This is a genomic window from Clostridium sp. BSD9I1 (genome assembly GCF_900185645.1).
Classification (GTDB): domain Bacteria; phylum Bacillota; class Clostridia; order Clostridiales; family Clostridiaceae; genus Clostridium_AK.
In genome coordinates this window covers 1-57,671 of record NZ_FYAM01000004.1, presented here as the reverse complement: position 1 = coordinate 57,671, position 57,671 = coordinate 1, and the positions used below count along the sequence as shown (strand labels likewise).

Below are 57,671 nucleotides of genomic sequence, written 5' to 3'. Positions count from 1 at the left end.
TTTTTGTTTGTTATTTTACCAGATTTTTTTTCAACAATATACACCTTTACCTTATATCCTATGTGTGGTTTTTGTTCTTGTTTTTTTATTCCTAAATTAAGATTTGGATCTTCTCTATATATAGTTTTAGGTATAGCTTTTTCGTATATTTCATTTACTAAATCATACTTCATATTATTTAAAGAAGAGTTTGAATATACATTAAATTTTACTGTACCCTTAGAAATTATTCCTTCTATATAAATTGGATATTTTAAAGTATTTTTAAATTTGTAATCTATTGCCTCAGAAACTGTTGCATCAAATCCAGGTTGTATATAAAGTGGAGCTAATGTGTGATTACTTCTTTCTAAAGACATAATGTTTAATCTTATTATTGCATTATAAAGTGTAGTAGATACCTGACACACCCCCCCACCGTCACCTTTTTCTAGCTTGTTGTCTATAATAATTGGTGCTTGTTTATAGCCTCTTTCCGCTGTTCTCTTACCAACTATTTTATTAAAACTAAAGGTTTCTCCTGGCATAATTAATGCACCACTTATAGCCCTTGTTGCCAATCCTATATTATATACCCTTTCTGCTTCAGTTATGCTATATTTAGTCTCATAAGATGAAATGATTGCATTCATTGTTGAAAGCTGCGCCTTGGTAATAGCCGGGGATATATCCTTAACTTCTGCATTTATAATACTATTATCTTTATTTTTTATTTCAGTTAAGATATCTTTATGTAGCTTTTCCTTATTTAATTTTCTTCCGGCAATATGGTTATTGATTATAAGCTTACCTGAATTTACACCTTTTACTGAAGCATTTTTTTCTTTTTGATTTACTTCCTTTTCAATTTTATTCAACAAGTTAATTATTATATCTTTATTGAAAGTCTCTGTAGTACTAAATTTTCTCTCCTTAGAACTTTTTATCAACTCTGCTTTCTTTGCTGGGCTTAAATCTCTAACATAGGAAAATGCCTTATCTACTATTTCTTTAATATTATTATGACTTTTTAAATCCTTTGTATTTAAGATGTACTTTTTATTGTTAGCATTTATTATTATCTGTTTATCAGGAACTATACTCTTACTTTCCAATATTTCTATGGCTTCTTTCTTTGTCCTTCCTGTCATATCTATGTCATTTATAACTATCTTAGGATATACTTTATCCTCCACGTGACTTAAAGATGAACATCCCCAAAAACTTATAACAATTAATAAATTTATTATAACTATTATGAGCGATACAAAACTTCTTTTTATCATCTATCCATCACTCCTTATATTCAATTTTATATTATACTTAGTATGTGTACTTTTTTTATTCTTATCAAATGAAAATATATACAATTTTATAATTTGAAATAAAACATAAAAGACCTTCTATATGATAATCAAACTACCCCTATAGAAGATCCTTATAATAAATCTATATATAGTGTTTAAATTCATTATCTTTTTTCAGTTCACTTACTAAATATTTTATCTCCTGATCCTTATTTTTATCCATTACAAGCAGTACATCCCCAGCATCTACTATTATTAAATCCTTTACTCCAAAACCTATAACAAGTTTTTCTCCACCAAGCACTATACAATCTTGACTTTGATCCATGTATATATTTCCGCTTACATTATTTCCACGGAAATTCTTTAAAAATCGTGCAAGTGACATAAAGTTGCCTATATCATCCCAGGCAAATTCACATCTTATAACAAATGCCTTCCTAGTTTTTTGCATTATCCCAAAGTCTACTGAAATTCCATCAATTAAGTTATATTCTTCCTTTACCACTTCGTCTTCCTGTTCGGTATCTAATGCAGAATATATATTCATCATACTTTTATACATTTTAGGTAAATACTTTTCCATTTCCCTAAGATAAATATCTGCTCTCCAAATAAACATACCGCTATTCCACAAATACGTACCTTTCATTAATAAATCTTTAGCCACCTCTAAATTAGGCTTTTCTAAAAATCTCTCTACCCTATACGAAGGTATTCCTCCAATAATTCTCTCACCTATTTCTATATAACCATATCCTGTTTCAGGTCGAGTGGGTTTAACTCCAATTGTAACTAGCCCTCTTTTTCTTTCTACAATTTCTACAGCTTGACTTAAAGTATCTGTAAACAGTTTTTCATTTTCTATATAATGGTCTGAAGGAAGCACCATCATTATTGCATCTTTATCTTTTTTTAAAAGCTTTACTGCTGAAAGTCCAATGCAAGTTGCAGTTTCTTTATTTGCAGGCTCTACAAATATATTTTCTTTATTAATATCTGGCAAATCCTCATACACCTTATTTAAATATATCTCATTAGTTACTACATATATATTCTCTTTATTTACTAAAGGCTTTATCCTGTCTACAGTATTTCTTAAAAAGCTCTTATTATTTATTATTTTTAGAAACTGCTTAGGATTACTTTCCCTTGATAATGGATATAGCCTTGTTCCTTTTCCACCAGCTAAAATTAATGCATATAACACAAAAACCTCTCCGTAAATAAGTGCTTTAATTCTATAGTATGAATCAAAGCACTTATTTGTGAACAACCTCTCTTTATGATTCTGTAAAAGTTTTATAAAATCTATTTACACAACTCTAAGGCCATCGTGTTTTATATACTTCTTGGTATCTTCTAAGGAGTTTTTCGTTATAGTGAAACCTTGTAACCTCTTTAATAATGCAGGTATCATCTTATCTGGATATCTATAAAACTTACTTCCTCTTACTTTTATAACATTCCACCCACATTCCGTTAGTTTCAGCTGCATATTGTAAAATTCGTGGTAGTTACTGGTATACTCGCTCTTTTCATCTTGACATAATATAGCCACCTTATCCTGTCCATTTTCTAGCACTAAGTCTATGGCATAATTCCCTAACGGTATATTTGATAAGGGATTAAATCCCTTACTCTTCAATATTTCATATATGTCTTTTTGTAATGTAGAATAAAATATATTATCTATGACCTTTTCTTCTCTCTTATACTTTTCATAGTTTTTGCAATAATCTAAAAGTTTATATCTTACGCATTCCTTATTCAAATCTTCTAAATCTACAGAATGAAATACCCACATTTGATTTCTAGCCCTACTTGTAGCTACATTAAATCGTCTTATATCCGATTCACGATTAAGTACAGTGTATTTTACATTATTAGCCACTACCATAGAGAGAAACATTATATCTCTTTCATCTCCCTGGAAAGAATAAGCATCACCACATACTATTTTTCTTTTAAGAATTTCTTCCTCACCGATTTTATCTCTTAAAAGGGCTTGTATAAATTCTGTTTGCACATCTCCAAGTAGAGATATTACCCCTATGGACATTCCATTATATATTTTATCATTACATATTTTACATATCCTATCTACTATGGCTTCTGCCTCTATTATATTAAGAGGTCTATTTTTTTCTCTAATCCCATTTACCTTAACTGCACATACAGGTGGGTCAAACTTTTCATTTTTATGAGCAAACCTTAATGTTGTTATCTCGTTATTATAACAAAGCTTATTACTAAACTGTATTATCTCTGGTACTGATCTAAAATGTTCCCTTAATACTACCCTATCAGGAAACACCCTGAGTGCAGTATCATATAAACTTGTACTTAAATCAAACCATTCTTTATTAGGTATATTTCTTAGATGAGCCCTTATATATTTTTGCACCTCACCATGTGATATTCCCACAACTTCTGGGCTTATTTGCTTATCATCTCCAACTATTATAGCCTTCTTAGCCCTCATAAGAGCACATAGGGTATAAATATTACTCTGACTACTCTCATCACAAATAATAACATCAAATTGTTTATCTGAAAGCTTTACATTTTCTAAAAGCCTATTTAAAGGCATAATCCATACAGGTATAGCTTCCTTACAGTTCTCCATTTCCTTTTGTGCAATTTGTATATAATCATTTACAAACTTACCTGTTCCTTTTCCAATTCTTTTTACTGCCTGAAGCCATGAAAAAAGGCTCCTCTTTCCTTCTTCTGTTATACTACATATCTGTCTAAACCAAGTTTCTTTATAAACAAGCTGCCTAATTAGTACCTTTTCTTTTTGTTTTTCCTCTTGTAATCTTCCTTCTAGCCATTCCTCATTTTGCTTCCATACTCCCTTAAGAATGCTATCCCACTCTTTCCACTTCCAGGCATTATTCCAGCTTTTCATATTTAATGATTCTTCTGTAGTTAACTTTATATATAATCTAGGACATACTCCCTTTATCTTATATAATATTTCATTTATCCCATTTAACCTATTTCTTATAATTCTTAGCCTCTCTACTTCTTTAAAGCTTTCTTGAAGTTTTAAAGCATCTCTTTTTTCTAGGGCTTCACATAGAATAGTGAAATCAGAACTATTCATAATTCTTATGATACTATCTAAAAAAATTTCAATTTCCTGTAACTCATATACCTCTTTAATTGACTTGCAACATTCTTTTATATTTAATAAATCTTCTCTATCGTTCAAATCAATATCACTTGGAATAACGATTGCTCCAAATTTTTTTATTATATTTGGTTTTATATTATTGGTCCACTGACATAAATTTTCTATTTTATATATATACCTTTCTGCTTTTATTAAATCTTCTTCCTTTTCAGAAATGCCACATATGTTTTTATAGCTTTTAAAGGTACTATTCCAAACTTTTGTAACACCTTTAATTATTTGCCTCTTTTCAAAATATAATTTTAATATTGTAGCTTGATATATATCACTTATTGGATTACCATCTACTAAACATTTATCAACAACATATTTCTGTGATTTATTTTTTAATGCAAACCACTTGCTAATCTTACCCTTCTTATCTAATTCATTAAATACTATTTGAAAGTCCTTTTCTAAATTGGACAAATCAACTTCCTTTGGAAGCGTTATGCAGTGCTCACTTAATTCCTTTCTTATAACACTTATTCTTTTTATATAGCTTTTCCACCTTAATAAAAGATCTATTGAGGAGTCTCTTAATAAAGCACTATTGTTAAAGTCTCTTACAAAACTATCTAATTCTCTCTCCTCACATATATTAAGCTTGTTATATCCTTCTTCTAATAGCTGAATAAGCCCTTCATAATCAAATCTTTTGTTATCAGATATGTTCCATTTTTCTAATGCTTTTTTATTGTAATCATAATTACTTTTTAATTCTTTATACTTAGTAAATACATTATAAAGCTCCTCATAGCTTGGCATCTTATCTAAAATAGGTAATACCTTACTAATCATTTCCCTTTCTTTATTTGGGACTTCATTTAAAAATTCTATTACCTCTTCAAATTCACTTTCTGAAATTGGGGATTTTATATGAGAGTTTATATCATCTTCTATCCAAGAATATTCTTCTTCATTTTCTTTAAGCCATTTAGATATTTCCATTATGCTATAATCTCTTCCATGATATGAAATAGTGGCATTTTCATTTTTCCATATATATTTAAGTTTATCTATTATATTATCTTGATTTCTCTTACATTCATTTAATTTAATCCTTAATACTCCTATCTCTTGCTGTAGTTGTACTGGATTTATGGATAAATTATCTGTAATATTCTTTACAGCATTCTCAAGGTTATCCATATCCTTATTTTCATTACCTATAACACTCATACATAGTGAACTTATTTCTTCAGGAATCATATTCTTTAATGCTTTAAGTGCTCTATCGGTTTCACTAGTAACTAACACACTTTTCCCATGAGCCAATAAGTGACATATAAGATTTGCTATAGTATGACTTTTACCTGTACCTGGAGGTCCTTGAACTACTAGTCCAAAGTTGTTTAATAGTCTAGTTGCTATTTCCTTTTGCTCTGTATTATATGGAAGAGGAAATAATAAGTCCTTCTCCAAATCCTTCCATTCATCTTTTTCACTATCTGTATGCTCTATCTTCTCATTTGTAACCAACGCCTGTATAGTTTTTGGTATTTCATATCCCTTATCTATTTGCTCAAGTATGTGATTTATTTCCTCATTCCAGATTTTTAAATCATATTCTCTAACTATAATAGCAATTTTATTTAATACATTTACATTAGAAGTTACTTCTATATTTTCTTTAAATACCTTTTCATTACACACTTTAAATTCTTTATCATTATCCACAGATAATATGTTTATTATAGGATCATAATAAGTATTAATATATTCCAAATCACTGACTTTAACATTTTTACTTCTTACTTCTTCCTGTATTTCTACAAGTTTAGAGTAATTATGTATATTAAGCCCTTCTAGAAAGCTAGTATCTATCTCCATATTACCCTTACTTTTTAAATAAAATATTGCCTTTTCTACTTTAAACTCCAGCTCTAACGGCATAGAAAACATTGTATGCACTATAGTTTCTTTTTCTTTTATCCATGTAATAAGTCCTTTACCTAAAATAATTTCTAGATTCTTTGATTTGTTTTCAATTTGCTGATGTAAATTAAAGAAATAACTGTATAGTTCTTTATCCGCTTTACTTATTTCTAATATACAACCTTCATCAGTACTTATCTTGCATCCAGTATGACTTAAAAGCTCCTTTTCAAAAAATACCCTTTCATACTCCCCTATGTGCCTTATCCTTTTTTCTTGAGATTTTTTTAAATTTCCTAGGTAATTAAATACATTTCTTACCTTTTCTCTTGTGTTTAAACTCATAACTTTTACCCCCATAATTTATACTAGATGCTTGTCCTTGCTATAAACTATAAGTATATTACTTGTATGTTAAATTATAACACCCATGTAAATGTTTTTCAAAATTTTTATAATACAATATTTGTTCTGAATTTACATTAATATACAGACTAAATACATAATTAAACACTTATTTTAATTATTAAGCATAAAATAATACACAAAAAATAAAACCATGTAGATTTTTCTACATGGTTTTATTTTTAATTTTATTTTTTAGTGGAGTTTCTTTCAATCATCCTATATGGTAGAACATAATGTTTTTCTTCTACAGGCTGCTTGTTTATTATTTTTATAAGCATTCTCATTCCTACAGATCCCATATCGTACATTGGCTGTGCTACAGTTGTAAGTTTAGGATAAAATATTTCCGATGCATATATGTTATCAAAACCTACTACTTCTATATTATTTGGCACATCTATTCCCTTTTCTCTTAATGCATTTATAACTCCCATGGCAATTTCATCTCCAGCACAAAATACTGCATCTACTTCTGCCTTATCTAGTATATCCAATATACCTTCATATCCATCGTTAGGTTTCATTCCCCCAAAATGCACAAGGTGAGGATTTAAATTTATACCTTTTTCTCTTAATGCTCTTTTATATCCAACATACCTAAGTGCTGCTGCGTTAAAATTTTCTTCGTCTGAACCAATATAGGCAATCTTATGATTTCCTTTATCTATTAAATATTTTACTGCATCATAAGCTGCCTGTTCATTATCTATTACTACACTTGGAAAACTATTATCTTTATCTATGGTCTCTACTAATACTGTAGGAATCTCTAATTTGTTTATAAGTTCAATTGTATTTTTTTCAAGGGAATTACTCATGTAAAGAACCCCGTCTACCATCTTTTCCCTTAGAACCTTTAGATATTCCATCTCCTTTTCTACATCCATGTCTGTATTACACAAAATTATATTGTAGTCATATATATTAGCTACATCTTCTGCTCCTCTTACTATTTCAGGATAAAATTGATTTGATATATCTGGAATTATTATGCCAATAGTGCTAGTTTTCTGCGTTTTTAAACTTCTTGCCACTATATTAGGTCTATAACCTAATTTTTTTATTGCATCTACGACCTTTTTCTTTGTATCATCGTTTACAACGTCTACGTCATTTAAAACTCTTGAAACTGTTGCAATAGAGACTCCTGCCTCTTTCGCAACGTCTTTTATAGATGCTGCCATAATATCACCCCTAAAAATATTTTTATATAAATAGCATGTAGATACGATTTTTATCTACATGCTATGTTTAAATTACTTTATCACTTGTACTTGAAGTTTGAAGTCTTCCCCATTTATCTTAGTATCTACATATTGTACATTTTCATTATACTTTATTTCTATAGATAAAGTTTCTTTTTTAATATTATCTTCAAACTTTTTAGCTACATTTTCAAGCTTTTCATTTCCACCTACATAGAGAATTATCTTATCAGATACTTCAAAATTGTTTTCTTTTCTCATATTTTGAACTTTACTTAATATTTCCCTTAGGTGTCCTTCTTCTCTTAGCTCTTCTGTTAAAGTTGTATCAAGTACAACACCCATAGTACCTTCACCTGCAAAAGCAAATCCTTCTAGCCCCTGCATTGTAACAAGTAAATTATCTTGATTTAACTCTATTTCTATATCGTTAGCTTTTATTACTATGCTTTCTCCAGTTTGAATCTTTTGAGCTAGTTCCATTTGATTCATAGCTCCAAGTTCTTTTCTGATTACAGGTATATATCTCCCATAAGCCTTACCAAGTACAGGTAAATTTGGCTTAATATCAAAGTTAACATAACTTGAAAGGTCTGCTCCGAATATTACTTCTTTTATATTAAGTTCATCTCTTATAATATCCCCATAATATTCTTTAAGTGATTTAGAACTTACAAGCATCTTTGAAAGTGGCTGTCTATTCTTTATATTAGCCCCATTTCTAGCGCTTCTTCCGAGCTTAACCATCTTATAAGCCTCTTCCATTTCTCCTTCAAGCTCATTATCTATTAATTCTTCAGCATATTTTGGCCATGGACATAAATGTACACTTTCTTTAGCTGTCTTATCTAATTCTAGTACTAAGTTTTGATATATTTCTTCAGTGATAAATGGTACAAATGGAGCCGCTACTAGTGTTAGCGTAGTAAGAACCTTGTATAAAGTTACATAAGCTCCTATCTTATCATTTGTTAAAGTTTCACTCCAGAATCTTGATCTATTTCTTCTTACATACCAATTAGATAATTCATCTACAAACTCTTCAATAGCAAGGGCTGCTTGAGTTATTCCATAACCATCCATGTTGCTTTCTACAGTTTTTATTAGTGTGTTTAATTTAGAAATTATCCATTTATCCATTACATTTTCACTTACAAAATCTTTATATTGTAATGGATTAAACTGATCTATCTCTGCATATAACACATAAAATGAATATACATTCCATAAAGTACTTAAGAATTTTCTCTGTGTTTCTTCTACGTCCTCCACAGAAAATCTAGTTGGAAGCCATGGCGCACTTGCAGTATAGAAATGCCATCTACAAGCATCTGCTCCAACCTTATCTAATATTTCAAATGGATCTACTACATTTCCCTTATGCTTTGACATTTTAAGTCCCTGTTTATCAAGTACATGACCAAGCACTATACAATTTTCAAATGGATTTGTATCAAATAAGGATGTAGATATAGCCATTAAAGTATAAAACCATCCTCTTGTTTGGTCTACAGCTTCTGAAATAAACTGTGCTGGAAAATTACTTTCAAATATTTCTTTGTTTTCAAAAGGATAATGATGTTGTGCAAAAGGCATAGAACCTGAATCAAACCAACAATCTATAACCTCTCCTGTTCTCTTCATCTCCTTTTCACAATGAGGACATTTTAATTTAACTTCATCTATGTATGGTTTATGAAGTTCTATATTTTCTGGTACATTTATTCCCTTTTCTTTAAGTTCTGCTACACTTCCTATACATTCTCTATGTCCACATTCACATTCCCAAATTGGTAGCGGAGTTCCCCAATATCTATCTCTTGAAATACCCCAATCTATTACATTCTCTAAAAACTTTCCAAATCTTCCTGTTCTTACATTATCAGGATACCAATTTACTCTGTTGTTATTTTCTAAAAGCTTATCTCTTAGTGATGTCATTCTAACAAACCAGCTATCCTTTGGATAGTATAAAAGAGTTGTGTCACATCTCCAGCAATGTGGATATGAGTGAGTAAACTTCTCTGATTTATAAAGTAATCCTCTTTCTTTTAGTTCTTCAAGAATTTTAGGATCGGCTTTTTTTACAAACATACCCTTCCAAGGCTCAACAGCTTCTACAAATTTGCCTTCTCCATCAACAAGATTTATAAGAGGTAAATTGTACTTTTTTCCTGTTTGATTATCATCTTCACCATAAGCTGGTGCAGTGTGTACAACCCCTGTACCATCTGATAATGTTACGTAATCTGCATGCACTACATAAAATGCCTTTTCCTTTGGAGTTACGAACTTAAAGAGCTGCTCGTATTCTGTGCCAAGTAATTCTTCGCCCTTAAATTCTCTTACTATTTCATATTCCCCTTCTATAACCTTAGAAACAAGTTCCTTAGCAAGTATTAGGTACTCATCATTATTTAACACTTCTACATAATCATAAGCCTTGTTTATACTTAATGCTACGTTACTTGGTAAAGTCCACGGAGTAGTTGTCCAAGCTAATATGTATTTATTTTCTTCTCCCTTTACCTTAAACTTTGCTATAGCTGTAGCTTCTTTTACATCTTTATATCCTTGTGCAACTTCATGAGATGAAAGAGACGTTCCACATCTTGGGCAATAAGGTATAACCTTATGTCCTTTGTAAAGAAGCTCTTTTTCCCACATCTGTTTTAATGCCCACCATACAGATTCTATATAATTATTATGATATGTTACATAAGGGTTATCCATATCAACCCAGAAGGCTAATTTTTCGGACATATCTTTCCACATAGTTGAATATGTAAATACAGATTCTTTACATTGTTCTATAAATTTTTCTACACCATAATTTTCTATGTCTTGTTTTCCAGAAATGCCAAGTTTTTTTTCTATTTCAAGTTCTACAGGAAGTCCATGAGTATCCCATCCTGCTTTTCTTAAAACTCTGTACCCCTTCATTACCTTGTATCTTGGAATCAAGTCCTTTATTACTCTTGTTAATACATGGCCTACATGTGGCTTTCCATTAGCGGTTGGCGGCCCATCATAAAAAGTAAAATATTCCCCTTCTTTATTTAGATCAAAGTTTTTATTAACTATTTTTTCATTTTCCCAAAAATTTAATACATCACGTTCCACTTGTACAAAGCCTTTAGAGTTATCAATTTTCTTATACATTAAGCAATCCCTCCTGTTATTATTGTTGACCTTCATTTTGTATAATAAACAATTTATATACTAAAAAACAAAAAACTTCGCCCAAATAGGACGAAGTTAAACTCGCTATACCACCTATGGATATAAATTTCAAGCACTTTCATGCCCTATCTCTTAACGCGAGATTACGGATAAGCTTACTATAATTTCAGCATTCAACTCCAAGGTGATTTTCTTTAAACTATAAACTATGGATTTTCACCAATCTCCACTCTCTGTAAGCTATAGACTTTAAATACTTTTCCTTTTCACTGCTTTTAATTAATAATATTAATCTAAGTGAAATTTTATTATATTATAGTATATTAAAATTTTATTGTCAATTTATTTTACTACATTCCTAGTGCTTTAAATATTCCATTTGCCAAAGCTTGAGCACACTTATCCTGAAACGCAGCATTTCTTAAATTGTTTTCTGCTGTAGGATTACTTATAAACTCAAGCTCAGTAAGTATTGCTGGAGCATCTGTATATTTAATAACATAAAATCCTGCAGTTTTAACCTTTCTATCTACAGTTCCAAGTTTGCTTATAAGTTCCTGCTGAACATATGTAGCTAACCTTTGACTTGCAGTACTTCCTCCATCCCACCAATAGGTTTCTGTTCCATTAGCAGCAGGTACGGCTGAATTACAGTGTATAGATATATAGTAATTCGCATTTGCCTGATTTGCTATCGATACTCTTTTTTGTAAATCTAATGATTCATTAGCTGGCCATGATACAACATCACTACTTCGTGTATACACTACTCTTATTCCCTTAGCCTCAAGTAACTTCCCAAGTTTTAAACCAACTGATAATGTTACGTCCTTTTCCTTAAGTCCTGTAGGTCCTACAGCTCCAGGATCATATCCTCCATGCCCCGGGTCTACAACCACAGTATATTTACCGCTTTTAGTTACTAAAATAGTCCATATAACCTTTCCTGAATATCCATCGACAGTTCCTATATGAGTATATGTACCAGCCGTACTCGTATTCACTGAAGGCTTGTCCCACTTCACGGCAACTTGTTCTTTGGTTCCATCATTTCTTGTTGCAGTAACAGTAGTTGGAAGTGTAATTGTGCCTCCCTCAGTTACTGACTTTATAACATCCTTTTCTGCAATATCTGTAATAGCTGATGCAGAACTTTTAACTTGCATTATAGCATTTGCTATTCCTTCTGCATATTTATATTGAGTAGCTAGATCAGAAAGCTTATCCTCCTCATCTGGATTACTTAAAAATCCCAAAAACACCTTAGCAGTAGGTATATTGGGCAGTGCTGTAAACTCTGGCATTGATCCAGTCTTAATCCCCCTATTAGTAGCACCTGTTTTTGAGACCATGTTGCTTTGTAATAAGCTTGCTAGCGTCTGAGATTTGCTATTTCCCGACATATAGAACGTTTCAAGACCAGAAGCATCCATACTTCCTGCTAAATTGGCATGTATACTTACTACATAGCTGGCACCAGACGTACTAAGCTGTGCAAAACGTGAATTCATATCATTAGCTGCCCAACTTATATCATCATTTATTCTAGTATAAATTACATTGATGCCCTTTTGCTCTAAAATCTCTCCAGCTTTTAATGCCACACTTAACGCTAAATCCTTTTCTTTTAATCCATTAAGCCCGATTATTCCATCGTCTTGTCCACCATGGCCTGCATCTAATACTACCTTAAAGTCATTGCTTACTGGTGGATTCAACGGTGAAGACTTTACAGTAAAATTCATTTTTACATCTTGTTTTAACGTATCTCCTGAAGTTTTTTGAATGTTTTTGCTTATTGTCAAAGTATATGTTTTTCCAACTTCATATTTTACTCCTGATTTTAAAGCCACAGTTACAGACCTATTATCAGAATTTAAAACAGGATTTATTCCAATATTCTGCCCAGAATCGTCTACCATTTTAAAATTACTTTCATTCACTGAAGTCGCATTTATAGGATAATTAAACTTTATATTCCAACTTTTACTCAAATCCGAAATACTATACGTAGTCTTCCATTGTATATAGTCTTCTGCTGCATATACAACAGCATTACTTAAAAATAAGAAACTTAACATAAATGATATTATCAAAAATAACATTTTGTTTCTTCTCAACTCGCCACCCCCAAAATTTATACTCACATTTATATGTAGCAAGTTTATTATCTTAAGCTACAATTATATTATAATTAGGATTACTTCAGTTTTCCACATAAAATTTAAAATATATTAAAAATTAATCTAAATTTATAATTAGGTAGTTATATTCATATCTTTATTTAACTTTAAACTACCAACTTTATAAAAAACATAACTTACTAGTGGTATAAAATACAAGTAACTTGCATAGAGTTCTGAGCTCACGCTTACATTAAGAGTAGTAAGAGGAACTAGTAATGCTATATTCCAAGGTATAAAGGCTGAAATAACTATAGCTGTGTTTTCTAAATCTATAGCTAAATCATACTTACTTATGGAATTTTTCTCATAAGCATCCCTTACTAACATATGGGTTAATATAACCGACAAGGTCTGACTACACCCAAAAGCTGCAGTTATTGTGCTTGTAACAACAGTTGCCAAAAACAGCTGATGCCTATTTTGGGCCTTATTAATTAAATTCTCTACAGACTTTAACATTTCAGTTCCCTCAAAGATTCCGGTAAAAGATGAGGATATGAATACAGCTATAGATGCTTTTAACATAGATATTACCCCTCCACCTTTCATTATAGTTCTAAGAGGGCTATCATTTTCCATAACGTATCCTAAAAATACATATTTAAGAGAACTAACAAAACTGTTATGCTGCACTATCATACTTATAAATATTGCCGCAATTATACTTATAAGCATGGATGCCTTGACATTAACCCTACAAAGTGAGAGTAGTAAAATTAAAAATGCTGGTAATAGTACTATAATTCCAACATTAAAAACCTTTACAATTTCATCTGCTATAGTGGAACCAATTGTATTTAGAGGATATTTGTAGGAATAAAATGTATAAAATATTACGGCTAATGCAAATGGGACTATGGCTGTTTTAAACATGTTTTTTATATTTGTATAAAGCTCTGTTTCTGTTAAAGTAGCAACTAAACTAGCGCTAGAGGACATAGGGGAACATCTATCCCCAAAATATATTCCAGAAATAATTGCACCTGCTGTAATTACTTCATTTACTCCTCCTCCTCTTGCGACTACAATTAGAGCCAAACCTGCAGTGCTAACAGTTCCAAGAGATGTACCTATAAGAAAGGATACAAATGAACTTATTAAAAATGCAAATAATATGAAAAGTTGTGGCTTTAAAAACTTCATGCCATAGAAAACAAGTGATGGTACAGTACCACTGGCCATCCAAATTCCTGTTATCCCACCTATAATTAAAAATATCTTTACTACCACGAGAGATTTTTTTCCACCCTTATACGCCATTTTTAATACATCTTTTATAGGAAATCCTTTTCTTGTTGCAGTGTATATAAATAACATAAGACTTAGTATAAGAGGATACCCTATATATACCCCTTTAAGTACACTACCTATAAGAATCACAAAACAAATTATAAAGGTTACTATAATGTCCACCCATCTTTTCTCCTTTTATATTTATTTTATTGTTACTTTTTGTGTTTTTTTAGTTCTACCAAATACTTGTTATGTACATCCTTAAGGGCTACAATAAGAGCCTTTTGTGAAGTTCCAAAAAATCTTTCTTGTATTTCACAAATAATTTTTTGAATGTCATCTACTATGTTGTGTTCAATTATAATGGATTTTATAAACTCTACAGTAATGGGACTTATAGCATTACATGCTATATCAACTATCTGTGATGTGTCCTTATTTATTATTACTCCTAGGAAAAAAATGTTATACTGCACTGTGATTGGATCACTGCTATTAGAATGTGCAATTCCCGTGATGTATATTGTGTTCTTTTCATATTTCATCATCTTTCCTCCTCTTAGATATTACGGAAAATCTTATATTAAAATTATACAATAATTTATTACGGAATTGTTAAAAAATTAAATATTTTACACAAAAATTCAGACTGTTATTTAAAATAACAGTCTGAATTTAAAATTAAACTAAAGCTAGCTCTTTTTCATATTTAATTATTTCTTCAGGCATTTTCATATTTAACATATTCATTATTACATTATATGGCTCTGATACTCCTGTAGTATATACTTTAAAGCTTCCATCCCCTTCTTCTTTTAAAAGAGAATTTTCCTTTAAGTAATTTATAACAGCTACAGCTTGCTCATATGCAGGATTTATAAAATTTATTTCTGGATAGCATTCTTCAAATATATCCTTTATTATAGGATAATGAGTACAACCAAGTATTACATGTTTAATATCTCCACCAACCTTTAACACATCTTCCATATGAATTCTTATAGCTCTTTTAGCCTCTTCCCTATCTATCTTTCCACTATCAACCATAGCAGCAAGCTCTGGTGAACCTTTTCCATATACCTTTATATCTCCTAGCATTCTATCATAATATCCACTTTTTACAGTAAAATTGGTAGCTATTAATCCCACTTTATCTACACTTAAACTATTTTTAATGTAATCTACCACTGGATCTATAACCTTTATTATTTTCACATCATAATCTGCTGCTATTTTATCTATGATAGTTGATATTGTATTGCATGCTACGGCTATCACCTTAGCTCCTTCACTAATTAAAAATTCTATAGCTCCTCTGGTAAGGTGTATTATTTCTTCTTCTGTTTTATTTCCATAAGGTACATTTTTATTATCTCCAAAGTATATTAGGTTTTCTGTTGATATTAGTTTTTGAAGTTCCTTTACTGTAGTAAGTCCACCTACTCCTGAATCCATTACTCCAATAGGGTTATTTTTTGTTAACATATAACCATCCTCCTCAAAAAATATAAGCCGGTTCTCTTAATATTTAAGAAAACCGGCTTCATCATACTTATGTATACAAATTTTTTAATATTCGTCTGCATACCGCTATAATGAACAGTAATTATTTAATTCGTTTTATGAGAATATTATAACAATAGAAAAACAGCTTGTCAACCAAAAGCTTATTTTTTTATTTTCAGAAAAATATCTCTCATATGTACGTTTTTAAAAATTTCTTAAATATATAAAATAAAGAACTATAAATAGAGTTATAATATAACTACTATAATTTTAAAAGAGGTGCTATACATGAAAATTACTTGGCTAGGTCATTCTTCATTTTTAATTGAAGATTCTAAAGGCAGGAAGATTCTTACCGACCCCTTTGATGAAAGTGTAGGATATAAAACTTTCAATGGAGATGTAGATGTTGTAACAATAAGTCATCATCATTTTGATCATGATTTCACGAAAAACCTAGACTCATCAAAAGTTCATATACTAGACAAGGTTGGAGCATTTAACCTATGCGATATTCCCATTATAGGGTTTCCATCTTTTCACGATGAAACAAAGGGTACTAAGCGCGGAGAAAACACTATATATGTAATTACTGTAGATGGTTATAAAATATGCCATTTGGGGGATTTAGGGCACACTCTAAGTAAAGATGAAATTATTTCCCTGGGAAATGTCGATATCCTGCTGATACCTGTAGGAGGAAATTACACCATTGACGCTAAAACAGCTTATGAACTTACAAAATCCTTAAAAAGTCGTATAATTATACCCATGCATTACAAAACTCCTGCACTTTCTTTCCCACTAGATGGCGTGGAGAACTTTTTAACATTTATGAAAAATGTAAAAAAGTCAAATGACAACTTTATAAATATAACTGGAGACATTTCTGACATGACCAATGAAGTCTTCATATTAAATTACAAATAAAAGGGGCTGTCCCATTAAGAAATTAAACCTCAATATATTGTTTTAGAATCTAAAAATCTAATACAATATATTGTAGCTTTTATTCTTTGTGCGACAGCCCCCTTTTTTAATTATGTTCTACATGCTCTAAAGAAGCATTTAGTATATGCTCTATATGTTCATCATCAAGAGAATAATAAACAACCTTACCTTCTTTTCTAAACTTAACAAGCCTTGCAGCCTTTAATGTTCTAAGTTGATGAGATATAGATGATTGACTCATATCTAAGAGCTCTGCTATATCACAAACGCATAATTCCTTTTTTAAAAGAGCATATATGATTTTTATTCTAGTATAATCCCCTAAAACCTTGAATAACTCCGCAAGTCCCATAAATGTATTATTATCAAGCATATCCTTTTTTACACATTGCACACAATCGCTATGTATTTCACAGCATCCACAAACTTCTATATCTCTTGTGTCTTTCATTTTTTCACCCCTACAAATGAAATTCGTTAATATGTATTATATATGTTTTATATTAATACTTCAAGGAATGAATAATATAACTTCACTTTTTTCAAGTGATTTTTTAACATCTATTATTCGCTGATTTGAAGATCCCTTATACTTTAATTTTCTGTCCTTCTTGCCTTCTTCAAACCTTCCATCTACCAATATATCTATTTGATTTAGCAATTCCATCCACTGTTTATTATTAGATGTATCATTTGTAATCTCTTCAAAGGTAAATCCAGTGTAACACCAAATGTTTAAGTCAAGTTTTCTTATTTCACTAGCCAATCTTGATAAAACCTGTGCTTGCTCAAAGGGTTCTCCGCCAGAAAAAGTAACTCCTTTAACCACTGGAATATTATCTTTAATTCTTTGAAGAACTTCCTCTATTAAAACTTTATCTCCATAGTCATAATCCTGCATAGCTTCATTATGACAACCCTTGCATTTATGGTTGCATCCTGAAACATATACCACTGACCTCAACCCTTCTCCATTTGTAAGTGAATTATCTAAAAAACCTGCTATTTGCAAATAGTTCATTATAAATTACCCTTATTGTAAAATGAAATATGATTAGTATGAGATAACCTGTCATTTCTTTCAGCTACTTTTCCTGCTCCAAATCTTTCATCTAGACTTAAATATCCTGTAACTCTAGAAATCCCTTGAATATTTTCACTACCACATTTAGGGCAATTATCTTCTTCATTATTTAAATAAGTTCCGCATTCCTTACAATATTTAATATGAAAGTTTATCCCTAAATAATTTATATTAGTATAACTATAAGCATAGCTTAAAATATCCATTATTACATCTTCTGTTGGATAATCATCTAACTCTATATATGTTATATGCCCACCATTGCATATTGCATGATAAGGCGCTTCTATATCTATTTTATCCTTTATAGATATTGGAAATCCAACTGGTATATGATAACTGTTTGTATAGTACTTTTTATCTGTAACTCCCTTTATTTCTCCAAATATCTTTTTATCCTGTAATATAAATTTGCCACTTAAACCCTCTGCTGGAGTTGCATAAGCACTCCAATTCAATTTTGTCTCTTCTGTAGCTTTGTCTGTGAAGTTTCTTATATATGATATTATCTTTATTCCTAGCTCCCTTGCATGCTCACTTTCACCATGATGATGTGAAGTTAAGGCAATTAATGTTTCTGCAAGTCCTATAAACCCTATTCCCCAAGTACCTTGCTTTAATATTGGTTCTATAGAATCATCAGGAAGCAATCCTTCTGAGCCCTTCATAAGTCCCTGCCCTGCTACAAATGGAAGATCCTTGACCTTTAATCTCTTAAGTATCTCATATCTATGGATTAATGATTCTTTAGCTAATTCTAATCTACCTTGTAAAAGTTCAAAGAACTTATCTAAATCACCTTTTGCAAGTATCCCTACCCTAGGTAAATTTATAGTTGTGGGTGCAATGTTCCCTCTTCCCTTTACCTCTGCTTCTCCATTTATATTTGATTGAACTCGAGTTCTACATCCCATAGTTGCTGGAATATATCCTTGATTATAGTATTCAAGATTAAAGTCTGCATCTATATTCATAAAAGTTGGATTCATTCTTTTACTTGCTACTTTACATGCAAGTTTAAATAGATAATAGTATGGATCTTCCTTCTTTTTATTTACTCCATCCTTTACCCTAAATATTATATTTGGAAATACTGGTTGTTCTCCATTACCTAATCCCTTTTCATACTCCAAAAGGAATATTTCGCATACTAATGCTGCATCATCATTTTCTGGTATTCCTATATTAATTGAACTAAATGGAACCTGGGATCCCGCACGAGAATGCATAGTGTTTAGGTTGTACACTATACCCTGCATAGCCTGCTCTATGGTTTTTCTAAGCTTCTTATGTACTATAGAATCAATCTTATCTTCATCTATACCATATTCCCTTAATTCTCTGGTGATCTCCTGTCTAGTATAATCTACAAATACTCCCATATCATTGTCAAAATTAGGATGGGATTGCCCACCGAACATATCATTTTGTGTGGATTGTAATAATATACATGAAAGCTCTGCTGCTGACTCTATTCTTCTAGGAGGTCTTATAGTTCCATATCCTGTATTAAACCCTCTCTCTAAAACTTCTCTAGTAGGTATATGTAAACAATTTGTTGTCAAATTGTAACTATCAAGATCATGATAATATACATCTCCATTCTCATGTGCTTTAGCTAAATGCTTAGGCATACTTGCAAGATTATGCCACTTATTTGACTCACTAGCTATTCTTAAAAGCTTAGATGAGAAGTTATTTCCTACATTGGCATTATCTCTATCGGTTTCCACTCCAATTTTTTCTATGGCCTTCATTAAATCTGACTTTATTTCACGTATATTTGTTCTTTCTCTTCTATAATTTGAATATACAAAACCTATTTCTTTATATTCACTTCCAACTAAAACTTTTTCTACTATATTTTGTATTTCTTCTACAGTAACTTCTTGAACTTCTCTTTGCTCCAAACTAGAAATTATCTTTTGAGTTAAATCTATAAACTCACTTTCTCTTATTTTATATCCAGTTTCCTCTGCCGCTCTCTTTATGGCACTTGTAATTTTCATAGAATTAAAAGAGACCTTTCTTCCGTCCCTTTTTACAACATGTAGCATACACATAATCCTCCCCTACTATATATTGCGTAAACACTAACCCATTATACTATGCAAAATGTTTTTATACCAGCTTATAAAACCAGTTTATAAAAAGCTATCTCCATGTTTAACCCCTTCTCCTTATATTTTTTACTGTTATTCTAATAATAAGTTTATTATTTTTTAAAAGAGAGTTATTTGCAGTAAAATCACTTAAAAGTGAATAATTAACATTAAATACGCCTAAATATAAGGTTTATAAGTTTGATTATAAAATCCATAAAATGTAAAATTATTCTAAAATGAATTTATTTTATGATGGGGGCGGTATTATGAAAAAGCTTATATCTTTTATTTCAATAATTCTTGTACTTTTATTATCAAGTTGTACTCAAAGCACTAAAAATATCGAAGATAAACCAAAAGATAACATGGTTGAAAAGGCAGAAAAATATATATCGCCTTATACTGGAGAACAAGTCTCTAAAGATACCTTAAATAATATCCCCTTTATGGTTATTGTAGAAAATTCTAAGGATGCTCGCCCACAATCTGGCCTTGTAGATGCTGATATAGTATACGAAACCATGGCCGAAGGAGGAATTCCAAGATTCATTGCCTTATTTCACAAAAATAGTCCTGAAAAAATTGGTCCAGTTCGAAGTGCCCGACCTTACTTTTTAGATTTATCTAAACTTCATAAATTACCTTTTGGACATTGTGGATATAGCGAAGAAGCTAAAACTCAAATTGATACTGAAAATTTGCCAAGCTTAAATGAATTTATATACGAAAAGTATTATTGGCGAGATAAGTATAGAAAGTATGAACATAGCTTATATACATCCGCAGAAAATATGAGAAATTTAATTTCAGAAAAAAATCTTATAGCTAAGCCTACATCAACTTATAATTTTGATAAATCCTATTGGGAAAATTCAAATCTTCATAGCTCTAATTCAGTTACTATAAAGGTAAATAAATATTACAATACTTCTTATACACTTAAAGATAGCTTATATATTAAATATATGGATGGTTCCCCTTCTGTAAATAGAGATAATAATATTCCTATACAAGCAAAGAATATTGTTATTCAACTTACAGACATAACACTTCAAAGTGATAATTTACATGTTGATATACGACTAATTGGCGAAGGGGATTGCGTAGTTATAAGCAATGGTAAAGTAGTTAATGGAAAGTGGAAACAATCTAACTTAGATTCTAGTACAGAGCTTGTAGATAATCTCGGAAATCCTATTCCTTTAAATATAGGAAACACTTGGTGGCACATACTAGATAAAAAAGTAAACATTGAAATAAAATAATTTACTTAATTATAGGCAATACTAATTAAAAAGGAGGTATTGCCCATGAAAGGTAGGATAATAGATTTAATAGGCTCAGATGCCCTAGTTGCTTTAGAAGATGGTACTACTATGGAAATTAACAGACTTACGTTATCTGAGCATATAAAGCTCGGAGATATGGTAAATGTAGATCCTAGTCCCCTTCATCCTGGAAATGATAAACTTGTAGACTTCTTTTAATAAGTACAACGTTCTTGAAAATACATATATAATACTATATAATAAGTTATATAAAATTAATAAACCGTGCTAGAGGTGCCGAACTCGGCTGAGAAATGATTTAGTCATTAACTCTTATCACCTGATCTGGATAATACCAGCGTAGGGAAGCAGTCTCGACTCGCTTTATAAGGTATTCCAGTGCTGGAATACTTTTATTTTTTATATCCTTTAGCACAAAGGAGGCTATTATGAAAACTTTACAAAGTGGAATCTTAGAATTATCTAAGTATCCTCTAACCTTATTAACCCTTGCAGGAGTAATTTTAATAATACTGGTATTTATAAGACTTAAGAAGATTACCTTAACCGTAAGAATAATTTCTCAATTAAGTATTGGTCTTGCATTATCTGTAATCCTTAATTTATTTAAGATCGCAGAATTACCTAGCGGAGGAGCTATTACATTAGGTGGAATGGTACCTATTATTCTTCTTTCATTATTTTATGGACCTGAAATAGGATTTCTTACTGGTTTCATGTATGGTATATTAAGCTTAATTTTAGGACCTTATATACTCCATCCTGTACAGGTATTATTTGATTATCCTTTACCATTTATGGCACTAGGCCTTGCAGGCTTTTTTAAAGACAAAAAGTTAATTGCTACAGTTATAGCTGTATTAGGAAGATTTACATTCCACTTTATTTCAGGTGTAGTATTTTGGGGAAGTAATGCTCCAGAGGGAATGTCACCTTATTTATACTCCCTTATATACAATGCTTCCTATTTAGGAATAGATGGCTTAATTTGTATTGTAATACTTACACTAATTCCTGTTAATCAAATATATTCTATTTTAAATAAAAATTCAATTCATAGTCATTAAATCAAAAGCATGTAATGAAAAATCATTACATGCTTTTATTATTTTTATTATTCTACTTTTATGGCATTAGTTGGACAACTTCCTTCTGCTTCTTTTGCAGCATCTTCTGATCCTGATGGAACTTCATCTACTACAACTGTTGCTTTTCCAGTACTGTCATCCATTTGAAATACATCTCCGGCTATTGCTGGACATAGTCCACATGATATACAAAGATCCTTATCAACATATGCTTGCATAATACAATTCCTCCTTTTACTTTGAACTATATATATTTTACCCCACTCGTCATTCTTTATTACTATTTTATTAAATTTTAAAATTTAAATTTTAGTATTTAGTTACTTGCTTAGCTTTATAAAATTATCTAATAATTTATCATAATCCCCATTTAATAACACAAATCTTTCCGCTTGACCGCTCTCTAAGCTTTCAGCTAAGTCTAAATTTATAGGCATCTCTGCCATTAAAGGCACTCCTAAGTATTTAGCTTGCTCTTCAGCAGATTTTTTGCTAAATACTCTAATCTTTTCACTACACTTATTACATTGTACATAAGACATATTTTCTACTACACCAAATACCTTTACATCCATTTTTTCTGCCATTATTACAACCTTTTTAACTATCATTGATACCATATCTTGAGGTGTGGATACAACTACCATTCCTTCTACAGGCATGCTTTGCATTATAGTTAATGCTATATCTCCTGTTCCTGGAGGCATATCAATTAAAAGATAATCTAAGTCTCCCCAAACTGTGTCTGAATACATTTGCTTCAATACACCAGTTATTACAGGTCCTCTCCATATAACCGGCTGCTCTTCTTCCTCTGTTAAAAGATTTAAGGATATTACCTTTATACCCAAAGATGTTTGAACAGGTATAAACTTTACTTCTTCACTATTTTCTACTTGATGTATTTCTGCTCGTTCTTCGTTTATCCCAAAAAATCTTGGCATAGAAGGCCCTGTTATATCTCCATCAAGTACCCCAACTTTAAATCCAGCCTTCTGCAGTTGTACTGCTAAAATACCAGTTACAGTTGATTTCCCAACTCCACCTTTTCCACTTATTACTCCTATAATATGTTTTATATTTCCGTGCTTTGGCACATCCTTAGAACATGTAGATGAATTACTATTACAGCTTCCTTTGCTAGGACAACTATTGCAATCACTCATTTCTATTCCTCCTTAATATGTATTGTAAAACTTTATTTATTATAGCACTAAAAAAATGTTATAAAAACCCTTATAAAAATTATATTAATATCTAAAAGTTACTAGGTTTGTCTTTAGTTGCATTCAAATGCCAACTTCTATTTTCATAGTTTGCAACTACATAATACTGTTCTGTATTTTTTTCTTGCCTATTATAAAATGTAATTATACTCTTATACATTAACCTATTATATCCCTGGGTTTTAACTGTCATTAGCACATCATATTCTGTAGGATTAGCTTTTACTAGTTCTCCATTTATATTTTTATCATTTAACTTATTTTTAAAGTCTTCTAAATCTGTAGATAAAATAAATTTTGCAATTTCTCTATCCTCATCTAAGTTCACTCCTACTTTTTTTGTTGTTTTTGTATCCTTTATATAGCTATTTAGAGTTTCTATAAGTGAACCGTAATATATATCTGTAAAGTCTTTGGGAATCCTTATGTTCCAAAAACTTTTTATAATATCATTATCTATTCTCTTTGATACAATATAAGTCTTATCTTCACTATAAAGATTACCGCCACTTTTTTTATCTAACCCTGCAACATAATTAAACTTATGTACTTTATCATGCGCCTCATGCATTTCAAATATGTAATCTGGCTGAAGGGTAGATTTTTCATCAACTTCCTTTGCAGAAGATAGCATATCATATAATTCTTTTATTACATTCTTATCTGTTACTATAAATCTATATCCTTGATCTCTGGTATTTTGTATTACAATCTTTTGCACCTTATTTTGCTTTATATATTCAAAATTTGTATTTTTTAATCCTAATTTTACCTTCATATTTTCTAATGTATTACATCCTGAAAAAAGAGTACTTACTAAGACAAGTGTAATAATCATAGATTTAAACCTGAAAAACTTTTTTAACTTTATCAATTTCTTAACCTCCTAGGTTAATTATTAAAATTTGCTTTAGACTTTCTTACATTAAATATAAACACACCAATGATTAGTGTAAAGACACTTATAAATTGAGATGTAGATAATATTGAAATTTCACCTCTTGAATCTCCTCTAAATACTTCTACTATTATTCTTCCTATACTATAAATTATTATATATAATGCAAACGTACTTCCCTTTTTATTATTTCTTTTATCATACAAAACTAAAAATATCGCTAATAAAAAATCAAATATAGATGAATAAATTTGTGTAGGGTGAAGATGTACTGCTGAAGGTGCAAAGGGTGAATTGTTAAATACAATCCCTATAGGAAGCTTTGTAGGTTTTCCATAACAACACCCTGCAAGCAAGCATCCTATTCTTCCAAAACCTTGTGCTAAAGGTATTGAAGGTATTATTAAATCAAAAGTATCTAACACATCCCACTTCTTTCTTCTGCAATAAAAAAATATTGATATAGCTCCCCCAATTATAGACCCATATATGACAAATCCGCTTCCAATATTCCTTAATATAAAAGGGTTTTCTATTACATTTCTTATCTCAGTTATTATGTATAAAAACTTGCCTCCAAATATCCCCGAAAGTATAGCTATTAAAGACATATTATAAATATAATCTTCCTTATAATTACTATTCCTTTTTACTCTTGAATTTAAAAGTGCCAATGCAGCTAATATGCCTATTGCTATCATTGTGCCATATCCATAAATTGGCCTTCCAAATAACATAAACAATACTGGCCTCACTTCCTATCACCTCCATTATCCATTATTATAGCATATAAATATATTTATAAAAAATAAGCTGGTCTATAAAATAATAGACCAGCTTTAACTTATTTTTAATGTTTCCACTATAGCTTTGAATATAGTGGGCATATTTTCCTTGAAATTATCTTCCCTTGTGAAAAAAGAAAATCTTATAAACTTGTTACTATCTGGTATAAAATATTCAAATGCCTTATACTTTATATTTTGTGAATTTATTAAAGAATACTCAATATAATAGGCATCCTTATCATTAATCTTTACATTAGATAACTTATATCCTTCTATAATATTTTGTTTAAATGATATATCTTTACTTCTTTCTATAAAAGTTTTTAAGTCTTGATTTAAGTTCCACACTTCTACAAAACCATATACCTTAAAATCCTTAGCTTGAAAATCGTTATGGTATATTATTTCTTCTCCACCAAAATCTCTTTTTTCTGAAATCCAATCATAAGGAAGTTTATAGGTTACCTTGCCATTTAAAGCAGAGTATTCCTTTAAAGAATGTATATTACTTTGCATAAGGGAGGTTAGTTTTATACTATCTTTAAATATACTTTGAATACCAAACATAGTTATCATAAGCCCTACTATAATTATGGTGACACCTAGTCTCTTTTTATTTACAATTATAAGTCTCATACCTTCAAACCTTAAAAGGTTATCGCTCACCTCCACATACTTTATCAATAATAAAATATATGTGAAGAAAGCTGTATTTATTAATTTTTATAAAAATATATTTAATATAAAGAGGTATGCAAATTTGCATACCTACTTTACAGGAATCAGAATAGTTGATTTTCTAAAATCGTAAAACATTAACCAATATCCCTCATCTTCTTTTCCTCTACCTGGAACCCAAGTAACAAATCCAGATTTACCTGCATAAGGCTGATCACATCTATCTCTTTTTCCTGGAATCGCATAAACTAAGCATTTTAACTTTCCATCCCTGTCGCATTTATATCCTAATAAGAAATATCCATGTTTTTTAATATAAGGATAATAATTCATCATGGGGTAGTATATAACCGCATACTTATTATAGTCTTTTAATCCACACATATTATTAATATCTTTTATAGGGATTCTATACCACTTACATCTTTTTATTTTAGATATATCTTTTACCTCATCATAGTCCTTAACTAAGTTCTTGAAAAACTCTCCTGTTCTTCCCTTTGGTAAATCATCCTTATCTCTAAATAATTCCTCATTAGGTTCAACTATAACTTCTATATTATCCATTGGATTATCTATTGGCTTTTCTTCTTCTTTCTCTACTCTAACATTTACATGATCATCTACATCTTGTAGTTCAGGTTCTTTGCTACTTTCTATAACTTCAGGTTCATCTTTTATACTTTCATCTGCCCTAACTTTTTCTTCATCTTTTATAACTTCTTCTGTAACCTTCAATTCTTCTGATAAATTTTCCTTAAGGTCCTCTTCTTTAACCGCTATGTTTTCTTCCCTTTTAGCCGTTTCAATATTTTCTTCATATTTATCAAATATATCTTTCTCTTCTGAAACTTCCTCATCCGCTCTTGTTTTTCCTTCCAGCAGCAAGAATTCTTTCCATTTTGGAATATCAGTGGTTAAAAATCCGCTAAGTACAGGCACTATGTTTTTATCAGGCAGTTTAACTATTGCTGCTCCTATAACATTTTCTACATTTAATCCTACATATGCTATATCTTCTATAGGATATTCATAGGAAACATCGGTTCTTCCATAACCATCTATGTTTAACTCTCCTACCTTAATTATTCTGCTTCCATTCTTCTTCCCTGAAACTAGTGCCATAAAGTAAGGTGTAGTTTCTTTCTTTAAATTTTGTACATAATAAGAAACCTTACATTTATTATTTTTCACTTCAAGTTTTACATAACCTGTAGGAGGTTTATCGGAAGCTATAGCAAAACCCTTTTCGTCTTCCTGAAGTATTATGAAGTACCTACTATAATTCTTTTTCTGTACCAATTAACGTACCCCCATATATTATATTCATTATAATATATGAGGTTCCATTCAAAAAGTGACCATTTAACATAAAACTTATAAATATTTTTTATTTATTTCTATGTATAGAGTTAGAAAGGTTAGCAAATTCATATATTGAGAGTGTCTCTCCTCTTCTTTTTGGATCCACATCACATTCCTGCAGTGCATTTTCTAATAAATCTTTGCTAAGCCCTAGGCTTTTCAAAGCATTCCAAAGTGTTTTTCTTCTCATATTAAATGAAGCTCTTATAATTTTAAAGAATAATTTCTCATCCTCTACCTTCACTCTTGGACTATCCAATTTACTAAGTTTTATTACTGATGAATCTACCTTAGGTCTTGGTATAAATGAAGCTGGTGATACCTTTCTAACGAGCTCAGTATCACAATAATATTGAACTAATAATGATAATGCTCCATATTCTTTGGTACTTGGATTTGCGTCAATTCTCTCTGCTACTTCCTTTTGGATCATTATTGTTAAAGATTTGAATTTATATCCTTCTGTAAGAAGCTTTACAATTATGGGTGTAGTTACATAGTATGGTAAGTTAGCCACAAGCTTTACAGACTTTTCTTCCCCAATTATTTCATCAAAATTTACCTTTAATGCATCCTTATTTATTAACTCAAAATTTTGAAACTCTCTTAGCTCTTCATTTAATATTGGTATTAAGTCTTTATCTAATTCTATTGCACAAACCTTTTTAGCTACTTGAAGTAGTTCCTTTGTAAGAGTACCGACTCCTGGGCCTATTTCTATTATAAAGTCCTCATTATTTACTTCTGCACCTGCTACTATGTCTCTTAAAACTTGATCATCTATTAAAAAATTTTGTCCTAAACTCTTTGAAAACTTAAAGTTATACTTATTTACTACTTGTTGTGTTGTATTATCCATTGTTATTCTCCCTTTCCATTTGCTTAATCGCCTCTATAAACTCTTCCTTTGTTATTCCATAATTGTTTAATCTGATAACAAATTGACTAGTATTACAATATCCTATTCTTAATATCTTGCCAAGCTTACCTCTTCTATCTTTAGCATTATTATTTCCAGTTAGCTTAAAGAAAATCAAATCTTGTAAGGTAAATTCCTCCCTCTTTTCCTTAACTTCACACTTAGCTGAATTTAATGCTTTTATTATAGCCTCTGGAGCTGCATTTTCTACTCCTATATCTCCATCCTTTGTTCCCTCATCTCTTGATATATAAGCATGCTTTACCCCTGGAACCTTTCTAGATATTAAGTTTCTTATCTTTTGGCCAGCATAATCTGGATCTGTAAGTACAATTACTCCTTGTCTTCTCTGAGCTTCCCTTATTCTATCTATAACCCTTTCATTTATACCAAATCCACCTACAGCAATCATTTCTGCATCCACTGCCTTTTTCACTGCAGTAATATCGTCTCTTCCTTCTACTACGATTACTTCTTTAATCATTTTTTCCTCCTAAAAGTATAAAAATAGGAGCCATAGGCTCCTTTAATTAATTATATGAACATTTACGTATCTAGCTCCCCAATTTCTAGCTTCACTAAGTGTATTAAAGAAAAGATCCACCTTATTTCCTTTAATTGCAAGTCCTGTATCTGCAGCAATTGCATAACCATAGCCTTCTATATATAACTTAGTACCTATTGGAATCACTCTTGGATCCACTGCTACAGTACTTGTTCCATCAGCATCTCTTACTGCAACCATACCAGATGCTGTAAGGGCTCTTCCATAATCTTTTTTAGGTGAGTATGCTGTAGATCTAACACTTATTATTCTTTTACCACCTTCACTACTTGATCCACGAGAAGCAGAATACTTAGTAGATACTGGTTGTACCTTAGGCTTTGTTCCCATAGCCACTACCTTTTGTACAGGCTTTTTAGTTACTGCTTCACTTATAACCTTTCTTGAAACCTCTTTCCCATTTTCGTAAGTAACCTTAGTAGTTACTAATTTTTCTCCAGCCTTTCCAGACTGAACTATCTTTTGCTTACCCTTATCCAAACCACCGTCATTTTTTGTAACTGTTGAGTAAGCTAAAGCCTTTGCTTCCTTAATGGTCTTAGTTTCAACTCTGATTATAGCAACTTTTAAGCCCTTTTCTAATGGCTGATCTTTTGATGGTACTACTTTGTCAGTTTCATTAACTTTTATCCCCTCTACCTTAAGCATAGATTCTATATCACTTTCTGCAGAGTTCATAGTTAATGTCTTTCCATCTACTTCGATCTGTACATCCATTGCTTTTTTAATATATATCTTATCTTGATTTTTTACTTTACTGTCAATCCCAATTGACGTCTTATCCTTTGGTCCTAGTATTATGTTATTAGATGTTAAAACATCATTTACAGTATGTCTAAAAGTAGTTACTTTATTTTCTTTTCCGTCAATATAAACATAAACTGTCTTTCTTGTATTAGTTATAAATATAGCTGCGCCTATTACTACTAGTAATACAAGAAATGCTGCCTTAGGACCATTGGAAAAATGATTTTTTAGATACCTTTTTACCTTTTCCATCACAAAAACCTCCTATTGGCAAAATGCACAAACATTTGATTATTATAATTTACTTGGCGCATTTTGTCAAATTTTCGTACTTTGACCATCTAAAATGTAGCATTGTACATAAATAACCTTATAAAAATTAATGATAGCGTTTTATTTAATATAGACAGTCCTCTCGATGGATGTAATGGTAAAATATGTTAATATAATTATATTATACATCTCTTTGAATTATTACCATTACTTCTAGGTATTAAAAGTTATCTAATCTTTGATATATACAAATTTTACACTATTATTATATTTTAAGCAACTTCCTCACATTCAAAATAAGCTGATTTCCAATTTCTTCCTCACTGATATCTCTTATTTCTGCTAGTTTTTCTATTATATATTTTATATAATCTGATCTGTTTCTTTCGCCTCTAAAAGGAGCAGGTGCCATATACGGACAATCTGTTTCAACTAATATTTTATCATCTGGAACCACCTTAGCTACATCTAAAATTTTCTTTGCATTTTTAAATGTTACCACTCCAGTAAACCCTATATAGTAACCTAAACTTAGGCATTCCTTTGCAAACTCCACGCTTCCTGAAAAGCAGTGCACTACCCCTATTACTTCCGGAAACATTTTCATTATCTCTAAGGTATCCTTATGGGCATCTCTATCATGTATTATTACAGGTAAACTTAATTCTCTAGCTACCTCCATTTGTTTTATAAAAGCTTGTTTTTGAACTTCCCTATCCGGGTTTTCCTCCCAATAATAATCTAAGCCTATCTCTCCAATAGCCCTAACCTTTTTAGACTTTGCTAACTCTCTTATCTTGCTTATAGTACTATCATTTATCTCATCTGCATGTTCTGGATGGATTCCTACAGCTGCATAGAAAAAATCATATTTTTCTGATAGCTCAACAGATTTTATAGCTCCTTCTAAGGATGCACCACAATTTAATACACCTATTACATTATTACTTCTAATTTCCTCTATTAGTTTTTCTCTATCTTTATCAAATGAATCGTCATCATAATGAGCATGAGAATCAAAAATATACATATACTATCTCCTTTTAAAATACTTATTTTAAAATTATACCACATTTTAATTTTTGTATACATTTTTGCAAAAAGCCTTAGATATTAAAAAGTCCAGGGTCAATTATAACCCTGAACCTTTTACAACTATTTATTATCTTACTATGCTTCCAGTTGGAAGTTCTTCTGGAACCCCTACAGTAAATAATTTACTATCATCTTCAGTAGCAGCTGCAAGTATCATCCCCTGAGAAAGTTCCCCTCTTAATTTTACAGGTTTTAAATTTGCAACTAAAACTACATATTTTCCCACAAGTTCTTCAGGTTTATAAAACTTTGCTATTCCTGATATTACCTGTCTTTCTTCTCCACCTAAATCAACCTTTAGCTTTAAAAGCTTTTTAGCACCTTTAACTGGCTCGCATTCTATTACTTTAACTACTCTTAAATCTACCTTTTCAAAGTCTTCTATAGTTATTTCTTCTTTTAAAGGCTGGATTTCCACCTTAGCTGGAGCTGCATTTTTCATTTGCTCTTCTTTTAACTTATTTAATTCATCTATTTTAGCATCAACATCTATTCTTGGGAACAAATTGTCTCCTTTTACAAGCTTTGTTCCTGCACTTGTTCCATCAAATGATGCAATACTATCCCAAGTGATGACTTCTACATTAAGCTGATTATTTATTCTTTTACTTGTGTCTGGCAAGAACGCAGAAATTAATACTGAGATTATTCTTAATGACTCTGCTAAATTATATAATACTGTGCCAAGTCTTTCTTTCTTACTTTCATCCTTTGCAAGTATCCATGGAGTGGTTTCATCTATATATTTATTAGCTCTTCCTATAAGTGTCCAAACCTCATCTAAAGCTTCAGGTATTCTTAGATCATCCATGTGCTTTTCAACCTTTAAGTATATACCCGTTGCTATAGAAATAAGATCGTTATCTATATCTTCCTTTGCTGTAGGACTTGGGATCACTCCGTCAAAGTATTTTTCTATCATAGCGGTAGTTCTAGATAATAAGTTTCCTAAATCATTTGCTAGATCTGAGTTAATTTTCTTTATAAATAACTCGTTATTAAATATTCCGTCTGAACCAAATGGAATTTCTCTTAAAAGATAGTATCTTACTGGATCTGTACCAAAGTGATTTACAAGCACTACTGGATCTACTACATTACCTTTAGACTTTGACATCTTTCCTCCATCAACTAAAAGCCATCCATGACCAAAAACTTGTTTAGGAAGAGGAACTCCAAGTGCCATTAACATTATAGGCCAATAAATAGTGTGGAATCTTAAGATGTCTTTACCCACTAAATGAACATCTGCTGGCCAATATTTATTTAGCATGTCTTCATTACCTGTATTATATCCTAGTGCTGTTATATAATTTGCTAAAGCATCTATCCAAACATATATAACATGCTTTTCATCAAAACTTACTGGAATTCCCCAATCAAAAGAGGTTCTTGATACACATAAATCTTGAAGTCCTGGTTTTAAGAAGTTATTTATCATTTCATTTTTTCTGGACTCTGGTTGTATGAATTCAGGATGGGATTCTATGTGCTCTATAAGTTTATCTGCATACTTTGACATCTTAAAGAAATAGGCTTCTTCTTTTGCCTTTTCTACAGGTCTTCCACAATCTGGGCATTTCCCATCTGTTAATTGTGTTTCAGTCCAAAATGATTCACAAGGAGTGCAATACCATCCTTCATATTCTGACTTGTATATATCTCCCTGATCATAAAGTTTTTTAAATATTTCCTGTACAGAGTTTATATGATAATCATCTGTAGTTCTTATAAACTTATCATAGCTTATATTCATCATACCCCAAAGGCTTTTTATACCTGCAACTATTTCATCTACATATTCTTTAGGTGTTACACCCTTTGCTTCTGCAAGTCTTTGTATCTTTTGCCCATGTTCATCTGTGCCTGTTAAAAACATTACATCATAGCCTGTAAGACGCTTAAATCTTGCCATGGCGTCTGCTGCTACTGTTGTATAAGTATTTCCTATGTGCAAATTTGCTGATGGGTAATAAATTGGTGTTGTAATATAATAGGTTTTTTTATTCAATTTCTATTCCTCCTTAGATAAAGTTCTTATATAATAAAAAGCCTCTATAAAGCATATATGCTTTATAGAGGCGTCATTTTTACGCGTTACCACTCTAATTTTCCTTTTCTTCTCAAAAAAGGACTCAATAAGTGAGAAAACTCACTTTGCATTTTAACGGCTGCACCCGAAATATCCTACTTAAATATTTCAGATATTTTGCTCTGGGGCCATGTTCATAAATCTAAATGCTATCGGCTTTCACCTTATCCGACTCTCTTTTAGCACTTCTTATTACTACTCTTCCCATCATTGCATTTCAATTTTAATATTAATACATATATTTTGCCATGTCAACTAGTTGATTTTCCTATTATTTCACTTATTTCTTTTAAATATACTTATATGGTTTTGCTTATCTTGTTTACAATGTATTATAATTAGTGGTGTATTGCTTTAATAAACTTTGCTTCAATGTTATTACTTAAAAGGAGGTACTTATTTGATACGCAAGGATATAATAAAGGATGTTTTAAAATTAGCCCTTCCTGCAGTTGGCGAAATGGTCTTGTACATGATGATATGGGTACTTGATACAATGATGGTTGGCAAATATGGTGGAGAAACTGCTGTAAGTACTGTAGGCCTTAGTTCAGAGATAATGTACAGTTTTGTAAATGTATTTATTTCCGTGGGAATATCTGTTGGAACCGTATCTCTTATCTCAAGAAAACTTGGCTCTAAAGATACTACTGCTTCAGAAGAATTTGCAACTTTAGGACTTGCCATAGGCTCTATGCTAGCACTTATTATTTCATCTGTAGCATTTATATTTGCACCCAAAATTTTATTTTATTCTGGTGCTAGGGATACTGTGCTAAGTAATGGAATAATATATATGAAAATCACCTCCATAGGATTATTCTTTAATATGCTTATGAATGTGTTGAATTCAATTCTTAGGGCAGGTAAAAATACTAAAATCCCTCTTTTAGCATCTGGATTAATTAATATAATAAATTTATTTTTAGATTGGGTTTTAATATTTGGAAAGCTTGGTTTTCCAGAACTGGGAATACGAGGTGCAGCTATAGCTACAGCTATGGCACATATAGTTGGATTTATATTTATAACTTTTTATACGCTAAAAAAATCTCATATAAAACCTCATTTTAAATTTATAAGAAATATAAATATTTACAGAGCTAAAGAACTTATTAAACTCTCAATTCCTTCATCAATGCAAGAAGGAGTGTTCTCTATGATACGCCTGTTAGGTACTATATTAATTATGTATTTAGGCAAAACAGCCTTTGCAGCTAATCAAATTACGACTACCATAGAATCTATATCATTTATGCCTGGAAATGGAGTTGCCATCGCTGCTACAACTCTAGTTGGACATAAAATTGGAGAAAGAGATTTACATGGCGCAAAAGAATACGCTTATACTTGCACATTAATTGGAACAAGTATAATGCTTATGTGCTCCATAGCCTTTTTACTATTCCCTAAGCTTTTAATAAGCTTATTTATAAAACCAAATGAACTTGAAGTAATAGGCCTTGGTACTCTTTGCCTTATGATTGCTTCTATAGAACAACCATTTATGGCAATCTCAATGATACTTGGCGGAGCCCTAAAAGGTATGGGTGATACCAAAACACCATTTATGGTATCCTTAATATCTAGTTGGATTATAAGGTTTCCATTACTGCTTATTTTCATATACAAATTGAACCTATCAGTTATATACGTTTGGTGGATAACTGCCATACAATGGTCCTTTGAAGGCATAGTAATTTTTATTCTATTTAAAAGGAAATTCAAAAAACTTATGCCCCCTACTTAGCTAAGTAGGGGTTTATGTTTTTTAATAAAAAAATAATTTTACAGTAACTACTGCCATTATAGCAGCTGTTAAATCTGCAAGTATCGCAGCCCATAGAGTATGTCTTATTTTTTTTACTCCTACTGCTCCAAAATAAATAGTCACTGTATAAAATATTGTTTCTGTAGAACCCATTATAGTTGACGCCACTCTTCCTACAAAACTATCTGGCCCATAGGTTGTTAAGACATCTGTAAAAACTCCTAAAGCTCCGCTCCCCGATAATGGCTTTATAAGTAGAAGAGGTAAAATTTCTCCTGGAATACCCACATACTTTAGCAATGGGTTACTAATTTGTGTTATAAAGTCTAATATTTTAGCTTCTCTAAGCACAGATACTGCAAGTATCATAGCAAGTAAATAAGGGAAAATCCTTAAGCATATCTTTAATCCGTCTTTAGCTCCCTCTACAAAACAATTATATACCTCTACCTTTTTAATCACTCCATAGGTTACTATTAGCCCTATAATCCCTGGAATAAGAAAATTACCTAAATTCATAATTCCCTCCTAAAAGTATTTCTCAAGTATCTTACATGAAATCACTCCAACTATAGCTGCTAAAGCCGTAGTTATTATGGCTGTAATTATTATCTCTGCTGGGTTTTGTGAGCCTGTAGCTGCCCGTATGGAAATTACAGTAGTTGGTATAAATTGAATACATGCGGCGTTTATAACTAAAAATAATGCCATGTCATTAGAGGCCGTATCCTTATTGGGGTTTAACTTTTGCATATTTTCCATAGCCTTTATACCAAAAGGAGTGGCAGCATTGGAGATTCCCATCATATTAGCAGTAATATTCATAACAATACTACCTAAAGATTCCTTATCTCTTCCTTCTTTTTTAAATATAACTTTTAAAATGGGCCTTAGAAGCTTTGCTAACATTTCTGTCATACCGCTTCTTTCTGCAATTTTCATTACTCCACACCATAAGCACATAACCCCTGCAAGCTTTATAATTATTTCTACAGTACTATTTGTTGAGGCTAATATTGCCTGTGTCATTATATCTGCTCGTCCTGTAATCATTCCCCAAGTTATACCGAAAATTAATATTCCGAACCAAATATAATTTATCATTTTACCCTCCATGGATTATTTGTATATTAATTTATATGTTAATGAACTCTATTGTATTGCAAATAAATTTTATTAATGTTACCATATATAATGTTTTTAAATATAAATTATGGAGGCTATACATGACTTTAAAAGAGATAATGAAATATATAGAAAGTGAATACCATATTATAAATAGTACTCCCTGCGAAGTATGCGGTGGTGAATATTTAGCTGATGGTCTAGATATAGATATAATTAATGGAAATCCTTATGATGTCTGCGATTGTACATGTTCAAAATGTGGCCATGAAAAAACTTTTGAATTTTATGCTCCCTTTATAGATGAACTAACCAATAGTAAATGGAAACAAAACTTAAATTAAAAAGAAGCCCATATGTTAGGCTTCTTTTATTATTTATACACAGGAACTTCAAATGTAATTTTAGGATCCTTGCATTGTAAAACTAAGTTGATTATATTTCTAATTTGCGCATAGGGCCAATTGATATCCGTTGCATATTGATGTGTTGCTGGCGCACCTGGATTAAACTTCATTTTATAAAGTGTATCTTGATTATTAGTTGTATTATTTATATATCCTGAGCCAATAAACTTCGCTCCACCCTTTATAGCATCCTCTGGAGTAAACCACCCTTCTGCATACGCACGTTCTGCACCAAGCTTATTTGGATCGCTATCATAAGCACCTATGCCAAACATATTATAAACTACTTTCTTTCCCTTATCTCCATCAAATTCTATACCCTTAGCAAGTGTTGATGAACCATTTCCTGTTTCAAGTAAAGCATGCGATACAAGATAAATTGGATTTATGTTATTTGTTTTAGCTGCATCAAAAAATGCTTGTCCTTTTCCCTCTAGTATTCCTTTGCCAATTAAAATATTATTTAAATCTTGAACAGTTATACTATCATTTGTATAGCTTAGTTTCATAAACATATACTTGCCATCTTGATCCATAAAATTTTTAGGATTAAGATGATATTTCACTTGATTATAACTGGCCCCTACCCAACCTGAGCCACCTTCACTAGTGGTTGATACACCAGGCTTTGCTTGTTTACTTATTGCATCTGCAAATGTAGTTGTATAATTCTTATTAACTACATCTGTGCTTGATATGCTGTTTATGCATCTTAGATAATCTATGTAATAATTATCATAATCCGTGTTTATATCCTTATAATTTCCTTTAGTATTTGATTTTTTCACATAAACAAGGATTTTATACTTATCTCCATTTTCATCACTAGTAAATTTTTTATTTATGGTGATCTTACCCGAAGAAGCAGTTGTATATCCATTAGTCCATTCCTGAAAATCCTCATACTTCCAAAGTTTCTTGTTATATCTACTTACATATATTTTATACTGAGCATTATCAACATTGGAAGATACATTGAAAGTTTGATATTGATTACTTATTATAGGTTCATATTGCATTTTAAGCGTCCTAACTTCAGCTCCATTTACATATGCAGAACCATCTGAAAATCTAGGTGTTATTGTAAATTTCATTTTCACAGGTTGGTTTAATTTTTTACCACCTAAAGATTCCACTTCTGTACTTACATTTACGTAGTAAGACTTTGCTGGGGTATAACCCTCTACTTTAGGAAGGACTTTTATGGTATTAGCTGTATCACCTGGCATTACAGTAGCTTGTACAGCAGCACCCTTATCATCTGTCACTGTTATATTAGAATTATTTATAGTTTCTTCATTAAGATTAAAATTAAACTTTACTGTCCATACTTTATCTTGAGAAATAGTTGTTTGGCTTTGAAATTCTTTTACACTTGTTGCTGCATGTGATATGTTATAATTACTCGTTGTAAGCGTAAAAAAAGTTGCAAGCATAAGTGCTGCAAAAGACTTCTTCAAAATAATCCCCTCATTTCATCGTTGTTTACTATAATTAGATTATATAAAATTTTAAGACTTTTTTCCATGAAAAAAGTTAATTTATTTTAATATTTTGCTATAATTTTAACTGTACATTAATAAAAGAGAGGTATAAGAATGAAAAAAAATGACCTTGCTGATAATTTTAAAGTAGAAGAAATTAGAATAAATAAGTTTATAAGCGAAAAAGGTGTATGTTCAAGAAGAGAAGCAGATAAGCTTATTTCTTTAGGTAAAGTTACAATAAATGGGGAAGTAGCTACCATGGGGTCTAAAGTAACTTCTACAGATGAAGTAAAACTTGAAGGTAAACTTCTTTCTGAAAAACCTAAATCAGTATATATAGCCTTAAATAAGCCTAAAGGCATAGTAAGCACTACTGATCCAAAAGAAAAAAATAACATAGTAAACTTTATTAATTATCCTGAACGAGTTTTTCATATAGGTAGATTAGACAAGGATTCAGAGGGCCTTATATTTTTAACCAACGATGGTGATATAGTAAATAAAATACTTAGAGCTGGTAATAATCATGAAAAAGAATATATAGTAACTGTAGATAAACCATTAACTCAAGACTTTCTTCAAAGAATGTGCTCTGGTGTAAGAATACTTGGCACTATAACAAAGCCTTGCAAAATATATAAGGAAGGTTCTAATATATTTAGAATAATACTTACCCAGGGATTAAATAGGCAAATTAGGCGAATGTGCGAAGCCCTTGGTTATACTGTAACAAAGCTTAAACGAATTAGAATAATGAATGTTAAGCTAGATAACATCCCCCTTGGCAAATGGAGATACCTTACTAAAGATGAAGTTGACACCATAAATGAATTAGTAAAGAATTCTCTTAAAACTGAAGAAGCCTCTAAATAAAAAGAGGGCCCTTTAATAAGGACTCTCTTTCCTGTAAATTTTTTTGCTATGGTCCAAAAATTATTCCTCTATCATACAAATGCTTTGTGCTGCTATCCCTTCTTTTCTGCCTGTGAAACCCAATCCCTCTTCAGTTGTAGCCTTTATATTTATTTGATTCTCATGTATGCCTAATATATTACTTATATTTTCTTTCATAGTTTCAATATATGGCGCCATTTTAGGCGACTGAGCAATAATTATAGAATCTATATTTACTATTTTAAAGTTTTTTCCCATTATTAGTTCACTTACTTCTTTTAATAACTTTAAGCTATCAATTCCCTTATACTCCTCCTTTGTATCCGGAAAATGTTTTCCTATATCCCCTAAAGCACAAGCGCCTAATATACTATCCATAATAGCGTGTATCAATACATCTGCATCTGAATGCCCTAAAAGTCCTTTTTCATAAGGTATGTGAACTCCACCTAAAATAAGTTTTCTTCCACTTATCAACTTATGTACATCATATCCTATTCCTACTCTCATCATATTACCTCCTAATGTATTCTTTATAATATTTTATAATATTGCTTTCCTTAATTAAACAAAAAAATAAAGCCTGGTATCCCAGGCATATTATACTATATAATTTATGATATATTTTTTCTGTAATTGATTACATTTTCCTTATGACCTTTTTTATTTAAATGGAAAAAGCTTTTTATACTATTAATAATTCTTATATATAAGGGTTCCATACTTTTTTTATTTTTGTGCCTTTTAGAAAAATCAACATATACAACATTATCTTTCATCCACGTCACACCCTTTATAATTTATTTATATTAATATAATACCATAAAATAGATGAATTGTTAAGAAAATTCTAAATATATTTTATGTCTAAAAGCTTCTTTTAACGAAACTTTTAGACATATGATTTGAGGAGAAATTATTTTACAAAAATAGGATCTGCTAGTAACACATATTACATTATATTCATCATACTTATAATTTGCTATTTCATTTTATATTATTTGCTTAATATTTAAAACTAATTCAAATAAAATATGTTAAAATGTTTATTATATTATATATTTTCAAATAGTTATCAACAATTTGTCCACATTTCTGTGGATAATGTTGATATAATTACTTGTTAATTTCAAAAATTTGTAACTTTTTATAGTTAATAACTATAATTAAAAATGTAACCTTTTGTATATATTTGAGGATATATAGAAATCAACAGAAATTTCACAAGTTATACACAGGCAAAATGTGGACAATGTGTATAAGTGTTAAATTGATTGATTATTCTAATTATAATAAAATCTACAAACCCCTTAAAATACAGGGACTTCGTACGTTTTAATAACTAATTTAAAAGGAGTATATATAATGCAAAAATATAAAATTCCTAAATCTTCATTATACTTAACTATACTAATATTTCTTATACTTCCTCTGATTTATTTAATAATTAACCAATACTTATATATTAATAACTCAACAAATAATCAACAGTTTATCCACAAAAATAATGACAACCCTATTAATAATTCTAATAATATCATACCTCCTCAAGCAGATACAAAAAATACTTATTTAAACCGAAGCTTCTCCGGCCCTAATTTAAAACATAATAATGAAGGAATACCTGTGATTATGTATCATTCCATTTCTAATAAAAAGGGTAATGAAATTCAAATGTCTAAAGACCTATTTGAAGCTCAAATGAAATTTTTAAAGGATAAAAATTATACTACCTTATCTTTAGATGAACTTTATGATTTTATTACTTTCAATAAACCTATTCCCCAAAAGTCCGTTGTACTAACTTTTGATGACGGCTATGTTGATAATTATTTAAACGCCTATCCAATATTAAAAAAATATAACTTCAGAGCAACCATATTTGTTATTACAGATAATGTAGATAAATATAGTCATACTATAAACTCCTATCAAATTAAAGAAATGTCCTTAAATGGGATAGATATTATGAGTCATACTGAAAACCACGAAGACCTTTCAACGCTTAATTATGATAATCAATTATATACTATGAAGACCTCAAAGAAGTTTTTAGAAAAAATTTTAGATAAAAAGGTTAATTATATCGCTTATCCTTATGGTCGATGGAATAAAGATACTTTGAAGGCTGCTAAAGATTCTGGTTATACTATGGCATTTTCTACAAGCGGAACTTGGACAGACGAATCAGATGGTATATATAAATTAGATAGAGTATATATAAGCTCTAATTTTAACTTAACGGAATTTGAAAGAAGATTAACAAACAGAAATTACAACAATATTCATTCTAAAAATATACCATCTCAATAACAAAAATAGACATAGAACTCATTAATTCTGTGTCTATGTTTTAACATTTTATATGAATTAAAATTGGCTTTTTAACACTGAATAGTGCCTCTTATGGATTGTTTTATCCCATCTTTCATATTTGTCCACAATTCCTTATAGCTTATCCACAATTTTTGTGCATAATTTTTGTTTTTTAAACAACTACACTTCCAATTATATAGGGACTTGTGAACATTGTCCACATTTACCCTGTTGATAACTTGGACAAGATACTGTGGAGTACTTAGACATTTTCTTTCTTAATTCATGCAATTTTTTATATTATTCTGCAAGTTTTTTTACATTTTATTACAAATAACACATCATGATAATTTATCTTATTTCTTACTTGTATTACCCATAACCTTATATGCATTTATTAAAAAACTAGGGATGCCTTTAGGTAAAGGCATCCCTAGTTTTTTAATAAAAAATTTATATACTACTCATACCATGATAAATATACTTAGTTTATTATTTGTGTGCAATTACTTCAATTTCTACTAATGCACCTTTGGGCAATTTAGCCACTTGTACACAGGAACGTGCTGGATAAGCTTCTTCAAAATATTGTGCATATACTTCATTTACTTTTGGAAAATCATCCATATTTGTTATAAACACTGTACTTTTTATAACATTATTGAAATTTAATCCTTGAGATTCTAATATGCTCTTTACATTTGTCATAGATTGATGAGTTTGAGCAACAATTGCATCTTCACCTGTGACTATTTCTCCTGTATTTGGATTTACTGGTATTTGACCTGATAGAAATACTAGGTCTCCAACCATTATTCCCTGTGAATATGGGCCTATAGCCTTAGGTGCTAAATCTGTTGAAATAATCTTTTTCATTTCTTCTTCCTCCTTTAAACTATTCATATTAATGATATACTAAATTTTAGCCAATTCCACCATAGAATATGCCAAATATATAAACTATTATAGTAAGTCCACAAAATACATATCTAGTCATTGGCTCAAACCAAGAGCCTAATTCCTTTTTACAACCTAATTGTACCTGTTCTCTTGCAAATTTTGGCCCACAAACCCAGAAAAACATAATTCCAGCAAGAAGCGCTCCTAAAGGAATAACGTAAATTGATATTACATCCATCCAAACACTAAGTTTATTTCCATCTTCAAGCACTATTCCAGCAGCTGCTCCAACTAATGCAATAGCAGCAACTGAAACCTTTCTAGAAAGGTTAAACTTAGCTTGTAATGCCTCTATTGGAGTTTCAAATAAGTTCATTAAAGATGTGATTCCAGCAAACAAAACAGCTATAAAAAATATAATTGAAAATAATTGTCCCATTGGCATTTGTTTAAATACACTTGGCATTGTAATAAACATAAGCGGAGGCCCTGCTGCTGGATCCATTTTAAATGCAAACACTGATGGTATGATTACAAGCGCTGCCAACATTGCTGCCATTGTATCAAAGACAGCTACATACTTTGCACTTTCCACAACATTCTCGCTTTTCTTTAGATAACTTCCATATACTACAGTTCCTGAACCTGCTAATGAAAGAGAAAAAAATGCTTGCCCTAGTGCATATACCCAAGTTTTAGGATTTCCAAGGAACTCCCATCTTGGAATAAATAGATACTTATACCCTTCCATAGCTCCTGGTAGTGTTGCAACACGAATAGCAAGTATTAAAAATAATACAAAGAATGCAGGCATCATCACTTTGTTAACCTTTTCTATTCCATTAGAAACCCCTGCAAGCATAATAATAAATGTTAAAGCTAGTCCTATCATATGCCAGCTAAGACTTCCCATATTGCCAGCTATAGCTCCAAAATATGCTCCGCTATCCTGTGCCTTTACTAAAGAACCTGTAATTGATCCTACAGCAAATCTAAGTATCCAACCTACAACTACTGAATAACCTATAGCAATCCCTAGTGACCCTATTACTGGAATAAGTCCAATAAGATCTCCATGTTTCTTTCCTCTTCTCTCCAATGCCTTTTGGAAGGCTCCTAGCGGCCCCGTTCCCATTGCACGCCCAAAGGACATCTCGCCAATAACTCCTGTAAATCCAATAACTATAACAAATATAAAATATGGTATTAGAAATGCTGCTCCTCCAAGCTGTCCTACACGATAAGGAAACATCCAAATATTACCCATACCTACTGCTGATCCAATACATGCTAAAATAAAACCAACTTTCGAATCAAAGGTATCACGATTAATCTCATTATTCAATTGGGTGGAAAGGTTTTCTTGATTGTTATTTCCCATAACCTCACTCCTCATAATATAATTATAACACCTAACAGGAATCCTGTTAATTTAACATTATCATTAACTTTTTTCATGCAATATATAATTGTGAGACAATAGCTTTTGACGTCATTTACGAAAGGTTTTTTAGATAGGTATTAGTTGGGGTTTTTAAATTATTGAATTACATAAATATAGAAAGCGAAAAAGAGTTTAGCATGAAAACTTAGTTTTTCATGTTGGATACCGATTGTACCTCTTATCTCTTTTCCACTTTCTACACAATGAATCTGATATTTTTTTGTTATCAATCTTCTCATTGCTAACGGCAACGAAAGTAGTGATATAGAAAAGTGAAAAATATGCAAAAACATCTAGCTATAATTTAAATATTTCCCGTAAAATATATATCTTGCTATTTTACGGGTATATCTTGTTATTTTACTGGCTCAAGACTTGCTTGGAAGTGACGAAGAATTGGTGGTTCCCATGTAATTCTGTAACCACTTACAGTATTTGCTCTTTCCTTAATTGCAATAAGAGCATCTGCCATAATATCAATATGAGCTTGAGTATATACACGACGTGGAATTGCAAGTCTTGTAAACTCAAATTCTGCATGAAGTTGTTTTCCTGTATCAGGGTCATTACCTAACATATAAGATCCAATATCACATGTACGAATTCCTGCTTCTTTATAAAGCTCTATTGCTAAAGCTTGTCCTGGGAACTCATTATATGAAATATGTGGGAACATAGCTTTTGCGTCTACAAATACTCCATGTCCTCCTACTGGGGATTGATACGCTATACCTGCTTCATCTAAGCGTCCTGCAAGGTATTCCATCTGTCCTATTCTATATCTTAAATAATTTTCGTCTAATCCCTCATAGAGACCAATTGCTAATGCTTCAAGGTCACGGCCTGAAAGTCCTCCATAAGTAATAAATCCTTCAAATGAAATTGTACGACCTTTGCATAATTGATATAATTGTTCATCTTCTTTAATTCCAATTAAACCACCCATGTTTACAATAGTATCTTTCTTAGCACTCATTGTAAACATATCTGCATAGCTAAATACTTCTTTGATTATTTCTTTTATAGATTTATTTTCATATCCAGGTTCACGTTGCTTTATAAAATAAGCATTTTCTGCATAACGTGCCGCATCTATACAGAACTTTATATTATATTTCTTACAAATTTCAGATGTTTCTCTTATATTTTGAACAGATACAGGTTGTCCCCCTGCTGAGTTATTTGTAATTGTCATAATAACAAGTCTAACTTTCTCTGCTCCATATTCCTTTATTAATTCTTCAAGCTTTACAACATCCATATTTCCTTTAAATGGCACTCTAAGTGATGGATCTGCAGCTTCTGGAACAACACAATCAATTGCTCTTGCACCTGCAAGTTCAACATGTGCTCTTGTTGTATCAAAATGCATATTAGATATAGAATATTCTCCTTTACCCATCATTAATCCAAAAAGAACCTTTTCTGCTGCACGGCCTTGATGTACAGGCTGAATGTACTTATATCCAAAAATATCTTGCGCTGCTTCAACTAATTTAAAGTAACTAGAAGCTCCTGCATATGCTTCGTCACCTCTCATTACTCCAGCCCATTGCTCTTGACTCATTGCATTTGTTCCACTGTCTGTTAATAAATCGATATATACGTCTTCACCTCTAAGATTAAACAAGTTATACTTGGCCTCAGCAATTTTTTCTTCTCTTTCTTCACGAGTAAGCATTTTAATTGTTTCTACCATCTTAATTCTAAATGGTTCTGGTACATATTTAATAGCCATATTAACAAACCCCCATCATCTAATTTTAATTTATCTTAATTATAGATAAATTAATATGTAATAAATAATTTATATAATTTAAATTTTCAAATTATTTATCCGTTAATAGAATTGTATCACCATTATAATTTTCAGTCAATACTATAATCTATTTTTTATCATTTTTTTCTAGTAAAAACCATTTTTTTAATATTTTGTTCTGAATTATTGTTTTGTATACGATTTCTTAATGAATTCATTTTATCTTACAGATAATATTTTATTATCATAATAATTTTTTCATTTATCCTCTTGAAATATATTACTGTTCATGATATTGTATAATATAATATATAAAGTAATAAAGTAGGTGGATAAAATGAATAAAGCTACCTTAGATCAATATATTAAACTTGTTGAGTTTTTAGGGAAAGTCTTAGGTCCCGATTATGAAATTGTGCTTCATGATTTAACAGACGAGAAATATTCTATTATAGCCATTGCAAATGGACATGTTAGTGGACGAAATATAGGTGCCCCTTTAACAAACCTTGGGTTAAAGATTATGGCAATGGGAAGTTACAAAAATAGTGATTATGTTATTAATTATAATGGTGCTTCAAAGACCAATAGAGTTTTGCGTTCATCCACTATGTTTATTAAAGACGATACTGGAGAGGTTGTTGCAATGCTATGCATTAATTTCGATGATAGTAAATATGTGGCCATCAGTGAAGAAATTTTAAAACTATGTCACCCTAATGAATTAATCCTACAAAACAAGTCTTATGATTCAGTTAATTCAGTTTTAAGCGATGTTCCTGAAAATTTCTCTGAGTCCATTGCAGAGGTCACAGAAACTGTTTTAAATGAAGTTTTATCTGACAAAAACATTCCTGTTAATCGTCTTACTCAAGATGAACGACTTAATATAGTAGATGTATTAAATCAAAAGGGAATATTTATGCTAAAAGGAGCCGTTAGCGAAGTTGCTAAACAACTCCACTGTTCAGAGCCGAGTATTTATCGCTATTTAAACATTCTTAATAAAGATAAAAATTAAAATTATAGTTATCCTATCATTATCTATAACTCTAACCATAAAAATCCAGCTCCTAAAGAGCTGGATCTTTTTATATTAACCTTAATCTACCTACTAATTTCCCGTAATATATTTATTTAGTATACTAAACATCCAAAGAATATTTATATACTTCTGATTTTGGCATTTTTCTATCCCTAGCTACCATTTTTATTGCTTCCTTTTTTATATGCCCCTGATCTACATAACTTTTTATATGTTCTTCTACACTCATATTTTCCCATAAAGCTTTTTCTTCTCTATCTATTTCTTCTACGGTCTTTCCTTGTAGCACTAATACATATTCCCCTCGCGGAGATATTTTTTCATAGTGACATATAGCTTCCTCTAATGTTAGTCTTAATACTTCTTCATGTAGTTTTGTAAGCTCCCTACATAAAGCAATTTTTCTGTTACCTAAGCTTTCTCTTAGAAATGTTAAAGTGTTTAAAAGCCTATGTGGAGCTTCATAAAATATAAGTGTTTCAGTTCTACCTTTTAAATCCTCAATTATAACCTTTCTATCCTTGTTTTCCCTTGGCAAAAAACCTGTAAATAAGAACTTTGTAGTATCCATACCTGATGAAACTAATGCTGTTGTAATAGCTGTAGCCCCTGGAAGTACCTCAAAAGGTATTTCTTTTTCTATACACTTCCCAATTATTACGCTTCCAGGATCTGAAATTCCTGGAGTACCTGCATCACTTACTAACGCTATGGTATTTCCTTCATTTAAGCGTTCTATAATACTACCGCTTCTATCTTCTTCATTATGCATATGATAGCTTATAAGTGACTTTTTTATATTATAATGATTTAATAATTTTAAGGTTTGTCTTGTATCCTCTGCAGCTATTATATCCGCTTCTTTTAAGGCTTCTAGGGCTCTTAAAGTTATATCCTTTAAATTTCCTATAGGCGTAGGAACTATAAATAATTTACCTTTACTCATTTCTATCATTCTCTCTTCCATATATTTCATTGATTTCCTCTGTATAATCACCCTTTTCATCATAAACATAAAGGGTATTTTCCCACTTTAGAAACCTTCCTCCATTATTTTGCCCTTCAATAAGAACAATATTTGCAGCTTTGTTTACTGATGGTTGAACCATCCTGATAGATTTAGGCTCTATTTTATATTTTCTCATAATACAAAGTATGTCAGCTATTCTCTCTGGCCTATGTACCATATATAATCTTCCTCTGTGTTTAAGTACTGCCTTTGAAGCCTTAATAACATCTTCTAATGTGCAACATATTTCATGCCTAGCAATAGCATCTTTATTACTTAAGTTTATAATACCAGTATTTAAAATTTTGTATGGAGGATTTACTGTAACTACATCTACCTTTTCTAAGCCACTTAGCATTGCTTCATCCTTTAAATCTCCACATAAAAAAGATACCTTATCTTGTAAGTTATTATACTCAACACTTCTTAAGGCCATATCTACCATTTCTTCCTGTATCTCTATACCTTTAATAGACTTTAATTGATTTTTTCCTGTTATTACAAATGGAATTATTCCTGTTCCACTACAAAAATCAATTACTTTATCATTTCTTTTTATCTTTGCAAAATTAGCTAAAAGTACCGCATCTACTCCAAATCTAAATCCATGTTTTTTTTGTATCACATATATACCCTTTAAATTAAGATCATCTAATGTTTCATCATCTTTTATTAAATTATAATTTTTCATCCTAAATTCCTCTCCATAGAAAAGTTTCTCTAGATAATTATTTATTAAGAAGGTTGAAATGTCAAATATATTATAAATAAAAAAAAGACCACTTCAAAGTGGTCTTTTTTATTATTCTGCTACTGGAGCTCCTACTGGACAAACATTAGCACAGTTTCCGCAGTCGATGCAAGTGTTAGCATCTACAACGAATATTGAATCTCCTTGGCTTATTGAGTTAACTGGACATTCTGGTGCGCATGCTCCACAACTTATACAAGTATCATTAATTACGTATGCCATTATGTAAACACCTCCTTAATAATTTGGACAAGTATATCCGAATTCTATTTTACCACGTTCCTTAAAATTTTTAAAGAGATTTTTACAAAATAGTATACCCTAAATCTTCTACTGATTCCAGTATATTGTCTAAAGATAAAAAATACTCATCGTAGACTACATTAACTTCCTTATTTTCTAGATTTATTTGACAAGCTATGACTCCCTCATTATTAGAAATACCATTTCTAATCTTGTTCACGTCTACCATGGTTTTCATATTACATATCTTTAAAGCAGCTTTCATAATTGCCTCCTAGTTTTCCTTGAATAATTCCTTAAGTATATCCTTATCCTCTTCTTCTACTTCTATTTTTATGTCTTCTTCACTTACAGTTCCTTCATAGGCACCTGATATTAAAGTAATTTCATCTATTGAAATGTCCTTTATAAATTCTTCTCCATTTTGAGGCTTTATCTTCACTCTTACACTTTCTTTAACTGTATTATTCCCAATAACCTCTCCTTGGCCATATTCACTATTAATTACTGATCCTATTTTAGGCAGCCTTTTTCTAATTCCCTCATAAGTTTCCTGTTCAAAATTCAGGCAACACATAAGTCTTCCACATATTCCAGATATCTTAGTAGGATTTAATGATAAATTTTGCTCCTTAGCCATCTTTATAGATACTGGAACAAAATCACCCAAATATGATGAACAACACATAGTTCTACCACAAGGTCCTAGTCCACCTATCATCTTTGCTTCATCTCTTACTCCTATTTGCCTTAGTTCTATTCTAGTCCTAAATATAGACGCCAAGTCCTTTACTAACTCTCTAAAATCCACTCTTCCATCTGCAGTAAAGTAAAATATCACCTTATTATTATCAAAAGTATATTCTACATCTATAAGTTTCATTTGAAGATTATGCCCTTGTATCTTTTCTGCACATATTTTAAATGCTTCCGAAGCCTTAGTCTTATTTTCTGAGTGTCTTAATTCATCTTCTTCTGTAGCTTTTCTTATAACATTCTTTAGTGGGCTTACTATCTCATCCTCACTAATTCTCTTTTCTCCTATAACACACTCCCCGAATTCTACTCCTCTTGCAGTCTCTACTATTACATTTTCTCCTTGATTTATCTTAAGTTCTCCAGGGGAAAAATAATATATTTTTCCAGCCTTTTTAAAACGTATTCCTACAACCTTTACCATATATGATTATACCTCCTGTATATCAAGTAGCATTGATTCAAATACTAATCCTACATTTACATTTTTCTCAAGTTTAACCCTTGTAGATTTTATTATATCTATAATATCATTTAACTCATTAAAAGAAAACATTTCAGATAACTTCTTTATGTCCTCTATCTTATCTACATTAATAATCATATCTATATTATTTATTTCTTTATATATCAAAGAGTCTCTTATAAAGGAAAAAAACCACGTAAGCGCTTCATTCCACTGACCTTTATACTTTACAAGTATATCTTCATAATGCCATATATCAAAATCCTTACCTTTTATATTTAATAGTATATCTAAGGCTAAACTTCTTATTTCCTTTAAAGACTTATCTTCAATGTACTTTTCTGCTCTTCCTGGAATGCAGTCACTAAATGCCATCATAGAATGCACTTCTTCTTTATTTAAGTTTGAATACCTACCTATTATAAACCTTTCCATTTCTTCACATGTTAAGTGATGTAACTTATAGGCTTGACATCTAGAACGTATTGTATCAAGCAATGAATCTAAATGCTCACACAATAGCATAATATATACTCCACTTGGTGGCTCTTCTATTGTCTTTAAAAAAGCATTTTGAGCTTGATTGGTCATCTTATCAGCTTCATATATAATTATTACTTTTTTATTGCCTTCATAAGGCTTTGAGTTAATTTCTTCTATTAACTTTTCTATTTCATCTACTCCCATGGATTTTTTGTTTCCACTAATTCTTGCCTCTATAATATCTACACATTGTCTATTTCTATCCTTATTCAATAATTCATATGCTATATCTCTGGCAATTAAACTTTTTCCTAATCCATCCTCTCCAGTAATAATGGATGCATGTGAAAAACGTCCATTATCTATAGAGTGCATTATCTGTTTCTTTATAGCTTCATGTCCTATAATATCCTTAAATAACAAATATATATTCCTCCATTAGATCTTTTCAAATCTATCTACATCTATAACAAATACTGTAGCTCCACCTACTTGAACTTCTATAGGATAAGGTACATATACACCTGTAGAGCCTGCCACAGGTGATGGAGAAGTCACAATCTGCTTTCTTGTCTTACAAACTTCCTCTATAATTTTTATTACCTCATCAACTCTTTCCTTTTCCACACCTATCATTAAAGTAGTATTTCCTGACTTTAGAAAGCCTCCTGTTGTTGCAAGCTTTGTTACCCTATAATTAGCTTCAGTTAATACATCTACTAGATCTATTGCATCATCATCTTGTACTACTGCAATTACAAGTTTCATATATACCAACCCCCTCATAATAAAATTATATATACTTTATTATACCCTTTTAACATTATTATAGAAATATTAAATTATTTCTGTTAATGATTTATATATACTTTCATGAATTTCATCTATGGTCTTTATACTTTCGTTTTCTACACATTTAATTTTATCCCAATTATACTTGTCTGCAATATAACAGGCATTATTATAAGATTGTATAAGATAACTATTATTTCTTTCATGTATATCCTTTTCTTTGTTCCCTGTAAACTTATTTTTTCTCTCCATCATAAGCTTAAAGCTATATTCAGGCGGCATATCTAAGAACAATACTTTATCTGGCACTGGTAGCCCCATTAATTTAAACTCTAACTCCCATAGCCAATCTAAAAACTTTTCCTTTTCACTTATATCATTTATTTTAGATGCTTGGTGTACCATATTAGAGGTAGTATATCTATCTGCGAGTACTATGCCTCCCTCTTTATAAAACTGTTCCCATTCCTTTTTAAATGACGCATATCTATCTACTGCATAAAAAGTAGATGCTGCATAGGCATTTATATCTTCTGGATTTTGACCAAACTCTCCATTTAAATACATCTTTATAAGTGCTGATGAATTACTTTTATAATTAGGGTATTCTATTTTTAATACCTTATATCCTTCTTTAAGCAATCTTTCATATAATTTATTGGTTTGCGTAGCTTTACCGCTACCGTCTCCTGCCTCAAGCACTACTAGTTTTCCCTTATACATCTCACTTTTTAACATATATTCCTCCAAATTAAATTTACATATGCAAAATTTTTATATATCCATTTTGTACTCCAATTACTTCTATATCATTTTCTATATAATATTTTAACACATTTATGGCTTCTTTATCTATTAACTCCCCTGCCATTAGAATCGGTACTCCTGGGGGATATGGTATGATGCTTTCCCCGCATATATGTCCTTCTGAATTTTCTATTTTTATCAGTTTTTTATCTTTATCTAAGCTCTCGTATGGTGCCATATATGCCTTTGGAATCTCATATGATAGCAATGGCACATCTTTCATAAGAAATTCTTTATATGGCATCGTCGAAAGTACTTCATAAAGATGTTGAAACTCTTCTTCAGTATTAAATGGTGAAAATATAAGGACTATATTATATAAGTCACTCATTTCCGCCTGTATACGATTTTTTCTTAAATAATTTAAAACTAAATTTCCACTTACATTGTTTTTAAAGTTTATAACATAACGAGTTGTATCTAAATTGCACTCATATATACCTAAATCCTTATCCTCTAATATACGCAGATAATTTAACCTTTTTAGCTTTTCTTTATACTTATTAGATAAATTAATCAAGTTACTATATGCTTCCTTTCCATAACTTTGCATATAATATCTCGCATAATCCATAGATGCCATAAGCATATAAGAAGGGCTTGTACTATTAAATATAGTAAAATAGAACTGAGCCTTATCTATCAGCTTACTATTATTTATATGTAAATATGAAGTTTGAGTAAAACTCGGCAACGTTTTATGACAACTCATAACTACCATATCAGCTCCTAAATGTACTGCATTAGTTGGTAATTTTTCATGAATACCATAATGTGCTCCATGAGCTGAATCTACTAATAAATACATATTATTTTCTTTTGCCATAAGGGTTATTGATTTCAAATCACAAGCTATACCATAATAATTTGGATATGTTAGAATTATAGCTTTAGCATCTGTATTTTGTTCTATAGCTCCTTTTAATTCTTCCATATCCATACATACTGGCAAATTAAATTCCTTATGAAGTTTACTTCCTACATATATTGGATTTAGCTTTCTTAAAATAATTCCATTATAAACAGATTTATGACAATTTCTATCTACTATTACTTTATCGCCTTCTTGGAGTGCGGAAAATATCATTATTAAATTTCCGCTAGTACTTCCATTAACTAAAAAGTGGGATCTTTTGCTATTATATAATTGTGATAGGAGGTCTTCTGCCTCCTTTATAATTCCTTCAGCATTGTGAAGATTATCTAAACCGTCTACTTCGGTAATATCACAATTTATAATTAAGCTTGCCATTTCATTTCCTATATCAGTGGCTAAAAAACCCCGGCCATTTTTATGTCCAGGCATACAAAATGAAGCATTATTTTCCTTTACATAACTTAAAACCCCTTCTACAAGTGGTAATTTTGACAATTATTATCCTCTCCTCTTATCATAGGGTATATCATATATTTTCTTATACAGTTCTTATAGTATCTATAAAAATCTGTATTCATATCAGTACTAATTATTCTTTTCTCACAATCTAAACAAACACCATTTCCATTTATCATTATACCATTACCTAGAGGCTTTCCGCATATTATACAATGTAATTTTTTCATAAATATCCCCCTTAAGATTTCTTGCCTTAATTATTGCCTCTCATAATATATTTTATTCACTACATTGTCCAAATTTATTTTGTCCACATAAATATATATAAATTTTTAGGAAATAATATATATTGAATTTTAAAGGATGGTGTAATATATTATGAAACAAGAAATTATTGGTTACTTAGAATCCATAAAAGAAGATCTATTTGAAATTAGTTCCTATTTATATAACAATCCTGAAGAAAGTTTTAAAGAATATAGCTCTTGTGAGTACCTATGCAATATTTATGAGAGATTTGGGTTTAAGGTTAAAAAAAATATTATAGGCATGCCTACTGCTTTTTCAGCTGAGATTGGAAGCGGTCATCCAAAAATTTGTTTTATATGCGAATATGATGCAGTAAAGGATCTTGGTCATATAACTGGCCACAATTTGTTATCTGCTATATCCACGGGCGCAGCACTAGGGCTATCAAAGGTAATATCAAAACTTGGAGGAAGCATAATAGTTCTTGGCTGCCCAGGTGAGTTTTTAGGTGGTTCTAAAGTTACAATGGCAAAACAGGGTATATTTGAAGATATTGATGTGGTGCTAGTTGCACATCCAGATATAATTACAGCTGAAAGCGGCACTTCTATGGCACTTATTCCACTAAAAATAAATTATAAAAGCGACTATGGATTAAGTTACAGGCGAAAGGGTAATTATTCTGCCTTAGATGCTTGTATGCTCACCTTTAACTCACTGAACATATTATCAAAGGGTTTCGGTCCTGCCTGCAGTATTGATGGGGTTATAGTTCAGGGTGGCAAGGATCCTCACTTGCTTCCTAATGAAGCTGAATCAAAATTTTATATAAGAGCTACAAAAATGCACTACGCTGAAGCTGTTGAATATAAAATTCGCTCACTTTCTAAGTGTCTGGGTGAAATTATGAATATAAATGCTGAGTGTTCTATTTATGAAATACCCTATGATGAGCTTATTACCAATTCCACATTATCGAGGTTATTCTCCCATAACCTAAAAGAAGCAGGTATTATAGACATTCAAGGGCCCAAGGATACTTATTCCGGTCTTAGTTTAGGTACTGTTAGTCATTCAGTTCCATGTATACATCCTTATATATCTATAGTACAAGATAATAGTATTAAATATTCATCTAAAGAATTTGCTCTAGCAACTATATCTGACTTTGCTAAAAACATAGCATTAAAAGCATCTCATGCCTTAGCTTTTACTGCAATAGATATTATACAAAAGGAAACCTTACTTCAAGAATCTAGGGAGGTACTTAATAATTCCTTAGAAAAACGAAAAGATTAGCCTTCATTATGAGGCTAATCTTTTATTTCTATTAAACTTTAACTTTTCAATCAAATTATTACTAGGCTCAAAGTAAAATTTCTTTAATTTATCTCCCTGCCTATAAACGCAACAATAAGGATTAAAATTTAATAGGGAACATATATACTTCTTATTATTTATAGTTGTTATATTAATAGTTTTTTGCTTTTCTATATATTCGATATCCTTAACTTTTATATTTTCAACTACCTTATCATCATTACCCTTAATCCTATGAATTATAAATTGATCTGCTATTAATGAATAGGTATATCTAACTCTACATTTTGTTACTTCTAACACTAAAACTAATGTAACTAAAGCACCTGTAAGCACAATCAACATACTGCCTATATACAATCCTTCAATTACTTCAGTAAAGAACAATACTATTAAGATTAAAGTAAACAATTTAATTAAAGAAGCAAGTTTTCTTCTACAAATTGTTTCTTTATGCATATTGCCCATAATAAACCTCCATACACTTTGTCCTCTTAATTGATTTAACATACAGATTATACTAGGGATTTAAAGTTTAATCCATGTCCATATTACGCTATAATTATTCTTAAATTGTCATATAGGACAACTATGTTAGCATGATATAGAGTTGTACATATTAACTTGAATATGCTAAGCTTATCTATAGAGTTTAATATTTTTTATGAATTAAAAGTTTCTTATTGACACTTAAATGAATAAATTTATTCATTATGACATTAGGTTATAGACATAACTTAACTTTTAGTTATAATATAATTACAACTAGATTTCAGCATAAGGAGGGATAACATGATATCAATATACAAAACTTCTGAGGAAAACAACATGTGTACCTTACATCAATTAGAGAATATAGAACCAGGATGTTGGGTAAATATTGTTGCTCCATCAGATCAAGAGTTATTGTTAATTTCTAAAAAGGCTAATATATCCATAGAATTCTTAAGAGCAGCAATGGATGATGAAGAAACATCTCGTATAGATAGTGATGAAAATAAAAATATATTACTTCTCTTAGATATTCCATTTACTGAAATGGAAGAGAATTCATTAACCTATGATACCTATCCACTAGCTATAATACACACAGAAACTATGCTTATAACAATTTGCCTTAAAAATAGTAAAATACTACTTGATTTTATAGATGGTAAAGTAAAGTCTTTCTTCACCTTTAAACGCTCAAGATTTATACTTCAAATATTATATAAAATTGCAGGTTATTATTTAATTTACCTAAGGCAAATAGATAAAAAAAGCTCAATGGTTGAAAAAAGACTTCATAAATCTATGAAGAATAAAGAACTAATTCAATTGCTCTCTCTGGAAAAATCTCTAGTATATTTTTCAACTTCATTAAAATCCAATGAAATAACCTTAGAAAAAATGTTAAAGTTAGAAATAATGCAAAAATATCCAGAGGATCAAGACATATTAGAAGATGTTATTATAGAAAATAAGCAGGCAATAGAAATGGCTAATATCTATAGTAATATACTTACAGGAACCATGGATTTCTTTGCTTCGGTAATTTCTAATAACTTAAATATTGTGATGAAGTTATTAGCTTCTGTAACTATAGTAATGTCCATTCCAAATATGATTTCTGGTATGTTTGGTATGAATGTAGGTGGTGTTCCATTTGGTCAGTATGCTTACGGATTTTGGGCAGTATTTGCAATAATGAGTTTTATATCACTAATTGCTATAATTATTCTTAATAAAAAAGATATGTTTTAATAATATTAAAACATATCTTTAAATAAAAAATCCCAATCATATTGATTGGGATTCTTCTATGGAGGCGCCACCCGGATTTGAACCGGGGAATAAAGGTTTTGCAGACCTTTGCCTTACCACTTGGCCATAGCGCCATATATCATTTACGTTACTTATAAATGATACCATCTAAATGCTCACTTGTCAACAACTTTTAGATGGTATTTATAAATTACACCTCTTCTATTACTTCACCTAATATCTTACCTATACTATCATATATAACTAAGGATGCTCTATTATCATAATCAGTTGTTGTCTTATTAATTAATATAAGATGCTTTCCATTAAAATATTGAACTAAGCTGGCTGCTGGATACACGACTAAAGATGTTCCCCCTATTATAAGTACTTCTGCATTTCTTACATGATATATCGCCTTATTTATAACATCCATATTTAAAGCCTCTTCATATAAAACTACATCTGGCTTTACAATAGAACCACACTCATCACAATGTGGAATTACTTGGTCAGAGTTCATTACATGATCTAAATCAAAACTTTTTTTGCATTTAGTACAATAATTTCTATGTACACTCCCATGAAGTTCTATAACATTTTTGGAACCTGACTCTTGATGTAATCCATCTATATTTTGAGTTATAACAGCCTTTAGTTTTCCTAACTCCTCTAATTTAGCTAAACTATAATGTGCCTTGTTAGGTTTAGCATTTCTATATATCATCTTTTCCTTATAAAACTTGAAAAACTCATCTGTATGTTTTTTAAAAAAACTATGGCTTAACATTACCTCTGGAGAATACTTATAGTTATTCTTTATCTCATAAAGTCCCTGTGAAGACCTAAAATCTGGTATATTGCTTTCAGTAGAAACACCTGCTCCTCCAAAAAATACTATATTGGAACTATTTTTAATAATCTCTTTTAACTTTTCAGTGCTATTCAATAAAATCACTCCCAGCATATATTAGTATAAATATTATATACCCAGCGGCTTTAAAGTGACAACAAAAAACTAAAAAACACATCAGATTAACTGATGTGTTTCCTACCTGGCAACGACCTACTCTCCCACCGGGCCTCCCCGGCAGTACCATTGGCGCTTTGAAGCTTAACCTTCGTGTTCGGAATGGGTACGGGTGTTACCTTCAAGCCATAATCACCAGATATATAGAAAGAACTATGTTCTTTCAAAATTGCACAGAGTAATAAAATTCTAGATCAAGCCCTCGACCTATTAGTATCAGTCAGCTGAATGCATTACTGCACTTACACCTCTGACCTATCAACCTTGTGTTCTTCAAGGGGTCTTACTAGCTTACGCTATGGGAAATCT

At 30.7% G+C, this 57,671-nt stretch carries 53 protein-coding genes, 1 tRNA gene, 2 rRNA genes, 1 riboswitch and 2 other annotated features (1 of these 59 running past the window's edge); of the genes, 11 read left to right on the top strand and 45 right to left on the bottom strand.

Annotation, left to right across the window (positions count from 1 at the left end):
- From BSD9I1_RS00775 to murI, 9 genes are all read right to left on the bottom strand, one after another.
- Positions 1–1,265, bottom strand: the 5' portion of a protein-coding gene (locus BSD9I1_RS00775; RefSeq protein ID WP_186428712.1) for a VanW family protein. It extends 64 nt beyond the left edge of the window; the window shows 1,265 of its 1,329 coding nt (coding positions 1–1,265); its start codon is at positions 1,263–1,265; its stop codon lies beyond the left edge, outside the window.
- Positions 1,266–1,428: 163 nt separating this feature from the next.
- Complete coding sequence (locus BSD9I1_RS00770; RefSeq protein WP_186428711.1) at positions 1,429–2,496, bottom strand: mannose-1-phosphate guanylyltransferase; 1,068 nt, start codon at positions 2,494–2,496, stop codon at positions 1,429–1,431.
- A gap of 105 nt (positions 2,497–2,601) precedes the next feature.
- Positions 2,602–6,690: an AAA domain-containing protein gene (locus BSD9I1_RS00765; protein ID WP_186428710.1), complete on the bottom strand. Its 4,089-nt coding sequence runs from the start codon at positions 6,688–6,690 to the stop codon at positions 2,602–2,604.
- A gap of 248 nt (positions 6,691–6,938) precedes the next feature.
- Positions 6,939–7,937 carry a LacI family DNA-binding transcriptional regulator gene (locus BSD9I1_RS00760; protein ID WP_035304648.1) on the bottom strand — a complete coding sequence of 333 codons (999 nt, stop codon included), beginning with the start codon at positions 7,935–7,937 and terminating at the stop codon, positions 6,939–6,941.
- A 72-nt stretch (positions 7,938–8,009) separates the two neighbouring features.
- On the bottom strand, positions 8,010–11,120 hold the full coding sequence (gene ileS, locus BSD9I1_RS00755; RefSeq protein WP_186428709.1) for an isoleucine--tRNA ligase: 3,111 nt from the start codon (positions 11,118–11,120) through the stop codon (positions 8,010–8,012).
- An 83-nt stretch (positions 11,121–11,203) separates the two neighbouring features.
- Positions 11,204–11,420, bottom strand: a binding site (T-box leader).
- A 71-nt stretch (positions 11,421–11,491) separates the two neighbouring features.
- Positions 11,492–13,261: an N-acetylmuramoyl-L-alanine amidase gene (locus BSD9I1_RS00750; RefSeq protein ID WP_186428708.1), complete on the bottom strand. Its 1,770-nt coding sequence runs from the start codon at positions 13,259–13,261 to the stop codon at positions 11,492–11,494.
- 138 nt (positions 13,262–13,399) lie between these two features.
- Positions 13,400–14,740, bottom strand: a complete 1,341-nt coding sequence (locus BSD9I1_RS00745) for a Na+/H+ antiporter NhaC family protein (RefSeq protein ID WP_186428707.1) — start codon at positions 14,738–14,740, stop codon at positions 13,400–13,402.
- A gap of 32 nt (positions 14,741–14,772) precedes the next feature.
- Positions 14,773–15,105 carry a DUF3870 domain-containing protein gene (locus BSD9I1_RS00740; protein WP_035304641.1) on the bottom strand — a complete coding sequence of 111 codons (333 nt, stop codon included), beginning with the start codon at positions 15,103–15,105 and terminating at the stop codon, positions 14,773–14,775.
- 136 nt (positions 15,106–15,241) lie between these two features.
- A complete protein-coding gene (gene murI / locus BSD9I1_RS00735; protein ID WP_186428706.1) occupies positions 15,242–16,045 on the bottom strand; it encodes a glutamate racemase in 804 nt (267 codons plus the stop codon).
- A gap of 309 nt (positions 16,046–16,354) precedes the next feature.
- On the opposite strand from murI, the gene BSD9I1_RS00730 reads away from it, so the two are divergent.
- The gene (locus BSD9I1_RS00730; protein WP_186428705.1) at positions 16,355–16,996 is read left to right on the top strand and encodes an MBL fold metallo-hydrolase; all 642 of its coding nucleotides are present in this window, start codon (positions 16,355–16,357) and stop codon (positions 16,994–16,996) included.
- A 106-nt stretch (positions 16,997–17,102) separates the two neighbouring features.
- Here BSD9I1_RS00730 and BSD9I1_RS00725 read toward each other — a convergent pair whose 3' ends face one another.
- Genes BSD9I1_RS00725 through BSD9I1_RS00715 form a run of 3 tightly spaced genes read right to left on the bottom strand, consistent with a single transcriptional unit; the run spans position 17,103 to position 20,158 of the window.
- The gene (locus BSD9I1_RS00725; RefSeq protein ID WP_035304634.1) at positions 17,103–17,468 is read right to left on the bottom strand and encodes a metalloregulator ArsR/SmtB family transcription factor; all 366 of its coding nucleotides are present in this window, start codon (positions 17,466–17,468) and stop codon (positions 17,103–17,105) included.
- Positions 17,469–17,528: 60 nt separating this feature from the next.
- Entirely contained in the window at positions 17,529–18,038 is a 510-nt protein-coding gene (nrdG, locus tag BSD9I1_RS00720; RefSeq protein ID WP_186428704.1) for an anaerobic ribonucleoside-triphosphate reductase activating protein, read from the bottom strand.
- The gene (locus tag BSD9I1_RS00715; protein ID WP_186428703.1) at positions 18,038–20,158 is read right to left on the bottom strand and encodes an anaerobic ribonucleoside triphosphate reductase; all 2,121 of its coding nucleotides are present in this window, start codon (positions 20,156–20,158) and stop codon (positions 18,038–18,040) included. Before BSD9I1_RS00715 ends, nrdG begins: the two co-directional genes overlap by 1 nt.
- Before the next feature lie 314 nt (positions 20,159–20,472).
- Here BSD9I1_RS00715 and BSD9I1_RS00710 point away from each other — a divergent pair, with 314 nt between their 5' ends.
- From BSD9I1_RS00710 to thiT, 3 genes are all read left to right on the top strand, one after another.
- Positions 20,473–21,471, top strand: a complete 999-nt coding sequence (locus tag BSD9I1_RS00710; protein ID WP_186428702.1) for a DUF3048 domain-containing protein — start codon at positions 20,473–20,475, stop codon at positions 21,469–21,471.
- 45 nt (positions 21,472–21,516) lie between these two features.
- Positions 21,517–21,693, top strand: a complete 177-nt coding sequence (locus BSD9I1_RS00705) for a hypothetical protein (protein WP_186428701.1) — start codon at positions 21,517–21,519, stop codon at positions 21,691–21,693.
- Between the two features lie 61 nt (positions 21,694–21,754).
- A riboswitch (TPP riboswitch) is annotated at positions 21,755–21,858 on the top strand.
- A gap of 65 nt (positions 21,859–21,923) precedes the next feature.
- Positions 21,924–22,562, top strand: a complete 639-nt coding sequence (thiT, locus tag BSD9I1_RS00700) for an energy-coupled thiamine transporter ThiT (RefSeq protein ID WP_186428700.1) — start codon at positions 21,924–21,926, stop codon at positions 22,560–22,562.
- A 47-nt stretch (positions 22,563–22,609) separates the two neighbouring features.
- Here the strand turns inward: thiT and BSD9I1_RS00695 are convergent, their stop codons facing one another.
- The 11 genes from BSD9I1_RS00695 to metG form a co-directional block, all read right to left on the bottom strand.
- Positions 22,610–22,801: a ferredoxin gene (locus BSD9I1_RS00695; protein ID WP_186428699.1), complete on the bottom strand. Its 192-nt coding sequence runs from the start codon at positions 22,799–22,801 to the stop codon at positions 22,610–22,612.
- A 102-nt stretch (positions 22,802–22,903) separates the two neighbouring features.
- A complete protein-coding gene (locus BSD9I1_RS00690) occupies positions 22,904–23,749 on the bottom strand; it encodes an Mrp/NBP35 family ATP-binding protein (RefSeq protein ID WP_186428698.1) in 846 nt (281 codons plus the stop codon).
- 91 nt (positions 23,750–23,840) lie between these two features.
- On the bottom strand, positions 23,841–24,647 hold the full coding sequence (locus BSD9I1_RS00685; protein ID WP_186428941.1) for a hypothetical protein: 807 nt from the start codon (positions 24,645–24,647) through the stop codon (positions 23,841–23,843).
- Between the two features lie 53 nt (positions 24,648–24,700).
- Complete coding sequence (locus BSD9I1_RS00680) at positions 24,701–25,462, bottom strand: prolipoprotein diacylglyceryl transferase (protein WP_186428697.1); 762 nt, start codon at positions 25,460–25,462, stop codon at positions 24,701–24,703.
- An 84-nt stretch (positions 25,463–25,546) separates the two neighbouring features.
- Complete coding sequence (locus tag BSD9I1_RS00675) at positions 25,547–26,131, bottom strand: hypothetical protein (RefSeq protein ID WP_186428696.1); 585 nt, start codon at positions 26,129–26,131, stop codon at positions 25,547–25,549.
- A gap of 132 nt (positions 26,132–26,263) precedes the next feature.
- Complete coding sequence (locus BSD9I1_RS00670; RefSeq protein ID WP_186428695.1) at positions 26,264–27,475, bottom strand: hypothetical protein; 1,212 nt, start codon at positions 27,473–27,475, stop codon at positions 26,264–26,266.
- Between the two features lie 88 nt (positions 27,476–27,563).
- Positions 27,564–28,397, bottom strand: a complete 834-nt coding sequence (gene rsmA, locus BSD9I1_RS00665) for a 16S rRNA (adenine(1518)-N(6)/adenine(1519)-N(6))-dimethyltransferase RsmA (RefSeq protein WP_035304608.1) — start codon at positions 28,395–28,397, stop codon at positions 27,564–27,566.
- Complete coding sequence (gene rnmV, locus BSD9I1_RS00660; protein ID WP_186428694.1) at positions 28,390–28,941, bottom strand: ribonuclease M5; 552 nt, start codon at positions 28,939–28,941, stop codon at positions 28,390–28,392. The genes rsmA and rnmV overlap by 8 nt, the downstream gene beginning before the upstream one ends.
- Before the next feature lie 42 nt (positions 28,942–28,983).
- Positions 28,984–30,021 carry a G5 domain-containing protein gene (locus tag BSD9I1_RS00655; protein WP_242966373.1) on the bottom strand — a complete coding sequence of 346 codons (1,038 nt, stop codon included), beginning with the start codon at positions 30,019–30,021 and terminating at the stop codon, positions 28,984–28,986.
- Between the two features lie 286 nt (positions 30,022–30,307).
- Positions 30,308–31,072: a TatD family hydrolase gene (locus tag BSD9I1_RS00650; protein ID WP_186428692.1), complete on the bottom strand. Its 765-nt coding sequence runs from the start codon at positions 31,070–31,072 to the stop codon at positions 30,308–30,310.
- 132 nt (positions 31,073–31,204) lie between these two features.
- Positions 31,205–33,148, bottom strand: a complete 1,944-nt coding sequence (gene metG / locus BSD9I1_RS00645; RefSeq protein WP_186428691.1) for a methionine--tRNA ligase — start codon at positions 33,146–33,148, stop codon at positions 31,205–31,207.
- A gap of 63 nt (positions 33,149–33,211) precedes the next feature.
- Positions 33,212–33,449: a binding site (T-box leader), on the bottom strand.
- 180 nt (positions 33,450–33,629) lie between these two features.
- Between metG and BSD9I1_RS00640 the strand changes: the two genes are divergently transcribed.
- Positions 33,630–34,979, top strand: a complete 1,350-nt coding sequence (locus BSD9I1_RS00640) for an MATE family efflux transporter (protein WP_186428690.1) — start codon at positions 33,630–33,632, stop codon at positions 34,977–34,979.
- A 21-nt stretch (positions 34,980–35,000) separates the two neighbouring features.
- Here BSD9I1_RS00640 and BSD9I1_RS00635 read toward each other — a convergent pair whose 3' ends face one another.
- Both BSD9I1_RS00635 and BSD9I1_RS00630 read right to left on the bottom strand, forming a co-directional pair.
- On the bottom strand, positions 35,001–35,519 hold the full coding sequence (locus BSD9I1_RS00635; RefSeq protein ID WP_186428689.1) for a spore maturation protein: 519 nt from the start codon (positions 35,517–35,519) through the stop codon (positions 35,001–35,003).
- Between the two features lie 9 nt (positions 35,520–35,528).
- Positions 35,529–36,104 (bottom strand): nucleoside recognition domain-containing protein, encoded by a 576-nt coding sequence (locus BSD9I1_RS00630; protein ID WP_186428688.1) that lies wholly within the window; start codon positions 36,102–36,104, stop codon positions 35,529–35,531.
- A gap of 122 nt (positions 36,105–36,226) precedes the next feature.
- Here BSD9I1_RS00630 and BSD9I1_RS00625 point away from each other — a divergent pair, with 122 nt between their 5' ends.
- Positions 36,227–36,469 (top strand): hypothetical protein, encoded by a 243-nt coding sequence (locus tag BSD9I1_RS00625; protein ID WP_035304585.1) that lies wholly within the window; start codon positions 36,227–36,229, stop codon positions 36,467–36,469.
- 29 nt (positions 36,470–36,498) lie between these two features.
- Here the strand turns inward: BSD9I1_RS00625 and BSD9I1_RS00620 are convergent, their stop codons facing one another.
- Positions 36,499–37,992, bottom strand: coding sequence for an N-acetylglucosaminidase (locus BSD9I1_RS00620; RefSeq protein ID WP_186428687.1), 1,494 nt, complete (start codon positions 37,990–37,992; stop codon positions 36,499–36,501).
- 138 nt (positions 37,993–38,130) lie between these two features.
- Between BSD9I1_RS00620 and rluF the strand changes: the two genes are divergently transcribed.
- A complete protein-coding gene (gene rluF / locus BSD9I1_RS00615) occupies positions 38,131–38,892 on the top strand; it encodes a 23S rRNA pseudouridine(2604) synthase RluF (protein WP_186428686.1) in 762 nt (253 codons plus the stop codon).
- Positions 38,893–38,952: 60 nt separating this feature from the next.
- On the opposite strand, the gene ispF is transcribed toward rluF, so the two are convergent.
- Positions 38,953–39,423 carry a 2-C-methyl-D-erythritol 2,4-cyclodiphosphate synthase gene (gene ispF / locus BSD9I1_RS00610; protein ID WP_186428685.1) on the bottom strand — a complete coding sequence of 157 codons (471 nt, stop codon included), beginning with the start codon at positions 39,421–39,423 and terminating at the stop codon, positions 38,953–38,955.
- Positions 39,424–40,278: 855 nt separating this feature from the next.
- Between ispF and BSD9I1_RS00605 the strand changes: the two genes are divergently transcribed.
- A complete protein-coding gene (locus tag BSD9I1_RS00605) occupies positions 40,279–41,226 on the top strand; it encodes a polysaccharide deacetylase family protein (RefSeq protein WP_186428684.1) in 948 nt (315 codons plus the stop codon).
- A gap of 495 nt (positions 41,227–41,721) precedes the next feature.
- Here BSD9I1_RS00605 and BSD9I1_RS00600 read toward each other — a convergent pair whose 3' ends face one another.
- The 3 genes from BSD9I1_RS00600 to BSD9I1_RS00590 form a co-directional block, all read right to left on the bottom strand.
- Positions 41,722–42,105 carry a RidA family protein gene (locus BSD9I1_RS00600; RefSeq protein WP_186428683.1) on the bottom strand — a complete coding sequence of 128 codons (384 nt, stop codon included), beginning with the start codon at positions 42,103–42,105 and terminating at the stop codon, positions 41,722–41,724.
- A gap of 46 nt (positions 42,106–42,151) precedes the next feature.
- Positions 42,152–43,510, bottom strand: coding sequence for a sodium-dependent transporter (locus BSD9I1_RS00595; RefSeq protein WP_186428682.1), 1,359 nt, complete (start codon positions 43,508–43,510; stop codon positions 42,152–42,154).
- Between the two features lie 418 nt (positions 43,511–43,928).
- Positions 43,929–45,311 carry a tryptophanase gene (locus tag BSD9I1_RS00590; protein ID WP_186428681.1) on the bottom strand — a complete coding sequence of 461 codons (1,383 nt, stop codon included), beginning with the start codon at positions 45,309–45,311 and terminating at the stop codon, positions 43,929–43,931.
- A 358-nt stretch (positions 45,312–45,669) separates the two neighbouring features.
- Between BSD9I1_RS00590 and BSD9I1_RS00585 the strand changes: the two genes are divergently transcribed.
- Positions 45,670–46,353 carry a transcriptional regulator gene (locus BSD9I1_RS00585; protein WP_186428680.1) on the top strand — a complete coding sequence of 228 codons (684 nt, stop codon included), beginning with the start codon at positions 45,670–45,672 and terminating at the stop codon, positions 46,351–46,353.
- Positions 46,354–46,477: 124 nt separating this feature from the next.
- Here BSD9I1_RS00585 and rsmI read toward each other — a convergent pair whose 3' ends face one another.
- From rsmI to BSD9I1_RS00535, 10 genes are all read right to left on the bottom strand, one after another.
- Positions 46,478–47,332: a 16S rRNA (cytidine(1402)-2'-O)-methyltransferase gene (gene rsmI / locus BSD9I1_RS00580; protein ID WP_186428940.1), complete on the bottom strand. Its 855-nt coding sequence runs from the start codon at positions 47,330–47,332 to the stop codon at positions 46,478–46,480.
- A complete protein-coding gene (locus tag BSD9I1_RS00575) occupies positions 47,316–48,077 on the bottom strand; it encodes a tRNA1(Val) (adenine(37)-N6)-methyltransferase (RefSeq protein ID WP_186428679.1) in 762 nt (253 codons plus the stop codon). Before BSD9I1_RS00575 ends, rsmI begins: the two co-directional genes overlap by 17 nt.
- A 111-nt stretch (positions 48,078–48,188) precedes the next feature.
- Positions 48,189–48,359, bottom strand: coding sequence for a DUF362 domain-containing protein (locus BSD9I1_RS00570; protein ID WP_035304567.1), 171 nt, complete (start codon positions 48,357–48,359; stop codon positions 48,189–48,191).
- Between the two features lie 82 nt (positions 48,360–48,441).
- A complete protein-coding gene (locus BSD9I1_RS00565; protein WP_035304565.1) occupies positions 48,442–48,645 on the bottom strand; it encodes a heavy-metal-associated domain-containing protein in 204 nt (67 codons plus the stop codon).
- A gap of 9 nt (positions 48,646–48,654) precedes the next feature.
- On the bottom strand, positions 48,655–49,560 hold the full coding sequence (locus tag BSD9I1_RS00560) for a stage 0 sporulation family protein (RefSeq protein ID WP_186428678.1): 906 nt from the start codon (positions 49,558–49,560) through the stop codon (positions 48,655–48,657).
- 6 nt (positions 49,561–49,566) lie between these two features.
- Positions 49,567–50,508: a DNA polymerase III subunit delta' gene (locus BSD9I1_RS00555; protein WP_186428677.1), complete on the bottom strand. Its 942-nt coding sequence runs from the start codon at positions 50,506–50,508 to the stop codon at positions 49,567–49,569.
- 15 nt (positions 50,509–50,523) lie between these two features.
- Entirely contained in the window at positions 50,524–50,853 is a 330-nt protein-coding gene (locus BSD9I1_RS00550; RefSeq protein ID WP_035304559.1) for a cyclic-di-AMP receptor, read from the bottom strand.
- Positions 50,854–50,922: 69 nt separating this feature from the next.
- Complete coding sequence (locus BSD9I1_RS00545) at positions 50,923–51,600, bottom strand: thymidylate kinase (RefSeq protein ID WP_186428939.1); 678 nt, start codon at positions 51,598–51,600, stop codon at positions 50,923–50,925.
- A gap of 34 nt (positions 51,601–51,634) precedes the next feature.
- Entirely contained in the window at positions 51,635–53,056 is a 1,422-nt protein-coding gene (locus BSD9I1_RS00540; RefSeq protein WP_186428676.1) for an aminotransferase class I/II-fold pyridoxal phosphate-dependent enzyme, read from the bottom strand.
- Entirely contained in the window at positions 53,035–53,247 is a 213-nt protein-coding gene (locus BSD9I1_RS00535) for a sigma factor G inhibitor Gin (RefSeq protein WP_186428675.1), read from the bottom strand. The genes BSD9I1_RS00540 and BSD9I1_RS00535 overlap by 22 nt, the downstream gene beginning before the upstream one ends.
- A gap of 151 nt (positions 53,248–53,398) precedes the next feature.
- Here BSD9I1_RS00535 and BSD9I1_RS00530 point away from each other — a divergent pair, with 151 nt between their 5' ends.
- Positions 53,399–54,568 (top strand): M20 family peptidase, encoded by a 1,170-nt coding sequence (locus BSD9I1_RS00530; protein ID WP_186428674.1) that lies wholly within the window; start codon positions 53,399–53,401, stop codon positions 54,566–54,568.
- A 6-nt stretch (positions 54,569–54,574) separates the two neighbouring features.
- On the opposite strand, the gene BSD9I1_RS00525 is transcribed toward BSD9I1_RS00530, so the two are convergent.
- Entirely contained in the window at positions 54,575–55,057 is a 483-nt protein-coding gene (locus BSD9I1_RS00525; protein WP_186428673.1) for a hypothetical protein, read from the bottom strand.
- 324 nt (positions 55,058–55,381) lie between these two features.
- On the opposite strand from BSD9I1_RS00525, the gene BSD9I1_RS00520 reads away from it, so the two are divergent.
- Complete coding sequence (locus tag BSD9I1_RS00520; protein WP_186428672.1) at positions 55,382–56,332, top strand: magnesium transporter CorA family protein; 951 nt, start codon at positions 55,382–55,384, stop codon at positions 56,330–56,332.
- Between the two features lie 59 nt (positions 56,333–56,391).
- Here the strand turns inward: BSD9I1_RS00520 and BSD9I1_RS00515 are convergent.
- The 4 genes from BSD9I1_RS00515 to BSD9I1_RS00500 form a co-directional block, all read right to left on the bottom strand.
- Positions 56,392–56,466: transfer RNA gene (locus BSD9I1_RS00515), tRNA-Cys, on the bottom strand.
- 77 nt (positions 56,467–56,543) lie between these two features.
- Positions 56,544–57,299 (bottom strand): NAD-dependent protein deacylase, encoded by a 756-nt coding sequence (locus tag BSD9I1_RS00510; RefSeq protein ID WP_186428671.1) that lies wholly within the window; start codon positions 57,297–57,299, stop codon positions 56,544–56,546.
- A gap of 86 nt (positions 57,300–57,385) precedes the next feature.
- Positions 57,386–57,502: ribosomal RNA gene (rrf, locus tag BSD9I1_RS00505) — 5S ribosomal RNA — on the bottom strand.
- Between the two features lie 50 nt (positions 57,503–57,552).
- Positions 57,553–57,671 (bottom strand): 23S ribosomal RNA (locus BSD9I1_RS00500); the annotation flags it as partial.

Excerpts from the sequence above, each read along its gene's own strand:
- BSD9I1_RS00590 (WP_186428681.1), bottom strand. The coding sequence starts at position 45,311 with ATGGCTATTAAATATGTACCAGAACCATTTAGAATTAAGATGGTAGAA.
- BSD9I1_RS00535 (WP_186428675.1), bottom strand. The coding sequence starts at position 53,247 with ATGAAAAAATTACATTGTATAATATGCGGAAAGCCTCTAGGTAATGGT.
- BSD9I1_RS00650 (WP_186428692.1), bottom strand. The coding sequence starts at position 31,072 with ATGTATATTTTTGATTCTCATGCTCATTATGATGACGATTCATTTGAT.
- rluF (WP_186428686.1), top strand. The coding sequence starts at position 38,131 with ATGAAAAAAAATGACCTTGCTGATAATTTTAAAGTAGAAGAAATTAGA.
- BSD9I1_RS00655 (WP_242966373.1), bottom strand. The coding sequence starts at position 30,021 with ATGGAAAAGGTAAAAAGGTATCTAAAAAATCATTTTTCCAATGGTCCT.
- BSD9I1_RS00510 (WP_186428671.1), bottom strand. The coding sequence starts at position 57,299 with ATGCTGGGAGTGATTTTATTGAATAGCACTGAAAAGTTAAAAGAGATT.
- BSD9I1_RS00685 (WP_186428941.1), bottom strand. The coding sequence starts at position 24,647 with ATGATTATTACACTTGTCTTAGTAAGTACTCTTTTTTCAGGATGTAAT.
- BSD9I1_RS00545 (WP_186428939.1), bottom strand. The coding sequence starts at position 51,600 with ATGTATAAGGGAAAACTAGTAGTGCTTGAGGCAGGAGACGGTAGCGGT.
- BSD9I1_RS00675 (WP_186428696.1), bottom strand. The coding sequence starts at position 26,131 with ATGAGACTTATAATTGTAAATAAAAAGAGACTAGGTGTCACCATAATT.
- BSD9I1_RS00635 (WP_186428689.1), bottom strand. The coding sequence starts at position 35,519 with ATGAATTTAGGTAATTTTCTTATTCCAGGGATTATAGGGCTAATAGTA.
- nrdG (WP_186428704.1), bottom strand. The coding sequence starts at position 18,038 with ATGAACTATTTGCAAATAGCAGGTTTTTTAGATAATTCACTTACAAAT.
- BSD9I1_RS00530 (WP_186428674.1), top strand. The coding sequence starts at position 53,399 with ATGAAACAAGAAATTATTGGTTACTTAGAATCCATAAAAGAAGATCTA.
- BSD9I1_RS00765 (WP_186428710.1), bottom strand. The coding sequence starts at position 6,690 with ATGAGTTTAAACACAAGAGAAAAGGTAAGAAATGTATTTAATTACCTA.
- BSD9I1_RS00715 (WP_186428703.1), bottom strand. The coding sequence starts at position 20,158 with ATGCTACATGTTGTAAAAAGGGACGGAAGAAAGGTCTCTTTTAATTCT.
- BSD9I1_RS00630 (WP_186428688.1), bottom strand. The coding sequence starts at position 36,104 with ATGATAAATTATATTTGGTTCGGAATATTAATTTTCGGTATAACTTGG.
- BSD9I1_RS00560 (WP_186428678.1), bottom strand. The coding sequence starts at position 49,560 with ATGGTAAAGGTTGTAGGAATACGTTTTAAAAAGGCTGGAAAAATATAT.
- BSD9I1_RS00740 (WP_035304641.1), bottom strand. The coding sequence starts at position 15,105 with ATGAAATATGAAAAGAACACAATATACATCACGGGAATTGCACATTCT.
- rsmI (WP_186428940.1), bottom strand. The coding sequence starts at position 47,332 with ATGATAGAAATGAGTAAAGGTAAATTATTTATAGTTCCTACGCCTATA.
- BSD9I1_RS00575 (WP_186428679.1), bottom strand. The coding sequence starts at position 48,077 with ATGAAAAATTATAATTTAATAAAAGATGATGAAACATTAGATGATCTT.
- murI (WP_186428706.1), bottom strand. The coding sequence starts at position 16,045 with ATGTTAACAAAAAATAACCCTATTGGAGTAATGGATTCAGGAGTAGGT.
- BSD9I1_RS00710 (WP_186428702.1), top strand. The coding sequence starts at position 20,473 with ATGAAAAAGCTTATATCTTTTATTTCAATAATTCTTGTACTTTTATTA.
- BSD9I1_RS00695 (WP_186428699.1), bottom strand. The coding sequence starts at position 22,801 with ATGCAAGCATATGTTGATAAGGATCTTTGTATATCATGTGGACTATGT.
- BSD9I1_RS00705 (WP_186428701.1), top strand. The coding sequence starts at position 21,517 with ATGAAAGGTAGGATAATAGATTTAATAGGCTCAGATGCCCTAGTTGCT.
- BSD9I1_RS00690 (WP_186428698.1), bottom strand. The coding sequence starts at position 23,749 with ATGAGTGATTGCAATAGTTGTCCTAGCAAAGGAAGCTGTAATAGTAAT.
- ispF (WP_186428685.1), bottom strand. The coding sequence starts at position 39,423 with ATGAGAGTAGGAATAGGATATGATGTACATAAGTTGATAAGTGGAAGA.
- BSD9I1_RS00730 (WP_186428705.1), top strand. The coding sequence starts at position 16,355 with ATGAAAATTACTTGGCTAGGTCATTCTTCATTTTTAATTGAAGATTCT.
- BSD9I1_RS00550 (WP_035304559.1), bottom strand. The coding sequence starts at position 50,853 with ATGAAACTTGTAATTGCAGTAGTACAAGATGATGATGCAATAGATCTA.
- BSD9I1_RS00625 (WP_035304585.1), top strand. The coding sequence starts at position 36,227 with ATGACTTTAAAAGAGATAATGAAATATATAGAAAGTGAATACCATATT.
- BSD9I1_RS00760 (WP_035304648.1), bottom strand. The coding sequence starts at position 7,937 with ATGGCAGCATCTATAAAAGACGTTGCGAAAGAGGCAGGAGTCTCTATT.
- BSD9I1_RS00565 (WP_035304565.1), bottom strand. The coding sequence starts at position 48,645 with ATGAAAGCTGCTTTAAAGATATGTAATATGAAAACCATGGTAGACGTG.
- ileS (WP_186428709.1), bottom strand. The coding sequence starts at position 11,120 with ATGTATAAGAAAATTGATAACTCTAAAGGCTTTGTACAAGTGGAACGT.
- BSD9I1_RS00585 (WP_186428680.1), top strand. The coding sequence starts at position 45,670 with ATGAATAAAGCTACCTTAGATCAATATATTAAACTTGTTGAGTTTTTA.
- rsmA (WP_035304608.1), bottom strand. The coding sequence starts at position 28,397 with ATGGATAATACAACACAACAAGTAGTAAATAAGTATAACTTTAAGTTT.
- BSD9I1_RS00725 (WP_035304634.1), bottom strand. The coding sequence starts at position 17,468 with ATGAAAGACACAAGAGATATAGAAGTTTGTGGATGCTGTGAAATACAT.
- BSD9I1_RS00520 (WP_186428672.1), top strand. The coding sequence starts at position 55,382 with ATGATATCAATATACAAAACTTCTGAGGAAAACAACATGTGTACCTTA.
- BSD9I1_RS00570 (WP_035304567.1), bottom strand. The coding sequence starts at position 48,359 with ATGGCATACGTAATTAATGATACTTGTATAAGTTGTGGAGCATGCGCA.
- BSD9I1_RS00525 (WP_186428673.1), bottom strand. The coding sequence starts at position 55,057 with ATGGGCAATATGCATAAAGAAACAATTTGTAGAAGAAAACTTGCTTCT.
- BSD9I1_RS00595 (WP_186428682.1), bottom strand. The coding sequence starts at position 43,510 with ATGGGAAATAACAATCAAGAAAACCTTTCCACCCAATTGAATAATGAG.
- BSD9I1_RS00605 (WP_186428684.1), top strand. The coding sequence starts at position 40,279 with ATGCAAAAATATAAAATTCCTAAATCTTCATTATACTTAACTATACTA.
- rnmV (WP_186428694.1), bottom strand. The coding sequence starts at position 28,941 with ATGATTAAAGAAGTAATCGTAGTAGAAGGAAGAGACGATATTACTGCA.
- BSD9I1_RS00600 (WP_186428683.1), bottom strand. The coding sequence starts at position 42,105 with ATGAAAAAGATTATTTCAACAGATTTAGCACCTAAGGCTATAGGCCCA.
- thiT (WP_186428700.1), top strand. The coding sequence starts at position 21,924 with ATGAAAACTTTACAAAGTGGAATCTTAGAATTATCTAAGTATCCTCTA.